The sequence below is a fragment of the Streptomyces dryopteridis genome (assembly GCF_049606955.1).
Classification (GTDB): Bacteria; Actinomycetota; Actinomycetes; order Streptomycetales; family Streptomycetaceae; genus Streptomyces.
Window position 1 is genome coordinate 1,494,977 of sequence record NZ_CP187113.1, and the last position, 57,671, is coordinate 1,552,647.

At 73.1% G+C, this 57,671-nt stretch carries 44 protein-coding genes (2 of these 44 running past the window's edge); 22 read left to right on the forward strand and 22 right to left on the reverse strand.

What is annotated here, in order from left to right; translation table 11 throughout:
• On the forward strand, positions 1-271 hold the final stretch of the coding sequence (locus ACN20G_RS05990; protein ID WP_424211675.1) for an energy-coupling factor ABC transporter ATP-binding protein. It extends 569 nt beyond the left edge of the window; the window shows 271 of its 840 coding nt (coding positions 570-840); its start codon lies off the left edge, out of view; its stop codon occupies positions 269-271.
• 170 nt (positions 272-441) lie between these two features.
• The gene (locus tag ACN20G_RS05995) at positions 442-1,008 is read left to right on the forward strand and encodes a PadR family transcriptional regulator (RefSeq protein ID WP_424211676.1); all 567 of its coding nucleotides are present in this window, start codon (positions 442-444) and stop codon (positions 1,006-1,008) included.
• Between the two features lie 53 nt (positions 1,009-1,061).
• Here the strand turns inward: ACN20G_RS05995 and ACN20G_RS06000 are convergent, their stop codons facing one another.
• Positions 1,062-1,271, reverse strand: coding sequence for an EF-hand domain-containing protein (locus ACN20G_RS06000; protein WP_424211677.1), 210 nt, complete (start codon positions 1,269-1,271; stop codon positions 1,062-1,064).
• A 373-nt stretch (positions 1,272-1,644) separates the two neighbouring features.
• Between ACN20G_RS06000 and ACN20G_RS06005 the strand changes: the two genes are divergently transcribed.
• Complete coding sequence (locus tag ACN20G_RS06005; RefSeq protein WP_424211678.1) at positions 1,645-2,412, forward strand: tRNA-dependent cyclodipeptide synthase; 768 nt, start codon at positions 1,645-1,647, stop codon at positions 2,410-2,412.
• Complete coding sequence (locus ACN20G_RS06010; protein ID WP_424211679.1) at positions 2,393-3,628, forward strand: cytochrome P450; 1,236 nt, start codon at positions 2,393-2,395, stop codon at positions 3,626-3,628. The genes ACN20G_RS06005 and ACN20G_RS06010 overlap by 20 nt, the downstream gene beginning before the upstream one ends.
• 259 nt (positions 3,629-3,887) lie before the next feature.
• On the opposite strand, the gene ACN20G_RS06015 is transcribed toward ACN20G_RS06010, so the two are convergent.
• The 8 genes from ACN20G_RS06015 to ACN20G_RS06050 all read right to left on the reverse strand — a co-directional run bounded on the left by ACN20G_RS06015 (position 3,888) and on the right by ACN20G_RS06050 (position 13,815).
• Positions 3,888-5,090: a hypothetical protein gene (locus ACN20G_RS06015; protein ID WP_424211680.1), complete on the reverse strand. Its 1,203-nt coding sequence runs from the start codon at positions 5,088-5,090 to the stop codon at positions 3,888-3,890.
• Positions 5,087-5,866 carry a polysaccharide deacetylase family protein gene (locus ACN20G_RS06020; protein ID WP_424215387.1) on the reverse strand — a complete coding sequence of 260 codons (780 nt, stop codon included), beginning with the start codon at positions 5,864-5,866 and terminating at the stop codon, positions 5,087-5,089. Before ACN20G_RS06020 ends, ACN20G_RS06015 begins: the two co-directional genes overlap by 4 nt.
• 388 nt (positions 5,867-6,254) lie before the next feature.
• Complete coding sequence (locus tag ACN20G_RS06025) at positions 6,255-6,809, reverse strand: ATP-binding protein (protein WP_424211681.1); 555 nt, start codon at positions 6,807-6,809, stop codon at positions 6,255-6,257.
• Between the two features lie 253 nt (positions 6,810-7,062).
• The gene (locus ACN20G_RS06030) at positions 7,063-7,830 is read right to left on the reverse strand and encodes an enoyl-CoA hydratase/isomerase family protein (protein ID WP_424211682.1); all 768 of its coding nucleotides are present in this window, start codon (positions 7,828-7,830) and stop codon (positions 7,063-7,065) included.
• Positions 7,831-7,957: 127 nt separating this feature from the next.
• Positions 7,958-9,187, reverse strand: a complete 1,230-nt coding sequence (locus ACN20G_RS06035) for a L,D-transpeptidase (protein WP_424211683.1) — start codon at positions 9,185-9,187, stop codon at positions 7,958-7,960.
• A gap of 279 nt (positions 9,188-9,466) precedes the next feature.
• Complete coding sequence (locus ACN20G_RS06040) at positions 9,467-10,204, reverse strand: L,D-transpeptidase family protein (protein ID WP_424211684.1); 738 nt, start codon at positions 10,202-10,204, stop codon at positions 9,467-9,469.
• Between the two features lie 154 nt (positions 10,205-10,358).
• Positions 10,359-12,470 (reverse strand): choice-of-anchor A family protein, encoded by a 2,112-nt coding sequence (locus tag ACN20G_RS06045; protein ID WP_424211686.1) that lies wholly within the window; start codon positions 12,468-12,470, stop codon positions 10,359-10,361.
• Between the two features lie 148 nt (positions 12,471-12,618).
• Positions 12,619-13,815, reverse strand: coding sequence for a L,D-transpeptidase (locus ACN20G_RS06050; RefSeq protein ID WP_424215388.1), 1,197 nt, complete (start codon positions 13,813-13,815; stop codon positions 12,619-12,621).
• 200 nt (positions 13,816-14,015) lie between these two features.
• Here ACN20G_RS06050 and glgX point away from each other — a divergent pair, with 200 nt between their 5' ends.
• From glgX to ACN20G_RS06065, 3 genes are all read left to right on the forward strand, one after another.
• A complete protein-coding gene (glgX, locus tag ACN20G_RS06055; RefSeq protein ID WP_424211687.1) occupies positions 14,016-16,352 on the forward strand; it encodes a glycogen debranching protein GlgX in 2,337 nt (778 codons plus the stop codon).
• Positions 16,353-16,469: 117 nt separating this feature from the next.
• Positions 16,470-17,108: a TetR/AcrR family transcriptional regulator gene (locus ACN20G_RS06060; protein WP_424211688.1), complete on the forward strand. Its 639-nt coding sequence runs from the start codon at positions 16,470-16,472 to the stop codon at positions 17,106-17,108.
• A 187-nt stretch (positions 17,109-17,295) separates the two neighbouring features.
• A complete protein-coding gene (locus ACN20G_RS06065) occupies positions 17,296-18,027 on the forward strand; it encodes a CDP-alcohol phosphatidyltransferase family protein (protein ID WP_424211689.1) in 732 nt (243 codons plus the stop codon).
• On the opposite strand, the gene ACN20G_RS06070 is transcribed toward ACN20G_RS06065, so the two are convergent.
• Positions 18,008-18,502 carry an adenylyltransferase/cytidyltransferase family protein gene (locus ACN20G_RS06070; RefSeq protein ID WP_424211690.1) on the reverse strand — a complete coding sequence of 165 codons (495 nt, stop codon included), beginning with the start codon at positions 18,500-18,502 and terminating at the stop codon, positions 18,008-18,010. The two genes, ACN20G_RS06065 and ACN20G_RS06070, sit on opposite strands and share 20 nt — an antisense overlap.
• Positions 18,503-18,659: 157 nt before the next feature.
• On the opposite strand from ACN20G_RS06070, the gene ACN20G_RS06075 reads away from it, so the two are divergent.
• Genes ACN20G_RS06075 through ACN20G_RS06085 form a run of 3 tightly spaced genes read left to right on the forward strand, consistent with a single transcriptional unit; the run spans position 18,660 to position 22,956 of the window.
• Positions 18,660-19,865: a glycosyltransferase family 4 protein gene (locus ACN20G_RS06075; RefSeq protein WP_424215389.1), complete on the forward strand. Its 1,206-nt coding sequence runs from the start codon at positions 18,660-18,662 to the stop codon at positions 19,863-19,865.
• Positions 19,862-21,682 (forward strand): lipopolysaccharide biosynthesis protein, encoded by a 1,821-nt coding sequence (locus ACN20G_RS06080; RefSeq protein ID WP_424211691.1) that lies wholly within the window; start codon positions 19,862-19,864, stop codon positions 21,680-21,682. The genes ACN20G_RS06075 and ACN20G_RS06080 overlap by 4 nt, the downstream gene beginning before the upstream one ends.
• Positions 21,679-22,956, forward strand: coding sequence for a hypothetical protein (locus tag ACN20G_RS06085; RefSeq protein ID WP_424211692.1), 1,278 nt, complete (start codon positions 21,679-21,681; stop codon positions 22,954-22,956). The genes ACN20G_RS06080 and ACN20G_RS06085 overlap by 4 nt, the downstream gene beginning before the upstream one ends.
• A 7-nt stretch (positions 22,957-22,963) precedes the next feature.
• On the opposite strand, the gene ACN20G_RS06090 is transcribed toward ACN20G_RS06085, so the two are convergent.
• Together ACN20G_RS06090 and ACN20G_RS06095 are read right to left on the reverse strand one after the other, a co-directional pair.
• Positions 22,964-23,509, reverse strand: a complete 546-nt coding sequence (locus tag ACN20G_RS06090; protein WP_424211693.1) for a hypothetical protein — start codon at positions 23,507-23,509, stop codon at positions 22,964-22,966.
• Between the two features lie 97 nt (positions 23,510-23,606).
• The gene (locus ACN20G_RS06095; protein ID WP_424215390.1) at positions 23,607-25,094 is read right to left on the reverse strand and encodes a hypothetical protein; all 1,488 of its coding nucleotides are present in this window, start codon (positions 25,092-25,094) and stop codon (positions 23,607-23,609) included.
• A gap of 414 nt (positions 25,095-25,508) precedes the next feature.
• Between ACN20G_RS06095 and ACN20G_RS06100 the strand changes: the two genes are divergently transcribed.
• Together ACN20G_RS06100 and ACN20G_RS06105 are read left to right on the forward strand one after the other, a co-directional pair.
• Positions 25,509-26,051 carry a WcaF family extracellular polysaccharide biosynthesis acetyltransferase gene (locus ACN20G_RS06100; protein ID WP_424211694.1) on the forward strand — a complete coding sequence of 181 codons (543 nt, stop codon included), beginning with the start codon at positions 25,509-25,511 and terminating at the stop codon, positions 26,049-26,051.
• Positions 26,048-27,172 (forward strand): glycosyltransferase, encoded by a 1,125-nt coding sequence (locus ACN20G_RS06105; protein ID WP_424211695.1) that lies wholly within the window; start codon positions 26,048-26,050, stop codon positions 27,170-27,172. The genes ACN20G_RS06100 and ACN20G_RS06105 overlap by 4 nt, the downstream gene beginning before the upstream one ends.
• Before the next feature lie 19 nt (positions 27,173-27,191).
• Here ACN20G_RS06105 and ACN20G_RS06110 read toward each other — a convergent pair whose 3' ends face one another.
• From ACN20G_RS06110 to gmd, 4 genes are all read right to left on the reverse strand, one after another.
• Positions 27,192-27,410, reverse strand: coding sequence for a DUF6458 family protein (locus ACN20G_RS06110; protein ID WP_424211696.1), 219 nt, complete (start codon positions 27,408-27,410; stop codon positions 27,192-27,194).
• A 161-nt stretch (positions 27,411-27,571) separates the two neighbouring features.
• The gene (locus ACN20G_RS06115; RefSeq protein WP_424211697.1) at positions 27,572-28,309 is read right to left on the reverse strand and encodes a hypothetical protein; all 738 of its coding nucleotides are present in this window, start codon (positions 28,307-28,309) and stop codon (positions 27,572-27,574) included.
• A gap of 120 nt (positions 28,310-28,429) precedes the next feature.
• Positions 28,430-31,204, reverse strand: coding sequence for a DUF7594 domain-containing protein (locus tag ACN20G_RS06120; RefSeq protein WP_424211698.1), 2,775 nt, complete (start codon positions 31,202-31,204; stop codon positions 28,430-28,432).
• A gap of 260 nt (positions 31,205-31,464) precedes the next feature.
• Positions 31,465-32,478, reverse strand: a complete 1,014-nt coding sequence (gene gmd / locus ACN20G_RS06125; protein WP_424211699.1) for a GDP-mannose 4,6-dehydratase — start codon at positions 32,476-32,478, stop codon at positions 31,465-31,467.
• Positions 32,479-32,654: 176 nt separating this feature from the next.
• On the opposite strand from gmd, the gene ACN20G_RS06130 reads away from it, so the two are divergent.
• Positions 32,655-33,641 (forward strand): GDP-L-fucose synthase family protein, encoded by a 987-nt coding sequence (locus ACN20G_RS06130; RefSeq protein ID WP_424211700.1) that lies wholly within the window; start codon positions 32,655-32,657, stop codon positions 33,639-33,641.
• 14 nt (positions 33,642-33,655) lie between these two features.
• Here ACN20G_RS06130 and ACN20G_RS06135 read toward each other — a convergent pair whose 3' ends face one another.
• On the reverse strand, positions 33,656-35,131 hold the full coding sequence (locus tag ACN20G_RS06135) for a sugar transferase (protein ID WP_424211701.1): 1,476 nt from the start codon (positions 35,129-35,131) through the stop codon (positions 33,656-33,658).
• A gap of 383 nt (positions 35,132-35,514) precedes the next feature.
• Here ACN20G_RS06135 and ACN20G_RS06140 point away from each other — a divergent pair, with 383 nt between their 5' ends.
• Positions 35,515-37,785: a M4 family metallopeptidase gene (locus ACN20G_RS06140; RefSeq protein WP_424211702.1), complete on the forward strand. Its 2,271-nt coding sequence runs from the start codon at positions 35,515-35,517 to the stop codon at positions 37,783-37,785.
• 297 nt (positions 37,786-38,082) lie between these two features.
• A complete protein-coding gene (locus tag ACN20G_RS06145) occupies positions 38,083-39,591 on the forward strand; it encodes a nitronate monooxygenase (protein ID WP_424211703.1) in 1,509 nt (502 codons plus the stop codon).
• 40 nt (positions 39,592-39,631) lie between these two features.
• Here the strand turns inward: ACN20G_RS06145 and ACN20G_RS06150 are convergent, their stop codons facing one another.
• Positions 39,632-40,669: an Lrp/AsnC family transcriptional regulator gene (locus tag ACN20G_RS06150; RefSeq protein ID WP_424215391.1), complete on the reverse strand. Its 1,038-nt coding sequence runs from the start codon at positions 40,667-40,669 to the stop codon at positions 39,632-39,634.
• 151 nt (positions 40,670-40,820) lie between these two features.
• Between ACN20G_RS06150 and ACN20G_RS06155 the strand changes: the two genes are divergently transcribed.
• On the forward strand, positions 40,821-42,374 hold the full coding sequence (locus ACN20G_RS06155; protein WP_424211704.1) for a DHA2 family efflux MFS transporter permease subunit: 1,554 nt from the start codon (positions 40,821-40,823) through the stop codon (positions 42,372-42,374).
• A 272-nt stretch (positions 42,375-42,646) separates the two neighbouring features.
• Here the strand turns inward: ACN20G_RS06155 and ACN20G_RS06160 are convergent, their stop codons facing one another.
• Positions 42,647-43,516, reverse strand: a complete 870-nt coding sequence (locus ACN20G_RS06160; RefSeq protein ID WP_424211705.1) for a helix-turn-helix transcriptional regulator — start codon at positions 43,514-43,516, stop codon at positions 42,647-42,649.
• 156 nt (positions 43,517-43,672) lie between these two features.
• Between ACN20G_RS06160 and ACN20G_RS06165 the strand changes: the two genes are divergently transcribed.
• A complete protein-coding gene (locus ACN20G_RS06165) occupies positions 43,673-44,581 on the forward strand; it encodes an alpha/beta fold hydrolase (protein ID WP_424211706.1) in 909 nt (302 codons plus the stop codon).
• Positions 44,582-44,636: 55 nt separating this feature from the next.
• Here the strand turns inward: ACN20G_RS06165 and glgP are convergent, their stop codons facing one another.
• The gene (glgP, locus tag ACN20G_RS06170; protein ID WP_424211707.1) at positions 44,637-47,300 is read right to left on the reverse strand and encodes an alpha-glucan family phosphorylase; all 2,664 of its coding nucleotides are present in this window, start codon (positions 47,298-47,300) and stop codon (positions 44,637-44,639) included.
• A gap of 660 nt (positions 47,301-47,960) precedes the next feature.
• On the opposite strand from glgP, the gene ACN20G_RS06175 reads away from it, so the two are divergent.
• The 5 genes from ACN20G_RS06175 to ACN20G_RS06195 all read left to right on the forward strand — a co-directional run bounded on the left by ACN20G_RS06175 (position 47,961) and on the right by ACN20G_RS06195 (position 56,295).
• On the forward strand, positions 47,961-49,955 hold the full coding sequence (locus tag ACN20G_RS06175) for an alpha-1,4-glucan--maltose-1-phosphate maltosyltransferase (protein WP_424211708.1): 1,995 nt from the start codon (positions 47,961-47,963) through the stop codon (positions 49,953-49,955).
• The gene (gene treS / locus ACN20G_RS06180; RefSeq protein ID WP_424211709.1) at positions 49,952-51,655 is read left to right on the forward strand and encodes a maltose alpha-D-glucosyltransferase; all 1,704 of its coding nucleotides are present in this window, start codon (positions 49,952-49,954) and stop codon (positions 51,653-51,655) included. Before ACN20G_RS06175 ends, treS begins: the two co-directional genes overlap by 4 nt.
• A gap of 217 nt (positions 51,656-51,872) precedes the next feature.
• Positions 51,873-53,387 (forward strand): maltokinase N-terminal cap-like domain-containing protein, encoded by a 1,515-nt coding sequence (locus ACN20G_RS06185; RefSeq protein ID WP_424211710.1) that lies wholly within the window; start codon positions 51,873-51,875, stop codon positions 53,385-53,387.
• A 15-nt stretch (positions 53,388-53,402) separates the two neighbouring features.
• The gene (gene glgB, locus ACN20G_RS06190) at positions 53,403-55,742 is read left to right on the forward strand and encodes a 1,4-alpha-glucan branching enzyme (protein WP_424211711.1); all 2,340 of its coding nucleotides are present in this window, start codon (positions 53,403-53,405) and stop codon (positions 55,740-55,742) included.
• Between the two features lie 250 nt (positions 55,743-55,992).
• Positions 55,993-56,295: a LuxR C-terminal-related transcriptional regulator gene (locus tag ACN20G_RS06195; protein ID WP_424211712.1), complete on the forward strand. Its 303-nt coding sequence runs from the start codon at positions 55,993-55,995 to the stop codon at positions 56,293-56,295.
• A gap of 42 nt (positions 56,296-56,337) precedes the next feature.
• Here the strand turns inward: ACN20G_RS06195 and ACN20G_RS06200 are convergent, their stop codons facing one another.
• Together ACN20G_RS06200 and ACN20G_RS06205 are read right to left on the reverse strand one after the other, a co-directional pair.
• Positions 56,338-57,288, reverse strand: a complete 951-nt coding sequence (locus ACN20G_RS06200) for a hypothetical protein (protein ID WP_424211713.1) — start codon at positions 57,286-57,288, stop codon at positions 56,338-56,340.
• 113 nt (positions 57,289-57,401) lie between these two features.
• Positions 57,402-57,671 carry the 3' portion of a hypothetical protein gene (locus ACN20G_RS06205; RefSeq protein ID WP_424211714.1) on the reverse strand. Its footprint extends 126 nt past the window's final position, so the window shows 270 of its 396 coding nt (coding positions 127-396); the start codon falls outside the window, past its right edge; its stop codon occupies positions 57,402-57,404.

Below are 57,671 nucleotides of genomic sequence, written 5' to 3' on the forward strand. Positions count from 1 at the left end.
GGTGGTGATGGCCACGCACGACGTGGACCTGGCGGTGCGCTGGGCGGACGACGCGGCCGTGCTCACCCCGTCGGGGATCCGGCGCGGGCCGGCGCCGGAGGTGCTGGCGGATCCGACGCTGCCGGCCGAGGCGGGGTTGCGGGCCGCGTGGGCGCCGACGGTGGCGGCCCTGCTGCGCGACCGGGGCCTGCTGCCGGCCGGGGCGCCGACCCCCCGCACCCCGGAGGAGCTCGCGGCCCACTTCGCGGGCGGGACGGGGGACAGTGTCTAGTGCTGTGGCCGGGAAGGTTCGCCGGGTCGCGGTGTTCGGTGCGGTGCGTCGCAAGGCGGAGGACCGCCGGGAGTACCGGACGTACTTCGGTGGTCCGACAACGCCGCGAAGGGCCGTGCCGGGCGCCGTGACGCGGTGAACCTTCGCGGTCGCAGCACTAGGATCGGGCCATGTCGCTGCCGCACGCCATTTTGACGGCCCTGTTGGAGAAGCCCTCGTCGGGGCTGGAGCTGACGCGGCGGTTCGACCGGTCGATCGGGTACTTCTGGTCGGCCACGCACCAGCAGATCTACCGGGAGCTGAGCCGGTTGGAGGCGGCCGAGTGGGTGCGCGAGCTGCCCGGGGAGCGGCCGGCGCGGGGGCGGCGCAAGGAGTACGAGGTGCTGCCGGCGGGGTCGGCTGAGCTGGCCCGGTGGGTGGGCGAGCGGCAGGACCCGAAGGTGATCCGCGATCCGCTGTTGCTGCGGATCCGGGCGGCGGCGGTGGTGGGCTCGGCCGGGCTGGAGACGGAGCTGCGGCGGCATCTGGAGCTGCACCGGGCGCAGGCCGGGGTGTACGGGGCCTTCGAGGAGCGGGACTATCCGGCGGGTCGGGGGCTGGGCGAGGCGGACCGGCTGCGGCGGATCGTGCTGCGCGGCGGGGTGGCGCTGGAGGCGTTCTGGGTGAGTTGGCTGGAGGAGGCGCTGGCCGAGGTGGTGGCCCTGCGGGAGGACGGCGCGGACGCCGCGCGGCCCTGATCCGCTCGGCAGGGGCGGATCAGGGCCGGCAGGGGCGGTCACGCCGACGCGGGTCAGCCCAGGGAGGAGCGGAACTCGTCGAAGCTGAGGCGGTTGTCCTCGTTGAGGTCCTTGGCCTTGATGACGGCCTCGGCGACCGGGCCGGTCACGGCGTAGTCGCCCATGACGGCCATGGCCTCGCGGTACTCGGCGGCCGTGATGTAGCCGTCGCCGTCCTTGTCGAACCGGTCGAACGTCGCGCGTGCGGTGTCGATGTCGGCCATGGTGTCCACCCCTTCTCGGTGCTGCGTGTTGACCGGCTGATGGTAGCGGCGGGTTCGGCCGGCGCCGGCCGGGGGGTGGGGCGGAGGACTCGTCCCTTCCGCCCGTCTCGCCCCACCCGACCCGAGAATGCCGATTGGATGGCCCCTGCACGGGATTATCGGGGGCAATTCCGTCGGCCGGTCGCCTTTATCGTTCGACCGACAGATCGGGACTCGACTGATTTCCGCGATGCGGAAGTGATAATTCCGGCCAAGGATTCCGGACTCCACTTGTCACGCTCCGGTGTCGCCGCATAACGTACCGACATCGCCGCCACACCGGGAGCGCAGGGCCCCCAGGGACATGCGGCGAACGAGGGCGTTTTCACTCCAGATGACGATGACGACCGCCGCACTCCCGGACGCTTCATTCGAGGTTCTGCCCTTCACCCGCATGTGTCGACACATCTGGGAGGACGGCGATCACGTGTTGATCGGCGTCAGTCCCGGGAACAGCTATTTCAGTGCCGAGCGCGTCGCCGGCCTGGCCCGTTGGGCCACAACTCGCTTCGCCCAGGTGGACTTCGTCTACGCGGACCTCCACGTGGACCGGCTGTTCGAGAGCTTCGGCTACACCGCCGAGCACGCCGCGAAACGGTCCGTCAAGGAGATCAAGGCGGTCCGCCGGAGGATTCTGAAGGGGGTCGCGGATTCCGGTCCGCCGCTCGGGGAGATCCGGGTGCGCGGCCTGTCGGAATTCCAGGACAATCCGGTGTACCGGCTCCTGCACCGTCGCGTTCTGCATTTTCTGGAAATCGACGACGAGTTCCGCAAGGGCTGCGAGCGCATGGCCGAGCTCTTCATGGGGTCGAAGTTGCGGGAAGGTGAATCCATCACCGACGAGCAGTTGCGGGTCTGTTTCGATTACATGGCGGCGGAACTGCCGTTCTTCATCGACACCCCGAGCATCCTCGACGTGCCGTCCTCGGTGGCGGCCTATCACGTCCCGATGCCGATGACCGAGCTGTTGTTCGCCCGCGGCGGCGGTCTGCGCGCGACCAGGAACCAGGCGTACGCCGTGGTGCGCCCCGACGGCACGGGGGACGCCCCCCGCGCCGAGACCGAGACCGAAGGAACCACCGATGACCGTCGAGCCGCGTGAGGCCCCGGCCCGTGACGAGGCCCTTCTCGACTTCCCGCTCTCCCGGCGCGGGGACGTGCCGCCCTCCGAGTGCCCCTGGCTGCGGGAGAAGGCCCCGGTGGCGCGGGTGCGGACCCTGACCGGGGACCTGGCCTGGCTGGTGAGCAGCCACGAACTGGCCACGGCCGTGCTGGAGGACGAGCGGTTCAGCCTCAAGGACACGGCGAACGAGGGCGTGCCCCGGCAGTACGCGTTGACCATCCCGCCCGAGGTGGTCAACAACATGGGCAACATCAACAGCGCGGGCCTGCGGCAGGCCGTGATGAAGTCCCTCAACCCGCGCCAGGCGGGTCTCACGGAGTGGCTGCGGGCGGCGGCGCACGAGCTGCTCGACGCGATGGTGGTGGAGGGGGCGCCAGCCGATCTGCGGGCCGGGTTCGCCGACCCCTTCTCGGCGGCCCTGCACTGCCGGGTGCTGGGGGTGCCCTTCGCCGAGTGGCGGCGGCTGATGTCGGGGCTGGACGTGGCGTTCATGACGGCCCGGGAGCCCTTCGCCGACTCCGCGCTCAACTGGTACAAGGACGTGGAGTGGTTCGCGGCCCGGTTCCGCGACCAGCTGGCCCTCTCCGACTCCGAGCGCTCGGGGCTGCTGGGGCGGTTCGCGGAACTGCGGGAGGCGGACCCGGAGTCGGCGCACCTGACCGACGAGATGTTCGCGACGGTGGCGGTGTCCCTGTTCGGCGCCGGGGCCGTCTCCACCTCCTCGTTCCTGACCCTCGCGGTGCTCGCGCTGCTGGAGCGCCCGGAGCTGATCGGGTACCTGCGCGAGCACCCGGAGCGGATGGACGGCGCGGTGGAGGAACTGCTGCGCTGGAACCTGTCGGTGGGCGACGGGCTGCCCCGGATCGCCCTGGTCGACGTGGAGCTGGGCGGGGTCACGGTCCGCGCCGGCGACCTGGTGCTGGTGCTGCTGGAGGGCGCGAACTTCGACCCGGCGGCCTTCACCGACCCCGAGCGGCTCGACGTGACGCGTGAGGGCCAGGGCCCGCACCTGGCGTTCGGCGCGGGCCGGCACTTCTGCCCGGCCTCGGCGCTGGCCCGGGCGCACGCCAGGGTCGCGCTGGAGGTGCTGGTGGAGCGGCTGCCGACGGCGCGGCTCGCGGTGCCGGCGGAGAACCTGGTGTGGCGCACCGGGTTCATCAAGCGACTGCCGGAACGGCTCCCGATCGCCTGGTAGGCGTTCGGGCCCGCTCCGGGCACGGGACCCGCGGGGTCTCGGCGGGCCGTCCCCCGCCGAGGCCCCGCGTTCACGTGCGCCGCGCTTTGGCCGGGCTAGGCCGTCTCTTCCGGATCTTGCCTGACCCGCGCCGCCTGGCACCGCACCTCGCCGCGTTGTCGGGAACACCCACGTACCCCAGTACGAGGGCGCCCCTCCGCCTTGCGATGCACGGCACCAGACGACGCGGGCTTAACCGGCAAGATCCAAAAGAGACGACCTAGCGGAAGATGCCGGTGTGGCCGAGGCTGTAGCGGCCGGGCTGGGGGTAGACGGCCAGGCCGTGCGGGCCGCCGCCGACCGGGATGCGGGCGAGCTGCTCGCCGGTCTTCGTGTCGATGGCGTACACCTCGTCGTCGTAGCGGCCGGAGAGCCACAGCACCTTGCCGTCGGCCGAGACCCCGCCCATGTCGGGGCTGCCGCCGTCGGGCAGTTCCCACTTCTTGGTGAGCTTGTTCTGCTTGAAGTCGAAGACGGAGACGCTGCCCTCGCCCCGGTTGGGGATGTACATCTCGCGCGAGTCGCGGCTGATGTAGAGGCCGTGCGCGCCCTTGCCGGTGGGCAGCAGCTTCGGCACGTCGAACTTCTCGCCGCTGAGCACCCACATGCCGTGGGCCATCATGTCGGCCACGTAGAAGGTCTTGCCGTCGGGGGAGATCTTCACGTCCTGCGGCATGGCCCCGTCGAAGGGGAGCTTCTGCTGGCCGATGACCTCCATCTTCTCCGTGTCGACCTTCAGGAGTTCCCCGGAGAACTCGCAGCTGACGATGAAGTAGCGGCCGTCGGCGGAGAAGTCGGCGTGGTTGACCCCGAAGCAGTCCACGGGGACGGTCTTGACCCGGTCCATGGTGTGCGGGTCGCGGAAGACCAGCTCCTTGTCGAGGGAGGCCATCACGATCGCGTACTTGCCGTTGGGCGTGAAGTACAGGTTGTACGGGTCGTGGACCTCCACCTCCTCGCCGGCCTTGCCGTTGGCCGGGTTGATGGGGGTGAGCGTGTGCCCCCGGTTGTTGTTGACCCAGAGGGTCTTCATGTCCCAGGACGGGACCACGTGTTGGGGCTGGATCCCGACCGGGATGGTCTCGATCACCTTGTAGGTGGCGGGGTCGATGACCGTGACGGTGTTGGAGTTGGTGTTGGGGACGTAGACCCGGGAGGGGAAGTCCTTCACCACCGGGGAGAGCTTGTTGGGCCGGTCGGCGGCGTACACGTCGTTCGGGTCGAGCACCGGGGGCATGCCGGGCAGCCCGGGGGGCGCGACGGGCAGGGCCTTGGCGGGGCGGGCGGGGCCGGGCGAGCCCTGGGTCCGCGGCTGGTCGTCGGCTCCACCGCAGCCGGCGAGGGCGGCGAGCAGGGCGCCGGCGAGGAGGACGCGGGAGCCGGCGCGGGTGCGCAGGCGGGCGCGGGTGCGGGGACGGGTCATGAGGTCAGCAGCTCCGTGGTGGTGACGGCGCGCAGCCGGCGGCTCGCGAGGGCGTCGAGGAGGTCGGGGAGGGCGGCGACGGTGTCGGCGTATCCGAAGTGGAGGCTGACGACGGAGCCGGGACGGAGGGACTCGGTGACGTTGTGGACCACGACCTCGGGGCCGGGCGAGGTGAAGTCCAGGGAGTCCACGTCGTAGGAGAGGACGTGCGGGTAGCCGGCGGCGTGGGCGAGGCGGCGCACGAGGGGGGTGGCGTTCTTCGCGCGGGAGGGGCGGAACCAGGTGCCGACGGAGCCGGTGAGCCGGCGCAGCCGGTCGGCGCACCCGGTGATCTCGGCGCGGGCCTCGGCCTCGGACATCTCGTTGACGTCGAGGTGGCGCAGGGTGTGGTTGCCCAGCTCGTGGCCGCCGTCGAGGACCCGGCGGGCCATCTCGGGGTGTTCGTCGAGCCAGGTGCCGACGGCGAGGACGGTGGCGCGGGCGCCGGCGCGTTCGAGGACGGTCAGCGCGGCGCGGGCGGTGGCCGGGTCGCCGTTGCCGTGGAAGGTGAGGGCCACGGCGTCCCGGGTGCGGGGGCCGGCCTCGATCTCCTCGGGTTGGCCGGGCAGCCGGCGCGGCTGGGGGGCGGGCCGCGGGGCGCCGCCGCTCGGGCTCGGCGGGGACGAGGGGCCGGGTGCGGGGCCGACGGGGCGGCGGGCTGCGCATCCGGCTCCGAGCGCGGCGAGCGCCCCGAGGGTGCCCAACCGGAGGGCCGCACGACGGTCTGGGAAGACGATCACCGCACCATTTAACGATGAGATGACCGTTTTACCGAGTAATGACCCACTTCGGGACCTTGGCCATTCGAGGGTCCACCATGTGGACTGTTCGCTATTCGATCAACGAATCACGCAGAGCGGTCGATATTTATTCATTGATTACGAGGCGAGTGGCCCATCTCACCAACGATTTAACGCGAAACTCTTACGGTTTACACACTTATGCACCATTCGGGCCCTTTGGCGTTCCGGCGTGCGTCTGTCATAGTCGGAACCACGGCTTCCCATTGACCCGAGCGAAGTCGCCCGCCGAGGATCACACACCCCCCTTGATCCTCGGCGAACCATGAAGCCCCCGCAGCGCCACACCCCGGCGACAGGGGGCTTCGGTGCGTTCCGGGGCGGTTCAGCGATCGGCCACCCGCAGCTCGAACCACACCACCTTGCCGCGCGGCAACAGATCCGCCCCCCACCGGTCCGAGACCCGGTCCACCAGCGCCAGCCCCCGCCCCGTCACGTCCAGCTCCCCCACCGGCAGCAGACACGGCAGCCCGCGCGAGGGATCGCGCACCTCCACCCGCAACCGGCCCCGCCGACGCGTCAACCGCAGGCCGAAACTGCGCGCCCCGGTGTGCTTCACCGCGTTCGCCACCAGCTCCGACACCAGCAGCACCACGTGATCGGCCACCTGCGGGGAGAGCCCCCAGAACCGCAGCACCACCCACTGCGCCAACCGCCGCGCGTCCCGCGCCGCCCCCGGCACCGACTCCAGCTCCACCTCGTGATCACCCGGATTGCCGTGCCGCTCCAAGGCGCGCAGGGTGTACCGGTCCTCGAACGGCCCCCCGGACACCGAGGGCTGCACCGGCACCGACGACACCGTCGAGGACCACGCGGCGCCACCGGCGCCCCGCGTCCGCGACTGCTCCACACCCTCCAGACCCGGCATGGCCCCCATCATGGCCCCCCGCACCGGCGGCGGCAGGCGTTCCGCCGGAAATCCCCCGGCCCGCCGGGGTCCGCGCGCCCGCGCCCGCCCCTCCCCCGCCGATCCCCGCCCCGCGACCCCCCGCACCCGCCGCGACCTGCGCGGACATCGGGGGCGCACGAGAGTCGCGCGCCCCCGGCGCCCGCGAGCGGACGCGCCCCCTTCAGCCGGCCTTGAGCCCGCCTTCAGGTTCCCTTGAGGCAAGGCCGCGCGGAGGAAGCACCCCTCAGAGGAACTTCGCCTTGCCCGGCCCCTCCTCCACGAAGCTCCGCATCCCGATCTCCCGGTCCTCCGTGGCGAACAGCCCCGCGAACCAGGTCCGCTCGATCGTCAGCCCGGTGTCGATGTCCACCTCCAGGCCCGCGTCCACCGACTCCTTCGCGGCCCGCAGCGCGATCGCCGGACCCTGCGCCAGCTTCGCCGCCCACCCGAACGCAGCCTCGTACACCTCGGCCGCCGGCACCACCCGGTCCACCAGACCCAGCGTCAGGGCCTCGTCCGCGCGCACCATCCGCCCCGTGAAGATCAGGTCCTTGGCCTTCGAGGGCCCGATCAGCCGCGCCAGCCGCTGGGTGCCGCCCGCGCCCGGGATCAGACCGAGCTGGATCTCCGGCTGCCCCAACTTGGCGTTGTCCCCGGCGATCCGGAAGTCCGCGCACAGCGCCAACTCGCAGCCCCCGCCCAACGCGTACCCGGTCACGGCCGCCACCACCGGCTTGGGGATCCGCGCCACCGCCGTGAACGACTCCTGCAGGGCCCGGGAGCGCGAGACCATCGCCGCGTGGTCCATCCCGCGCATTTCCTTGATGTCCGCGCCGGCCGCGAACACCTTCTCCCCGCCGTACAGGACCACCGCGCGCACGTCCTCGCGCGCACCCGCCTCGGCCGCCAGCTCCCGCAGGCCGTCCTGGGTGGCGGTGTCGAGGGCGTTCATGGGCGGCCGGTCCCAACGGATGGTGCCGACGCCTTCGGAGACTTCGAGAGAGATGCTCATGACCCCAGAGGTTAGCGCCGGTTAACCGCCCCCGTCCCGGTGTCCCGCGTCACTGCCGAACACACGAACGGGCCGCGCGCCCCGGGCGGGGTCACGCGGCCCGTCGGCCGTGCGGGAGGAGCGGGACCTACTTGATCCACTCCGACCACGGCATGTTCCAGCCGTTCAGGCCGTTGTCCGGGGCGATGTTCTTGTCCTTGGAGTTCTTCACGATCACCACGTCGCCGATGAGCGAGTTGTCGTAGAACCACGCGGCCGGCGCCTGGTCGTCGTAGCCGCCGCGCACGTCGGCCAGGCCGACGCAGCCGTGGCTGACGTTCTCCGAGCCGAAGGTGGAGTCGGCGGCCCAGTAGTTGCCGTGCACGAAGGTGCCCGAGGTGGACAGGCGCATCGCGTGCGGCACGTCCTTGATGTCGTACTCGCCACCGAAGCCCACGGTGGCACCGTTCATCCGGGTCACCTCGTACTTCTCGGAGATGACCATCTGCCCGTTGTAGGTGGTGGTCGACGGGGCGCCCGCCGTGATCGGGATGGTCTTGAACGGCTTGTCGTCGCGGACCACCTGCATCGTGTGCGCCTCGGCGTCCACCGTGGAGACCTGGGCGCGGCCGACCGTGAAGGCGATGGTGCGGGTCTGCTTGCCGTACACGCCCTCGCGGCCCTCGACCCCGTCGAGGTTCATCGTGACGGTGACCTTGGTGCCGGCCGCCCAGTACTTCTCGGGGCGGAAGTCGAGGCGGTCGTTGCCGAACCAGTGGCCCTCGATCGGCACGGAGGGCTGGGAGGTAACGGTGATCGCCTTCTCCACCGCCTCCGGGTTCGTGATCCCCCGAGTGAAGTTGAGGGTGACCGGCATGCCGACGCCGACGGTCGCGCCGTCCTCGGGGGCGTAGGTGGCCACGAAGGTGTTCTTCGGGGTGAGGGTGGTGAAGGTGACGTCCTTGGCGGATTCGCGGCCGGCCTCGTCCTTGGCCACGGCGTGCACCTTGTACTCGGTGGCCGAGCCGAGGTGGCGGGCCGGTTCCCAGGTGGCGCCGTCGGCGGCGAGTTTGCCCTCGACCTTGTTGCCCTTGGTGTCGGCCACGGTGACGGTGGTCAGTTTGCCGCCCGTCGCGGTGATCTTCAGGACCCCGCTGGTGGCGACCTCCTTGGCACCGTTCTCCGGTGTGACGGCCACAACCGCCTTCGACGCCTCGTTGCCGGTCGTGCCGGATCCCTTCGTGGCACCGCCGGTCCCCCCGGCGCCGGCGGTGGAACCGCCGCTGCACGCCGAGGTGAACAGGAGGGCGGCGCCGAGCAGGAGGGCCGACAGACCGGTACGGGCGCGGCCCCGGCCGCGTATCGGCTGCACGTTCACGTTGATTCTCCCCATGTCCCCCGCGCGTTCGCATGGACGCGCAATGGCGACAGGTAATCACACAGGGGAATCACGAACGGATACGGTCATGTCACCGTTCCGTTCCAACGGGGCGGCGGGGGCCCGGAGGGGAACCGGAGGCATCGGCTCCAGGGCCGGGACCTCGGACGACGCCCGGGACGCGAGGGGGTCGGGGGGCCCGTGGGGGTGACGCGCGTCCACTGATCACCGCCCCCTCACCGCGAGTTCCGGCCGGCCCGACGCGCGGGTCCGAGGGGCTCAGTCCTCGGTGCCGGGCTTCGTGCCCCAGATGTGGACCACGTCCCCTTCGACGAGCAGGTCCCAGAGCCGGGCGGCGTCGGGGACGGTGAGGTTGACGCAGCCCGCCGAACCGCCGTGCCCGTACAGGTCCCCGTGGCGGCCGTGCAGGGCCTGGCCCCCGTCGAAGAACTGGGCGTAGGGCATGGGCGAGTCGTAGAGGGTGGAGTGGTGGTCCTTGTTGCGCCAGTAGATCTCGTGGGTCCCCGGTCGGGTCTCCTCGTCGTCGCGTCCGGTGCGGACGGGGACGGGGGCGTAGAGGATCTTCCGGCCCTTCTGCACCCACAGGAGTTGCCGGTCGAGGTCCACGCAGGTGACCCGGTGGGAGCGGACCGGGCAGCGGCCGGCGGCGTTCGGGTTCGCGGCGGCGCGCAGGGCGACGAGGGAACGGTAGGTGGCGACGCCCGCGTGGCCGTCCGCGGGGGTGAGGTGGCGTTCGCGTTGGAAGGCGCGGATGGCGACGCAGTCGGCCGGGGACTGGACTCCGTCGACGGGCCGGCGCAGGTGGGCCTCCAGCTCGCGCTGGTAGGGGCCGGTGCGCGCGGTGCAGGCGGGTTCGGGGGCCAGGGGTTCGCGCGGGCGGACGGCGGCGCCGGCGGTGGGCGTGAGCAGGGGGACGGCGGCCAGGGCGGTGACGGCGGCGAGCAGGGTCGCGCGTATCCGGGTGCGGGCCGGGGGGCGCGCGGCGGTGCGGGCCATGGGGCTCCTCGGGCGGGAGGGGGGCGGGAGGGTCCCGTCCCACCCTTCCCGAGCCCGGGGAGCACGGCATCCCGGGGGCGTCGGCGGGGTGAGGGGCTCACCCCGCCGGCCCAGCGGGCGCGCGGGCCCGCCGGGGGTCACCGTCGGGGGCGGGTCAGCCCTTGCCGTCCTTGCCGTGGTCGTCGCGCTCGTTGGCGAGGGTGACGACCACCTGCTTGCCGGGGGTGGTGCGGGTCAGTTCCAGCGGGCCGGTGACCCGGTTGGCGGGCAGTTTGTAGCCCTCGGGGACGTCGGTCTCCAGCAGGTAGTACCAGCCCTCGGCGAGACCGGGGTAGACGCACACGCCCTGGCGGTCGGTGGCGCAACCGTCGCCGAGGCGGGTGTCGGGCCGGGCCCCGGTGGTCTGGAGGCCCTTGGTGCCGTTGCTCTCCCGCCACAGTTCGAAGACGGCCCCGGCCAGCGGCCGGCCGGTCTTGGCGTCCTTCTTGAGCACCTTGAGGGAGCCGGTGAAGGGGGTCTTGTGGTTGGCGGCGGTGACGGTGACCCCGGCGTCGGGGGCGTCGGCGGCCACGGTCACGGGGAACACGGCGGGCCGGGGCAGGTCGTAGCCGCCGGGGGCCGCGGTCTCGCGCCAGTAGTAGGTGTGGCCGGTCTCGACGGTGGCGGAGCAGCCGCCCTTGGCGTCGGTGACGCAGGTGACGGGCAGCTTGGTGTCGGGCGTGGCGCCGCCGGTCTGGAGGCCCTCGGTGTCGTTGGACTCGCGCCACAGCTCGAACCTGGCGCCGGGCAGGGCCTTGCCGGTGTCGGCGTCGGTCTTGAGGACCTTCAGCGGCACCTCGCGCGCGGGTTCGCGCTTCTTCTTGTTCATCGCGACCGTGGTGACGGTCTCGTCCTCGTCCCCCGGGGTCAGCACCACGGGGATGACGTCGGGGTCGGAGAGCTCGTAGCCGGGCGGGGCGGCCGTCTCCCGCCAGTAGAAGCTGGTGCCGTCACCGCGCCTGATCGAGCAGGTGCCGGTGTCGTCGGTGGTGCATTCCTGTCCGACCTTGGTGTCGGGCGTCGCCCCGTCGGTCTGGAGCCCGGGGGTTCCGTTGGTCTCCCGCCACAGTTCGAACTTCGCCCCGGCCAGGGGGGCGCCGGTGTCCGCGTCCTCCTTGCGGATGACGAGCGGGGGCTTGATGGTCACGACGCACCTCGGCAGGTCCCCGGTGAAGGGGTACGCGTGGAACTCGGCGCCGAAGCCGGTGTTGTCGGTGGGGCTGGTGTGGATCAGGTTGCCGGCGGTGAAGAAGCGGCCGTTCATGCCGATCATGCTGACGGTGGCGGTGGAGTTCTGCTTGCCGATCAGCGTGGAGCCGACGAACTGGGCCCCGCCCTTGAGCGCCACGGCGTCGGCGTAGGGGAAGTTCCAGAGCAGCTTCTCGCGCAGCCCCTTGGGGAAGTCGCCGTTGTTGACGTTGAGCGTCGGGAAGGTCCCGGTCACGTTGACGAGCACGGTGGCGCCGGCGGGGATGTCGGTGAAGCTGAGGTAGGAGCCGCCCGCGTTGGGTCCGACGAGGTCGAAGTCGACCGTGAAGACCTGGAGGGCGGACTTGGCGTCGCCCTTGAAGGTGATGAGGTCGCCGTTCTTGGTGACCGTGCCGGTCGCGGGGCGGGGTTTGCCCTGGTCCTCGGCGTAGCAGTTGCTGGACCGGGTGAGGTTGGCCCGGATGCCCCGGTAGGGGTCGGCGGCGGCCGGGTCCTTGGTCTTGGTGCCGGTGACGTTGCCGGTGAGGGCGCCGACGTACCGGATCACGCCGCCCTCGCCGACCAGGGTCTGGCCGGTGGCGACGGTGACGTCCCCGCCGGTGGTGAGGAAGTCGGCGCCGACCGGCGGCGGGACGCGGGAGCCGACGCCGGCGATGCCGACGAAGTAGGAGGCGGTGGCGGTGCGGGCCTTGTTCTGGTCGAAGTCGCCGAGCACCACCACCCGCCCTTCGGCCTCGACGGCCCCGCGCCGGACCTGGAAGTCGCCGCCCACGTACACGTTGATGCCGTTGTCGCGGCCGGCGATGGCCCCGTTGCCGATCTCGGGGTACGGGTCGGGGCAGTCGCCGGGCACGCAGGGGCCGAGGCCGTCGGGGAGCGGGGCGCGCAGGGCCCGGTCCGGGGTGCCGGGTGGTCCGCCGGCGGTGGCGGCGGCGGGGACGGCGGAGGCCACCATCGCCGCCGTCACCACCGCCGTGGCCAGGCCCAGGGCCCGCTTGCCGACCGTGCTCACTGTCATGACACTCCGTCCGTCGACTCACCCGGGGACGGCGAGGAACCGTCCCTCGCGGCAGGGTGCGCGGAGCGGGGGGCCGAATGGCCGGGCGACACCGGGCGCTACGGCAAAACGATCACACTATTCACTCGTCAGTGGGATGACGGGCCGCTCAGCTCAGGGCCGAGCCGGCCACCCAGTCCGGCCAGGGCATGTTCCAGCCGCCCAGTCCGTTGTCGGCGGCCACGATCTTGTCCTGGGAGTTCACCACCTCGACCACGTCCCCGATGAGGGTGCGGTCGAAGAACCAGCCGGCCGGGGTGTCGGAGCCGCCGCCCTTGTCGTCGCGCAGGCCCACGCAGCCGTGGCTGGTGTTGGTGGTGCCGAAGGTGTCCGGCGGGGCCCAGTAGTTGCCGTGCAGGAAGGTGCCGGAGGTGGTGAGGCGGATGGCGTGGGGCACGTCGGGGATGTCGTACTCGCCGCCGAAGCCGACGGTCTGGCCGTTCATGCGGGTCACGTCGAACATCTCGGTGACCACCATCTTGCCGTTGTAGGTGGTGTTCTTGGGGGCGCCGGCGCTGATCGGGACGGTGGCGAGCACCTCGCCCTCGCGGCGCACGACCATGGTGTGGGCCTCGGCGTCGACCAGGGAGACCTGGTGTCGGCCGATGGTGAAGGAGACGGACTTGTCCTGCACCCCGTAGGAGCCGTCGGCGCCCTCCACGTCCCGCAGCCGCAGGGTGACGGTGACCTTGGTGCCCGGCTTCCAGTACTCCTTGGGCCGGAAGTCGAGGCGTTCCTTGCCGAACCAGTGGGCGGCGACCTCCACGGCGGGCTCGGCGGTGACGGTGATGGCCTTCTCCACCTCCGCGCGCCGTTCGATGGGGCGGTTGAAGTTGAAGGAGACGATCATGCCGGTGCCGACGGTGGAGCGGTTCTCGGGCTTGAAGTAGCCGATGAAGCGTTCCTCGGGCACGAAGGTGGTGAACGTGGTGTGCCGGGCCTGTCGGCGGTCGTGCCCGTCGACGGCGACGGCGTCCACGGTGTACTTCGCGGCCAGCGCGAGTTTCCCGGCCTCCGGGTCGGGGCTCCAGCTCAGCCCGTCCTCGGCGATCCGGCCGGGGACCTCGACGCTCTGCGCGTCCTCGACCCGGGTGACCCGCACCCGTTCCAGTCGGCCCTCGGGCACGCTGACCACGAGCGGCCCCTCGGCGGGCACCCCGGTGGCCTTGTCCTCGGGGCTCACCCGGATCGCCTCGTCCGGGGAGCGCGGTTTGCCCGGCATGCCCAGTTCCACCGGCGAACCGCCGCCCGGGGTGCAGCCGGACAGTCCGCCCAGCAGTCCCGCCCACGCCGCCGCCGCGGCCATCCCGATCACGGCGCGCCGCGTCGCGTGCCTCGTCTCGTGTGTCACGCCCGTCCAACGACCGCCCCCCGGCGCGGGAAACGTGAGTTGTGGCCCCGTTGCGGGCAGAACAGGGGGAAGGACCCGACGCGGGCGGTCCCCGGCCGGGACGCCGGGGACCCCGTAGTCCCTCGCGGGTACCGCGGAGCCGTGGAGGCGGGCAGGTGTCGAGCGCAGCCGAGCAAGAGGCGGTGACGGAGGTCGGGTCCGAACCGGACGGTGGTCCGGGCGGGTCGGGCGCGCCGTTGGGTACGGGTCGGGCCGGTGGCCTGGTCGGGGGCCGGGCCGGTGGACGGGGCGGGACCCCGGCCGCGGCCCGGGCCCCGGTGTCGGTGTCGGCGCCGGGAGCGGCGCCGGCGGTGTGGCCGGGCTCCGAGCATCCCCTGGGGGCCCGGTACCGGTCCGGGCCGGACGGGGTGGCGGGGACGAACTTCGCGGTCTGGGCCCAGGGCGCGGAACTGGTGGAGGTGTGCCTGTTCGACGAGCTCGGGGCGGAGACCCGGCGGCCGTTGGCGGAGTTCACGCACGGGATCTGGCACGGGTTCCTGCCCGGGGTGCGACCGGGGCAGCGGTACGGGTTCCGGGCGCACGGGCGCTGGGATCCGTGGACGGGGCAGCGGCACAACGCGGCCAAGCTGCTGCTGGACCCGTACGCGCGGGCGGTGGACGGGGAGTTCTCGCTGCCGCCGGAGGTGTACGGGCACGTGCGGGACTGGCCGCAGCAGTACATCGCGGACACGGTGCGCGACGACCGGGACTCGGCGCCGTTCGTGCCCAAGGGGGTGGTGGTGCACGATGACGACGACTGGTCGGACGACGTGCGGCCGAAGACCCCGTGGGCGGACTCGGTGATCTACGAGCTGCACGTGCGCGGGTTCACGATGCGGCACCCGGAGGTGCCGCCGGAGCTGCGGGGCACGTACGCGGGGCTGGCGCACCCGGCGGCGATCGAGCACCTGACGCGGCTGGGGGTGACGGCGGTGGAGCTGCTGCCGGTGCACCAGTTCGCGCACGAGGACCATCTGGCGCGGCGGGGCTTGCGCAACCACTGGGGCTACAACTCGATCGGCTACTTCGCGCCGCACGCCGCGTACTCGGCGTCGGGGACGGCGGGGCAGCAGGTCGGCGAGTTCAAGCGGATGGTGCGGGCGCTGCACGCGGCGGGCATCGAGGTGATCCTCGACGTGGTCTACAACCACACGGCCGAGTCGGGCGAGTTGGGGCCGACGCTGTCGCTGCGCGGGTTGGACAACCGGGGCTACTACCGGCTCACCCAGCACGACCAGCGGCGCTACACGGACTACACGGGCTGCGGGAACACCCTGCACCCGGGGCGTCCGCACGTGCTGCGGCTGATCACGGACTCGCTGCGGTACTGGGTGACGGAGATGGGGGTGGACGGGTTCCGTTTCGACCTGGCGGCGGCGCTGGCGCGGTCGATGCACGACGTGGACATGCTCTCGCCGTTCCTGGCGGTGATCGCGCAGGACCCGGTGCTGCGGCGGGTGAAGCTGATCGCGGAGCCGTGGGACGTGGGCTCGGGCGGGTACCAGGTGGGGTCGTTCCCGCCGCAGTGGACGGAGTGGAACGACCGGTACCGGGACGCGGTGCGGGACTTCTGGCGCGGGGCCCTGCCGGACGTGCGGGACCTGGGGTACCGGCTGTCGGGCTCCAGCGACCTGTACGCGTGGGGCGGGCGCCGGCCGTACGCCTCGGTCAACTTCGTCACGGCGCACGACGGGTTCACCCTGCGGGACCTGGTGAGCTACGAGCGCAAGCACAACGAGGCCAACGGGGAGGGCAACCGGGACGGCACGAACGACAACCGGGCGTGGAACTGCGGGGTGGAGGGGGAGACCGAGGACGCGCGGGTCAACGCGCTGCGGCGGCGGCAGTTGCGCAATCTGCTGACCACGCTGTTGTTGTCCACGGGCGTGCCGATGCTGGTGGCGGGGGACGAGTTCGGGCGCACCCAGGGCGGCAACAACAACGCGTACTGCCAGGACAACGAGATCGGGTGGGTGGACTGGTCGCTGCGGGACGCGCCGGGGTGGCGGGAGCTGTTCGCGTTGACCTCGCGGTTGATCGGGTTGCGGCAGGCGCACCCCGTGTTGCGGCGGCGGGCGTTCTTCTCGGGTCGGCCGCAGGCGGTGGACGGGCTGCGGGACCTGGCCTGGTTCACGCCGGCGGGCACGGAGATGACCGATCGGGACTGGTGGGAACCGGCCCGGGGCCTGGGCATGTACCTGTCCGGGCGGGACATCCCGGGGCGGGACGAGCGGGGCGAGACGGTCACGGACGAGAGCTTCCTGGCCCTCGTGCACGGCGGGGAGCGGCCGGTGGCGTGGGTGTTGCCGGACGCGCCGTGGGCGGCGGAGTACGAGGTGGTCGTGGACACCTCGCGGGAGGAGCAGGAGGCGGAGCCAGGCGAGCGGCACCGGGCGGGGGCGACGGTGACGGTGCCGGCGCGGGCGGTGCTGTTGTTGCGGGTGGTGCACTGAGGGAGGGCGGCCCGGGGCCCTGGTCCGGGCCTGGTCCGGGCCCGATCCGGGCCTGGTCCGAGGTGGCCGCCCCGGGATTTCTGTAGCGGTCCTTAGGGGTCTCGTTAGGATGGGCCCATGACCGCCTCCGCTCCCCCGCCCCCACCGGCCGCCCGGCGCGGCCGGCCGCGTTCCTTCGACCGGGCGGCGGCCCTGCGCGCCGCCACCCTGCTGTTCTGGCGGCACGGCTACGAGGGCACCTCGATCGCCGATCTGACCCGGGCCATGGGCATCTCCCCGCCGAGTCTGTACGCGGCCTTCGGGGACAAGCGGTCCCTGTTCTCCGAGATCGTCGCCGACTACGGGCGGGAGTGGGGGGCCGAGCTGTGGGCCGCGTGGAGCGGCCCGGTCGACGCGCGGAGCGCCTTCGCGGGGATCCTGCGGGCCGCGGCCCGTTCGTACACCGACCCCGCGCACCCGGGCGGCTGCCTGGTGATCTCGGCCGCGGTGAGCTGCGGACCGGGCGCGACGGCGGTGGAGGAGGAGCTGCGGGCGGTGCGGGTCGGGAACCGGGAGGTCCTGGAGGAGCGGCTGCGGGCGGCCGAGGCGGCGGGCGAGCTGCCGGCCGGCGCCGATCCGCGCACCCTGGCGGTGTACTTCGCGGGGGTGGTCCAGGGCATGTCCCAGCAGGCGCGGGACGGGGCCGGCCGGGCCGAGCTGGAGCGGATGGCGGAGCTGGCCATGGCCGTCTGGCCCACCGGGGCGACCGAGGACTGAGACGTTCGGGCCCGCCGGCCGGGATCGATCCCTCGGAGCGCCCGATTCCGGACACCGGACCCCGAAGCGGAACGGATCGGCCTCGGCGCCCTGCGATGATGTGGCCGCCACGCGAACACCTGCCCGCGTGAACATCAGGTCGAGTGCGCCGGGGGCGGCGCGCCGTACATCCAGGGGGTTGGGGCGCATGTCCCGTTTCACCGCCGCGCTGAGCGAACTGCGCGGGGCGCAGAAGTCGTCGAAGGGGGTCTCGCTCTACTCGCGGTTCGCGAACCGGCCGGCCGGCCGGTTGCTGGCCGCCGGCTCGCACGTGCTGGGGCTGACGCCGAACGGGGTGACGCTGATCAGCGCCGCGTTCAGCTTCGCGGCGGTGGCCGCCGTGGCCCTGTGCCCGCCCTCCTGGGGTCTGGGGGTCGCGGTGTGGGCGGCGCTCGCGGTGGGCTTCGCCTTCGACTCGGCCGACGGTCAGCTGGCGCGTCTGCGCGGCGGCGGCAGCGCGGCCGGCGAGTGGCTGGACCACGTGGTGGACTGCGCCAAGCTCACGGCCCTGCACTCCTGCGTGCTGATCGCCTTCTTCCGCTTCCCGGCGCAGTACGGTCTCGACGGGGACGGGGGTCGGGCCTGGCTGCTGCTGCCGCTCGGTTTCCAGTTCGCCGCGATCGTCACCTTCTTCGGCGGCCTGCTGACCGAGAAGCTGAAGCCCCGGCCGGCTCCCGGCACTCCGGCGGCCGCGCCCTCGACCGTGCGCGCCCTGGCCCTGCTGCCGGTGGACTACGGGGTCTTCTGCCTGGTCTTCCTCACCCTGGGCGGCGGGGTCCTGTTCCGCTGGACCTATCTGGCCTTCGCGGTGGCGGCGGGGCTGTTCCTGCTCGCCTTCCTCGCCAAGTGGTTCCGGGAGCTCAGCGCCGTTCGGCGGTGAGGCCGGCGGCGGGCTGGTCCAGGACGTCGAGCGCGTGGCGGAGCTGGGTGCTGGAGGTGTGGACGGTGTACGGGAAGTACACGACGTCCACGCCCACGGCCGCGAAATCGGCCTCCAACTTCGCGCCCTTGGGGGTGCCCCGCCAGTCGTCGCCCTTGAAGAGCACGTCGAAGCGGACCTGCTTCCAGGTCTCCACCTTGTCGGGCACCGTCTCGACGAACGCGGCGTCGACGTACTTCACGCTGCGGACGATCTCCAGCCGCTCCACCAGGGGGATCATCGGGCGGCGTCCCTTGGCCAGTTCGACCATCTCGTCGGCGACCACGCCGGCCACCAGGTAGTCGCACCGGCTGCGGGCGTGGCGCAGGATGTTGAGGTGGCCGATGTGGAAGAGATCGTAGGCCCCGGGTGCGTAGCCGACGCGGTAGGGCCTGCGCGCGGGCGCGGCGAACTCGGGCATTTCCTGCTCCGTCATCTGTAACCCCCCAGAGGCCACACCCCCCGGTGTGGCGGATTAGCAGACAATAGCGTGCACGTTCCGCGCCGTACTGGTGAACGACTAGGGTGACGTGCGCATCGATCAGGGGGGAAGGGGACGTTCAGTGTCCACATCCGGCCACCGGCGCCTGCTGCTGGTTTCCACCAATTACGCTCCCGAGCACGCGGGCATAGGTCCGTACGCCACACAGATCGCCGAACACTGGGCGAAATCCGGCCACGAAACACACGTCCTGGCGGGCATGCCGCACTACCCGTCCTGGTCCCTGGAGCCGGAGTACAAGGGGGCGCTCAGGCGCACGGAACGGCGCGCGGGGGTGCTCGTGCACCGGCGTGCGCACACCGTCCCGGACCGGCAGACCGCCGTGAAGCGGGCCCTGTTCGAAGGATCGATCCTGCTGCACGGCGCGGTGGCCCCGCCCCGCATGAACCGCCCGGACGCGATCCTCGCCCAGATGCCCAGCCTGGCCGGCGGCATCACGGCGGCCCGGCTCGCGGCCCGCTGGAAGGTCCCCTTCGTGCCAGTGGTCCAGGACCTCATGGGCGCCGCCGCCGAACAGAGCGGCATCGCCGGCGGGGACAAGGCGGCCGTCCTGGCCGGCAAGGCCGAGGCGTACGCCCTGACCCGGGCCACCCTGGTCGGCGTGATCCACGAGACCTTCGTGGACCGGGTGGTGCGCATGGGCGTCGACGAGAAGCGGATCCGGCTCGTGCCCAACTGGTCGCACGTACCGGCGCCCACGCAGCCGCGCGGCGAGACCCGGCACCACCTGGGCTGGGCCCCGGACCAGACCGTGGTCCTGCACTCGGGGAACATGGGCCTCAAGCAGGGCCTGGACGTGCTCGTGCACGCCGCCCGGCTCGACCCGAAGGTCCGCTTCGTCCTGATGGGCGACGGCAGCCAACGCGCCGCGCTCGCGAGCCTGTCCGCCGACGTGCCGAACCTGGAGATCATCCCCCCGGTCGCCGACGGGGACTTCCCGAACGTGCTGGCCGCGGCCGATGTGCTCGCCGTCACGCAGCACGCCGCTGTCCTCGACATGAGTGTGCCCTCCAAACTGACCTCGTACTTCGCGGCCGGCCGGCCGGTCGTGGCCTCCGTCGCCGCCGAGGGCGGCACCGCGCAGGAGGTGACCCGCTCGGGAGCCGGCGTGCTGGTCGCTCCGGAGGACCCGGGCGCCCTGCTCGACGCGGTCCGCGAACTCGCCGAGGACCCGGCGGGCGCCGACGCGCTTGGCGCGGCCGGACCCCGGCACGTGGCCGCGCACCTGGGCCGCGAGGCCGGCCTCGCCCGCATCGACGCCCTGATCGACGAAGCCCTGGGGGGATCCCGCCCGTGATCGAGACCCACCGCCCGGCGGCCGCCCCGCCCGCCGAGGACGAACCCGACCTGCTGCGGGACCAGTTCCGGCAGCTCACCCGCTACCGGCGGCTGATCGCCGCGGGCGTCGGCGTCGGCCTCCTCGGCGGTGCCTGGCTCGGCATCTCCACCGCGGACACCTATGTCGCCACCGCCGACGTCGTGCTGCGGACCCCCACCGACGACCCGTTCAACCCGAGCATCGCCCCCGAGAAGGCCATCAACATCGGCTCCGAGCGCCAGACCGCGCTCTCCAGCTCGATCGCGAAGGAGGCCGCCAAACAACTCGGCCTCGACGCCTCCAAGCTGGCCGCGCTGCGCTCCGGGCTCCAGGTCACCAACCCGCCGCAGTCGATGGTGCTGCGCTTCACCTACACCGCGGGCTCCCCCGCCGAGGCCGCCAAGCGCGCCAACGCGATGACCGACGCCTACCTCGTCAAGCGGGAACAGTCGCTGACCGACACCCGCGACCAGATGGTGAAGTCCTACAAGGACCAGCGCGACCCGCTCCAGAAGCAGATCGACGAACTGGACCGCGAGATCCTGCGGATGCCCGCCGGCACCGCCCGCGACACCGCATACGCCTCCAAGACCGACCTCCAGAGCCGGGTCGGCAGCCTGAACGCGAACATCACCAAGCAGACCGCCCTGGACATGACCCCGGGCCGCGTCACCACCGTCGCCACCCCGCCCACCGGCTCCGACGGCCCCGGGCTGCCGCTGTCGCTGGCCCTGGGCGCGGCCGTGGGCCTGGCCCTGGGCCTGCTGGCGGCCTGGGTGCGGCTGGTCTTCGACCCGGCGGCGCGCTCCGACAGCGACGTGGCCCGCGCCCTGCGCGCCCCGGTGCTGGGCACCCTGCCCCGGGACCGCTCGGGCGGCGGACCGCTGCTGGCGGCCGGCGAGGCCGATCCGCGGCTGGCCGAGGAGTACCGCTCGGTGGCCTTCCGGCTCGCCTACGACGCCCGGTTCGCCGACCGGCGGCGGCTGCTGGTGGTCGCGCCGCGCGGGGCCGGCGAGGTGGCCGCGGCCGTCTCGGTGAACCTGGCGGCCTCCTTCGCCGAGACCGGCAAGGACGTGCTGCTGATCGAGGCCGACCTGCGCACCCCCGTGCTCTCGGGGCAGCTGCCGGTGGACGCGCAGGAACGCTCGCGCTGGAGCCGGCTGCCGGCCGTGGACCACGGGGCCTCCGGACTGTCCGGATCGGCGGCCGGCGAGGCCGACTGGCCCGGCGGCCGACAGCTCGCGGTGGACGCCGGCGAGTCCGGCAGTTTCGACCTGATCCCGGGCGAACGGGTCCGCAACGTGGCCCGCGCCCTGACCTCCCAGCGCACCAGCCGGCTGATCTCCGAGGCCGACTCCCCCAACTCCACCGTGGTGGTGCTGGCCCCGCCGGTGCTCAGCTACGCCGACGCGCTGGCGCTGGTGGACCGGGTGGACGGCGTGCTGGTGGTCTGCGACCCGCGGGCCGTGCACCGCGCCGACCTGTCCCGGATCCGCGAGCTGATCAGCGGCGCCGGCGGCACCGTGCTGGGCGCCGTGCTGCACGGGCCGCTCGCCGGCGAGGGCAAGTCCGAGAAGAAGGCCAAGGGCCGGGGCGGCAAGTCCAAGGGCGCCCGGGGCGCCGGGCGGGGCCAGAACCCGCCCGCGCCCGCCCCGCAGGCCCCGCCGGCCGCCGAGCGGGTCCCGTTCCGGGCCGGGGAGTCCGGCGGGAGCGCCGCCGACAAGCCGGCCGGCGCGGGCCTGGGCGACGGCACGGACACGGTGGCGCTGCGGACCGTCCGCTCGGGCGAGCGGTGAGCCGGCGCGGACTCGCCGCGCTCGCCTCCGTCCTGGACCAGGCCGCCTCCAGCGCCACCAACATCCTGGTGCTGGTGCTTGCGGCCCGGCTCTCCAGCGCGGCCGGGTTCGCGTCCTTCTCCATGGTCTACGTGACCTTCGGGGTGCTGCTGGGCCTGAACATGGCCTACGTCGGACAGACGGTGGTGCTGGTCAAGGAGGGCGGGCGGCTGGCCGGGGTGTGCCGGTCGGCGTGCGCGTTCACCGCGGTCGCGGCCGGTGTGGCCGGGCTGCTGCTCGTGGGCTTCGGCCTCACGACCCGGGCGGCCGGCGGCCCGGGGACCGGGGATGCCTTCGCGGCCCTGGGCCTGGTGCTGCCGCTCGTGCTGCTCCAGGACGGACTGCGCTACTGCTTCTCCGCGTTGCGCCGGCCCGAGCGGGCGCTGGCCGCCGACGCCCTGCGGCTGGTGTGCGTGGTGCCGGCGCTGCTGCTGCAACCGGCCGGGGCCTCCCCGGCCCGGCTGATCCTCGTGTGGGGCCTGTCGGCGCTGCCCGCGCTGCTCTTGGGCCTGGCGCTGCTGTGGCCCTCGGTGCGCGGGGCCCGCGCGGAGCTGCGCCCGTACCTGCGGCGCGGGCACCTCGGGCAGCGGTTCGTGGTGGAGTTCGCCGTCGGCAACGGGTCGAGCCAGCTGGCCGTGCTCGGCCTCGGCGTGTTCGCGACCCCGCTGGCGGTGGGCGCGCTGCGCGGCGCGAGCACCCTGTTCGGGCCGTTGAACGTGCTGTTCACCTCCGCCAACGCCTTCGGCCCGCCGATCCTGGGGCGGGTCGGCGGCAAGCGGGCCACCGTGCGGGCCGCGCTCGGCCTCGGCGGGGGGCTCGCGCTCCTCGCGGCGGCGTGGGCGGTGCTGCTGTACGCGCTCCCCGAGCGGTGGGGGCGCGAACTGCTGGGCGACACCTGGACGGCGACGGCGGCGCTGCTGCCGGCCACGGGCACCCAGTACGCCGTGATGGCCCTGGGCACGTGCGCGCTGCTGACCCTGCGGGTGCTGGAGCCGCGGGCCACGCTGTCGGTGCAGGTGGTGTTCTCCGTGCTGTCGGTGCTGTTCCTGATCGCCGGCTACGCCCTCGGCGGCGCGGCGGGCGCGGCCTGGGGCCTGGCCCTGGGGTCGGCGGCCAAGGCGGCGGCGGCCTGGTGGCGGGTGCGCGGCGTGCGCCCGGCCCCGCCGGCGGCGGCGGGCGACGCCACTGGGCCGGCGCAGGCGGGCGCGACGGCGACCGGGGCCGGCCCGGTCTGAGGCCGGTTCACGCCCGTTCCCCGGTGGGCCACGGGGCCGGGGCCGGGGCGGTCAGCCGCAGCACCAGCCGGCGGGCCAGCACGTGCCGCAGGCCCTCGGGGTCGCGGAAGCGCGCGTACTCCTCCTCCGGCAGGGCCCGCCCGGTGTCCGGGTCGTAGCGGGTGCCGAGCACGCCGACCGGCTCCACGAGCCGGGCCCGGAGCGCGAAGTGCCCGCCCTCCTCGGCGATGTCGCGGGCGTGGAAGGCGCACACGGGCGCGCGGACGGTGTCGATCCAGTCCGGCCAGGGCGCGGGCGGCTCCCCGTCGAGCACCCACAGCATTCCCTCCGGCGCCCGGTCCCCGGGCTCACCGCACACCTCGCAGCGGTAGCGGTCGACGGATTCCCACAGCCGGTCGTCCTCGACCGGGCCCCGTTCGCGGACCACCTCGAACCAGGGGTCGAGCTGGGCGGCGCGGGGGGTGTCGGCGTAGCGGACGCCGTCGGGTTCGACCAGGATCGTGTCCCGGTCCTCGGGGTCCCCCTGGGGTCGGGGCACGGATGCGGGGCTCATGGGCGACCTCCGGAAGGGTCGGGGCGGGGCGTTCGTGTGGCCTGTGAACGGCTCCGGGGGCCCGGAGGTTGCCCCGAACGGGGCCCGGCGGCACCCGTCAGCGCAGCGCGGCGCCCTTGTCGGTGCGGTGGGTGGCCACCAGGGCCAGGCACAGCGCGGCGATCGCGACCCGGCCGGATGCCTGGAGCAGGGGTCCGCGCAGCAGGATGAAGGAATAGCCCGCGACCAGCGGCACCACCACGGAGATCAGGCTGCCCGGCGGGGTGCGCCGGGTGGCCCGGCGGGCGTAGCGGCGGTCGACGCGGGCGGAGGCGTAGCCCATGCCCATGAGCCCGGCGGTCATCCCGAGCGGCCCGAAGTCGAGCCAGAGTTCGGCCCAGATCGGCGAGGACAGGTTGGTGTTGACCGTGCCCATCCACTGGCCGACCATCACGCCGGTGTCCTTCGGCTTGCCCTCCCACAGGGAGCGGGGCACGGCGAAGAAGATCGAGCCGGCGAGCTGGCGGCCGTAGAAGTGGCCGGGGCCGGAGTCGGAGAAGGTGACGGTGTTGGCGAACATGCCGACCTGGTCGTAGTCCTTCAGGGCCATCGGCTCCAGGAAGGAGGTGGTCTCCACGGGCCGGTAGTTCTTCTCGTCGTAGCGGAACCGGTCGGCGAACGGGAACAGCAGCAGGGCGACGACCACCGCCATCGACAGCGCGACCCGGTACATGGCGGCGCTGGTCGGGAAGACCGTGAACAGCAGCGCGAACATCACGGTCAGGAACCAGTAGCGGGGGTTGGAGATCGGGTTGTTGACGATGATGTTGAGGACCGCGAGTCCGGCCCAGGTCGCGATGACCACGGGCTTGCGGCGCGCGATCGAGGACGTGATCAGCCAGCGGGTGTAGAGGAGCAGGGCGAGCAGCGCGGGCACGGTGCCGAAGCCGCGCAGCAGGGCCTGGCCGGCCTGGCCGTCGTCGTTGGAGACCCCGGCCTCCTCGATCCCGGCGATGATCTCCTGCCGGCTGCTGAAGAACACCGCCGGTCCGCCGAGCTTCATCACGAACGCGGCGCCGCCGAGGAACGCGAGCACCGCCAGCAGGTACATGCGGCGCCGGTGGGTCATGATCGGCTGCCGCTCCTTGCGGGAGCCGCCGGCGCGTTCGGCGGGCCGGTGCCGGGCCAGCAGCACGCCCACGTCGAAGGCGATGCAGCCGATCAGGATCAGGGCGATGGCCCAGGTCAGGTCGGAGCGCGGGCCCACGACCGGGGTGGGGACCTGGCCGAGCACGGCCTGGGCGAGCGGCGCGACCCCCAGCGCCATGTACACGAACAGCCAGAACGAGCCCTGGAGCAGTTTGCGGCGGCTGGTGAGCACCATCGCCGACAGGCGGGCGCCGGCGTACACGGCGAGGGCCAGTTGCAGCCAGAACGCGGCGTCCCGGGCGCCGGCGCCCGGCTGGGAGGTCACGAACAGCGGCAGGAAGACGGTGAAGCCGAGGGCGAGCGGCACCGACAGGGCCCGCGAGAGCAGGGTGCGGGGCAGCGGGGCGCGGCCCCATTTCGCGGCTTCGAGGGCGTCGGCGTTGGGCGGGGGCGGCACGGGGACGAGCCCCCGGTCCGCGAGGACGGCGCCAGGCGCCGGTACTTCGCGCGCGTCGGTTCCCACTCGTGCCCCCACCCCTGTGCGTGTCGCGCGCAGTCTAGGCGATGCCGTTCGGACGGGGGCGCGAAGGGGAGGGCGGGCGCGGGCCGGTGCGGGCCGGGGCGCCGAATCGTTTCGGCCCTTGTCCCCGGGGCCCTCCCGGCGGCGTCGCGGGGGCTCGGGAAGGGGCCGCCGGCCGACTCCCGGACTCGGCCCGGGAATCGAACGTGATGCCCTAGTCTGAGCGGGCGCCGCCGCGTCGGCGCGCCGACGCCGCGCGTCCGTCCCGCCGGCGGTCCCTGCCAGGACCCCCGGTGACCCGCGCCGTCCGGCACCGAACCGCGCACGATGCCCGAGGGGGGCCCGACACCGATGCCGCGTGACCTCACCGCGTTCACCCTGGCCGGCTACGACAAGGGGCGCGGGATCCTGCGCCAGGCCCTGTGGTTCGGGGTGATGAACACGGTCTTCGCGGCCTGGTTCTGCCCGCCCCGGCTGCGGCCCCGGATCCTGCGCGCGTTCGGGGCCCGGATCGGCGAGGGCGTGTTCATCCGGCACCGGGTGCGGGTGCTGTGGCCGTGGAAGCTGTCGATCGGCGATCACGCGTGGATCGGCGAGGGCGCCTGGATCCTGAACCTGGAGCCGGTGGAGATCGGCGCGCACGCCTGCGTCTCCCAGGAAGCCCTGCTGTGCACGGGCTCGCACGACCACCGGGCGACCGACTTCCGCTACCGCAACGCCCCGATCCGGGTGGAGGAGGGCGCGTGGGTCGCGGCCCGGTCCACCGTGCTGCCCGGGGTGACGGTGGGGCGGTGCGCGGTGGTCGGCGCCGGCGCGGTGGTCCACAAGGACCTGCCCGCGTTGACCCTGGAGACCCGGGACGGCGCGCGCCGCCCGGTGGAGGAGCCCAAGTGAGAGTCCTGCACGCCGTCACCCTGCACTCCCCCTCGCACGCCTTCGGCGGCCCGGTCCGCGTCGCCCTGAACCTCGCGAAGGGGCTGCGCGAGCGCGGTCACGAGGCCGCGCTGGTGGCCCTCGGCGAGGGCTTCGGCGATCCGATGCCCACCTCCGTGGAGGGGGTTCCGGCCAAACTCTTCCCGGCCCGGCGCCTGTTGCCGCTCGGCTTCAGCGGCATGACCTCGCCCGCGCTGCTGGCGGCGGCCGGCCGGCTGGTGCGCGACGCGGACCTCGTGCACGTGCACCTCGCGCGGGACCTCGTGACCCTGCCGGTGGCGCTCGCGGCGCTGCGGGCGGGCACCCCGCTCGTGCTCCAGACCCACGGCATGGTCGACCCGAGCGACAAGGCCCTCGCCAAACTCCTGGACGCGCTCGCGGTGCGCCGGGTGCTGCGCGGGGCGGGGGCGGTGCTGTACCTGACCCCGCACGAGCGGGAGGGGCTGGACGCGGTGGTCGGCGCGGGCGGCCTGGCGTCGGCGGTGCGGCTGGTCAACGGCGTGCCCGGGCAGGCCGGGCCGCGCCCGGAGCCCTCGGGGGCGCCGCGGATCCTGTACGCGGCCCGACTCCAGGCCCGCAAGCGGCCGGTGGACTTCGTGGACGCGGCGCCGGCGGTGCTGGCCGAGCACCCGGACGCGCACTTCGTGCTGGCCGGTCCCGACGAGGGCGAGACGGCCGCGGCCCGCGCCCGGATCGCGGAGCTGGGCTTGGCGGACGCGTTCACGGTGCCCGGGGCGCTCGGCTCGGAGCGGGTGCTGGAGGAGCTGCGGCGGGCACACGTGTACGTGCTGCCGTCCGTGGACGAGCCCTTCCCGATGTCGGTGCTGGAGGCCCTGTCGGTGGGGGTGCCGACCGTGGTCACGCACTCCAACGGGCTGGCCCGCCCGATCGCGGAGGCCGGCGCGGGCCGGGCCGTGGAGCCGGGCCCGGGCCCGGTGGCCAAGGCAATGCTGGACCTGCTCGACCCGACGACCAACGCGGCGGCCTCCCGGGCCGCCCGCGAACTGGCCGCGGACTCCTACTCGATGGACGCCGTCCTGGACACCCTGCTGTCCGTGTACACGCGGGTCCGGGGCCGCTGAGTCCCGGGGCGCCCGCCCGTCAGTGCCGGTGGTGGTCGTGGACCACCGGGATGGTGTCGGTGAGGTGGGCGCTGCGGCGGCGCTTGAGGACGCTGCTGTAGACCGCGGTGCCGATGAACCCGACCGCCATCATGATCACGCCGACCAGGGTGAGGTTGACCCCGTCCATCTTCCAGTCGGTCGCGAAGGTGAGGATGGCCCCCACCACGATGAGGGTGATGCAGCCGCCCAGGCCCATGTCGATCGCCTCCGTCGTGCCTCGGTGGTGCGCTGTCGGCGGCGGCTCGCGCCGTCGCCCGTCTCGGCGCGCCTGCCCGGGTCCGCCCCGCGCAAACGCCCCGCGAGCGGCCCGACTCGGGCTCGTTCGCGGGGCGTTGGGGTGCGCGGGCCGGGGGGCGGTTACGCGGGGAGCCAGGCGTTGCAGCCGGTGGAGGTGAAGCTCGCGGCGCCGGCGGGGATCTTCGCGGTGATCTTCGTGCCGGGGGTGGTGCCGGGGCCGGGGCCGGAGGCGAGGACGCCGCCGGAGCTGTCGAGGGCCTGCCAGGTGCAGGAGGGGTTGGGGTTCACGGCCCGGTAGGTGCCGGCCTTGGGGGTCTTGGTGGCCCCGTCGGCGATTCCGGTGCGGGCCGCGTCCAGAACCGGCTTCTGGTCCGGGCAGAGCAGGGTGATGGCGTCGGCGGCGCCCTTGATCTCGCCGGAGATCACCGAGGCCACGGCCGCGTCCTTGTCCCGCTTGGCGGTGCGGGCCACGCGCTGGCAGGACTCCTGGCCGGTCTGGAGGACGGCGGCGGGGTCGGTCTTCGCGGGCACCCGGCCACTGAGGTACTTCTTCTCCTGGCCGGTGAAGCTGCCGGTGACGGGCTTGAGGGCCTCGTCGGGCAGGGTGTCGCCGCTCGGCTTGGCCGGGGCCAGGGCCGCGCCCTGGGAGACGGTGGCCGAGGGGGCGGGGGCCGGGGAGTCGGCGGGGTCGGGTTTGGCGCTCGCGCCGCCGCGGGCGGCCTGTTCGGCGGCGGCCCGGGCGGCGTCGGACTTGGCGTCGCCGTCGCCGTCGCCGGAACCGCAGCCGGTCAGGACCAGGGCCGCGGCCAACAGGACTGCGGCCGTGGCCGCCGGGCGCCGTGCTCGTCGGTTCTTCAACGGGACTCCAGGTGCGGTGCGGGGGTGGGGCTCGGGAGGGGACGGTGGGGCGAGAAGGGCCCCGGGTCGGCCGAGTGGGCCGGCCCGGGGCCCGGTGTCGCGTGGTGCGTGGTGCGGACCCTACTTCGCGCCGAAGGTGAGCACGAGCTCGGGGGTGGCGTCCGCGGCGGTGGCCTCGGAGGACCACAGCCACAGCGGGTCGCTGCCGTTACTGGTGAGGCCCAGGCTGCTGGTGGTGCCGAGGAGCGCGGCCACCGAGGCGGTGTCGAGGTCCACGTTGTGGACGGCGGAACCGTCCGGGATCCCGGCGATGGAGCCCAGCGCGGTGGTGCCCAGGGTCGGCTTGCTGTTGAACGTCGTGCCCGCGCCGGTCCAGTCACCGGTGACGGGGACCACCGAGACGGTGTCGGCGGTGCCGGCCCCGGTCTGGGTGGTGGTCTTCAGACGCAGCGAGGCGGCCTTGAGGACCTGGCCGGACGGTGCGGCCGGCAGGGTGAACCGCAGGTAGCTCTCGTAGAGGGAGCCGGAGCCGCGCACGGCGAGGGAGTTCGCGGTGCCGTAGGCGGTGCTGGGGGCGCCCTGGTTGATGTAGGTGTCCTCGGACGCGGTCACCTCGGTGACGGTGTCGTTGGCGGCCTTGGCCAGGTCGTAGTGGGCCTTGGCCTGGGCCTGGGTCAGCGCCTTCGGGTAGACGGCCGTCTCGTCGAGCTGGCCGGCGAAGAAGTTGCTGGTGGGGCGGTTGGGCCAGGAGGCGAGGTTGTCGCCGCCGACGTGCCAGAAGCCCGAGTACGCCTGGTGGGTGGTGATGTTGTTGGTGCCCTTGTTCTGACCGTCGACGTACAGGGCCATGCCGTTCGGGCCCTGGGTGGCGACCACGTGGTGCCACTTGTTGTCGTTGAAGGTGTCGAACAGGCCGGTGGAGATGGTGCGGGTCGAGCCGTTGTACACGCCGAAGATCAACCGACCGGTGTTGGTCATGTAGATCTGCTTGTCGTAGGACCCGCTGGTGTTGGTGGTGTTGTTGCCGAAGCCGATGAGCTTGCCGCCCCGGGAGGTGTTGGTCTTGAACCAGGTCTCCAGGGTGTAGGAGGAGCCCACGGTGGTGCGGCGGTCGCTGTACACCTGCTGCGAGGAGCCGTTGAAGCCCATCGCGGTGGAGGTGCCGGTGACGGCGCCCGGGGTGACCTTCAGGGTCGGGTTGCCGACCTGGACGCCGCCGTTGTCGCCGGCGGAGGAGTCCGCGACGAAGGGGCTGACGGTGTCGTCGTAGCGCCAGTACAGCTCGGCGCCGTCGGAGCGGATCCGGTCCGGGTAGGCCACGGGCGAGGTGGGCACGGTGACCGAGACGGTGGCCGAGAGCGCGCTGGTGTTGCCGGCGGCGTCGGTCGCGGTGACCCGGTAGCCGTAGGAGTTGCCGGCCTTGGCGGTGGTGTCCACGAAGGACGCCTGCGGGCGCTGCCACTCCAGGGAGTCGGCCGTCACGGTGCCCAGCGGGGTGCCGGAGCCGTTGCGGTAGACCTTGTAGGTGATCTTGGAGTCGTCGGTGTCGAAGCTGGTCCGCCAGCGGACCTGGACCTCGCCCGGCTTGACCGAGGACACCGAGGCGACCGGGGTGGTGGGCGCGCCGACGTCGCCGGTGGAGGCGAAGCGGGTCAGGCCCTGCTGCGGGGCGCCGTTGACGGCGGTGAACTCGCCGCCGACCCACATGTACTTGACGGCGTCCTTCTCGGCGACCGCCATGACCCGCGGGCCGATGCCCTCGCCGAGGCCGTCGTTGGTGTCCGGCAGCCAGCCGAGCTTGCCCGGTCCGCGCACGAAGCCGTCGACCGGGGCCGGCGCGGTGCCGGTGTGGTCGGTGGGCTGCGCCAGCAGGTGGTGGCGACGGCCGTCGGGGAACTCCAGCTCGGTGGAGCAGTCGTGGGCGTGCGAGGAGCTGTAGAGGACGCCCTCGTACGGGAGCACGAACTGGGTGGCGCCCAGGCAGCGGTCGCGCCACTTCTCGTTGAAGTCGGTCGCCAGGCCGATGCGGCCGTCGAAGACGCCGCCGCCGGAGCCCTCGTTGCCGGTGTAGTAGCCCGTGCCGTCGGCGGATATGTGCTTGACCACCGAGTTGGACGGGATGTTGGAGTAGGTCTTGGCGACCGCGCCGGTGGTCGCGTCGACCACGGCGAGGGCGTGGCTGTTGCTGTTGTTGACGGTGAAGAAGTCGCCGCCGAGCAGGACCTTGGAGCCGTCGTTGCTGACCGCGAGGGCGCGGCCGGGCTCGTCGGCGTTGGCGGTGAACGGCTTCAGGGCGCCGGTGTTCGCGTCGACGGCGGCGAACCGCTGCCGGGTCTGGCCCTCGACGGTCCCGAAGTCGCCGGCCGCGTAGAGGGTGTCGTCGGTGACCGCGAGCGCGCGCACGGTGGCGGGGAAGCTCGGGTGGAACGATGCCTTCGGGGCGCAGGTCGCGATGTCCACGGCGGCCACGGAGGAGACCGGGGTGCCGTTGACGGCTCCGAAGTAGCCGGCCGCGTACAGGGTCTTGGCGTCCTTCGAGACGGTCAGGGCGCGCACGGTGGCGGTGCCCTCGCCGACGGTGAAGGAGAGCTTGCAGGAGGTGGGGACGCCGGTCGCGGCGTCCAGCGCCACGAAGTTGACGGCCTCCTGCTCGTCGCCGGCCGCGCCCTCGGGGGGACGGACGGCGGAGAAGGTCCCGCCGGCGAACACGGTGCCCCCGGTCTGGGCCATGGCCCAGACGATGCCGTTGGGCTGCCAGGTGGGCAGCTCGTCGGCGGTGAAGGCCACCGGTGCCGTGACGGCCGACGCCGCAGGCGTCAGGACCAGTCCCAGGCCGGTGCCCGCACCGGCGAGGGAGAGGACGAGGGCAGCGGTCAGCCCTCTGGATCTGTGCATGAGCCCCCCAGGGCTTCGCCCGGTTGTATGGCTGGAAATATCCGAACAGCCGTGTGTACAGGCGCAGGTTAGAGCGCGGGATTCACCCCGGGCGGCGTCCTTGACCCCTTGTTTGTCAAGCTGGGACCCAAAGGAGTCCCGCAGACGGGCGAAGGTGGGCCGCACCGTGCACAGACGGCGGGTATGGCAGGGATGTGCGCCGGTCATCACCGATTCGGGATGACCGGGACACGGCAAATCCTAGGGGAGAAACATACCTCTCAGCGATCGATCCGGACGTTCGCTCCCGCCAGTTGGTCCTCCACCTGACGAATGTCGGCGTCGACCATGATCCGCGCGAGTTCCTCCACGAGGACGGTCGGCTTCCAGCCAAGGATCCGGTGGGCCTTGGAGGCGTCGCCGATCAGCGCGTCCACCTCGCTGGGGCGCTCGTACTTCGCGTCGTAGCGGACGTGCTCGTTCCAGTCGAGCCCGGCGTGCGCGAAGGCCGTCTGCACGAACTCGCGGACGGTGGCGGCCACCCCGGTGGCCACCACGTAGTCGGTGGGCTCGTCCTGCTGGAGCATCCGCCACATGGCCTCGACGTACTCCGGGGCGTAGCCCCAGTCGCGGACGGCGTCGAGGTTGCCCAGGTACAGGTGCTCCTGGAGCCCGGCCTTGATCCGGGCCACCGCGCGGGTGATCTTGCGGGTCACGAAGGTCTCGCCGCGGCGCGGGGACTCGTGGTTGAAGAGGATCCCGTTGACGGCGAACATGTCGTACGCCTCGCGGTAGTTCACGGTGGTCCAGTACGCGAACACCTTCGCCGCGCCGTACGGGCTGCGCGGGTGGAAGGGGGTGACCTCGTTCTGCGGGGGCGGGGTGGCGCCGAACATCTCCGAGGAGGATGCCTGGTAGATGCGGGTCTCGACCCCGCTGGCCCGGATCGCCTCCAGCAGCCGCAGCGCGCCGAGCCCGGTCACGTCGCCGGTGTACATGGGGGCGTCGAAGGAGACCCGCACGTGGGACTGGGCGCCGAGGTTGTAGACCTCGTCGGGTCGGATCTCGCGGAGCAGGTTCACCAGGGCCACCCCGTCGGAGAGGTCGGCGTGGTGCAGCACGAAGGACCGGTCGGGGGACTGCGGGTCCTGGTAGATGTGGTCGATCCGCTCGGTGTTGAAGCTGGAGGACCGTCGCACCAGGCCGTGCACCGTGTAGCCCTTGGACAGCAGCAGCTCGGCCAGGTACGAGCCGTCCTGACCGGTGACGCCGGTGATCAGTGCGGTCTTGCTCATGCGATCTTCCCCCCAGGGAAAAGGTGGTGTGGGCGTGTTCGTGGGGTCGGGCGGCAGGCTCCGACGGGGCCGGCGCGGCGGGCGCGGGTGGGCGCGGGCGGGCCGGCACGGGCGGGATTCGGTCCCGTCCCGGACGCCCCGGCACGGGGGACCGGCGGCCTGGCATCATCGCCGGTATGACAAGTTCGTCGCTCCTGCCCCCGCGCGCCCGTGTCCTCGTCGCGGGTCACCGCGGCCTCGTCGGGTCCGCCGTCGCCCGCCGTCTGACCGCCGACGGTCACGAGGTGATCACCCGCACCCGCGCCGAGCTGGACCTGCGCGACGGGGAGGCCACCGCGTCCTTCCTCGCCGAGGTCCGCCCGGACGCGGTGGTGCTGGCCGCCGCCAAGGTCGGCGGCATCATGGCCAACAGCACCTTCCCGGTGCAGTTCCTGGAGGACAACCTCCGGATCCAGCTCAGCGTGATGTCCGGGGCGCACGCGGCCGGGGTGCCGCGCCTGCTGTTCCTGGGCTCCTCGTGCATCTACCCCAAGCACGCCCCGCAGCCGATCTCCGAGGACGCGCTGCTGACCGGTCCCCTGGAGCCGACCAACGAGGCGTACGCGCTGGCCAAGATCGCGGGCATCGTGCAGGTGCAGTCCTACCGCAAGCAGTACGGGGCGGCGTGGATCTCGGCCATGCCCACCAACCTGTACGGGCCGGGGGACAACTTCGACCTGGAGAGCTCGCACGTCCTGCCCGCGCTGATCCGCCGGTTCCACGAGGCGGCGGCGGCCGGGCGCGAGGAGGTCGTGCTGTGGGGTTCGGGCACGCCGCGCCGCGAGTTCCTGCACGTGGACGACCTGGCCGCGGCCTGTGTGACCCTGCTCGGCTCCTATGACGCGCCGGAACCGGTCAACATCGGCTGCGGCGAGGACCTCACGATCCGCGAACTGGCCGAGACGGTGGCCGAGGTGACCGGGTTCACCGGTCGGCTGGCCTGGGACACCACGAAGCCGGACGGCACCCCGCGCAAGCTGCTCGACGTGACCCGGTTGACCGGTCTGGGCTGGAAGCCGAACGTGGCCCTGCGCGAGGGCATCGCGGCCACCTACCGGTGGTGGCTGGAGTCGGAGGCCGGCTCCCCGGAGGACGGCTCCGGGGCGCGCGGCGGTCGGGGCTGAGCTCACCCGGGGCCTCAGTACGCTCCGCGGCCGTCGACGACGGCCCGGAGCGTGCGGCCCATCACGTCGACGTCGCTGGTGAAGGACCAGTTGTCGACGTACTGGAGGTCGAGCTGGATCGTCTCGTCCCAGGACAGGTCGGAGCGGCCGCTGATCTGCCACAGCCCGGTCATGCCGGGGCGCACGGTGAGCCGGCGGCGTTCGACCTCGTCGTAGCGCTCCACTTCCTCGGGCAGCGGCGGGCGCGGTCCGACCAGGGACATGTGGCCGGTCAGGACGTTGAGCAGCTGGGGCAGTTCGTCCATCGAGGTGCGGCGCAGCACGCGGCCGATCCGGGTGACCCGGGGGTCGCGGCGCATCTTGAACATCAGGCCGTCGTTCTCGTTGGACGCGGCGAGTTCGGCCTTGCGGCGGTCGGCGTCCACGACCATGGTGCGGAACTTCCACATCACGAACGGGACCCCGTCGCGCCCGATCCGGCGCTGGCTGTAGAAGGCCGGGCCGCGGCTGCCGCAACGGATGGCCGCGACGATGCCGAGGAAGACCGGGGCGAGGAGCAGCAGTCCGAAGCCGGCGCCGAGCCGGTCCAGGGTGGACTTGAGCACGGTCTGCATCCCGCGGCGCACGGGCGGCGCCACCCGCAGCACGGCGAGTCCGCCGGCCGAGAGGGTCTCCAGCCGTTTGACCGAGACCTCCACCAGACCGGGCACGACGGCCAGATCGAGCCCCCGGTCGTGCAGGGCCCAGGCCACGCGGCGCAGCCGCTCGCCGGAGAACCCGGCGCACGGGGCGACGAGCACGAGGTCCACGTGGTGGGACTCGACGGCGGCGAGCACCTCGGCGGCGTCCTCGGTGCGGGACTCGGGGGCCTTGCCGTCGATCCGGCCGGCCACCGGCACTCCGCTCGCCGGCCCGCCGGCGCCCACCGGCACGGCGCCCACCACCACGTACGGGTGGTCGGTGCGGGCGGCCAGGTGCGCGACCACGTGCTCGGTGGCGGCGGGTTCGCCGATGACCAGCACCCGGCTGACGGACTGGGCCTCGCGACGGATGGCGGCGAGGTGGCGATGGGTGAGTTTGCGCAGGGCGACGGTGAGCAGGAGAGCGGGCACGAGGGCGCCGAGGGCGGCCAGGCGCGGGGTGCTCTCCTCGATCGCGGCGCGGGCCACGGCCAGGACACCGATCAGAATCAGCCAGTCGTGCAGCACCGGCAGGACACCGCGGTTCTCGCCGAGCGCCCGCCGCGCGTAGCGTCGGCGAGCCGCCTGGACGGCGGGCCACGCGAGCGCGGCGCCGACGGCGCAGAGCAGCGGTCGGGACTGGCCGGCGGCCTCGAAGACGAGGGCCACGGGCACGCCCGCGCCGAGCACGTCGACGAGGAGCGCGGCGGGCAGGTACCACCCGGCCTTCTCGGCCGGGCGGCGCCGGGGAACGACGGTCTCGACGTCCTCGCCGGTCACTTGTTGCGCAGGAAAACGGACATGCCTCATGGGCCCCCCTGGCACGTGGTCTATGGCAGTGGCGCGAGTCCGTGGCTTCCCCTGGCAGCGGACATCAGTCGCACCGGAAAACAGTACGACAAACACCCGTACGGTAAGTGCCGTTTACGTGAACGTGCCCTCTTGTTGCTCACTCGTTAGCAACCGGTGGCCACCGTTCCGGATGGCGGGATCCTCCCTCTGCACAGCCGGGTGAACGGTTCGCATAACGGACGTGACGGTTCGGACAACGAACCATTTCCGGCCAACCTTTTGACGCGACCCTGACAGGAGTGGCGTGGAGCCGGCACTGTTCCATCCGTTCATCGCACTGCCCTGATCTGCCCGGAGGCCCACCCAGCCGTCCGGAACCCCCCTTGCAGAAGGAGTCTGCGTTGAGTCCCACCCCCCAGCGGCGTGCCACCGCGGCCGGCGCGCTCGTTGCCGCCGCCGCCCTGCTCGCGGTCGGCATCCAGACCGGATCCGCCTCCGCGACCGCCGACAACACCGGCCAGGCCGTCTCCGCCCGCTCCAACCCGGGCGCGGCGTCGGTCAAGCTGAGCCCCTCGGAGCGTGCGACGCTCCTCACGGCCGCCAACTCGACCTCCGCGCAGGCCGCCAAGTCCCTCGGCCTCGCGAACGACGAGAAGCTCGTCGTCCGCGATGTGGTCAAGGACGCCGACGGCACCACGCACACCACCTACGAGCGGACCTACAAGGGTCTGCCCGTGCTCGGCGGTGACCTCACGGTCCACGCCAAGGGCGGTGTCACCAAGAGCGTGACCAAGGCCACCAACCACGAGATCAAGGTCCCGACCACGGACGCGGCCGTCGCGCCCGCCGCCGCCGAGAAGCAGGCCGTCGGCCTCGCCCAGGCGAAGGGCGGCAAGGAGGCCAAGGCGTCGAAGTCGGCCCGCAAGATCGTCTGGGCCGCCGAGGGCGCTCCCGTCCTGGCCTTCGAGACGGTCGTCGGCGGGGTGCAGCACGACGGCACCCCGAGCGAGCTGCACGTGGTGACCAACGCCAAGACCGGCGCCAAGATAGCCGAGTGGCAGGGCATCGAGACCGGCACCGGCAACACCCAGTACAGCGGCCAGGTCACCCTGGGCAGCTCGCAGTCGGGCAGCAACTACACGCTGACCGACGCCGCGCGCGGCGGCCACAAGACCAACAACCTGAACAAGGGCACCTCCGGCACCGGCACCCTGTTCTCCGGCCCCGACGACATCTGGGGCAACGGCGCCGCCTCCAACGCCGAGACCGCCGGCGCGGACGCCCAGTACGGCGCGCAGCTGACCTGGGACTACTACAAGAACGTGCACGGCCGCAACGGCCTGCGCAACGACGGCGTGGCCCCCTACTCGCGGGTCCACTACGGCAACGCGTACGTGAACGCGTTCTGGGACGACTCCTGCTTCTGCATGACCTACGGCGACGGCCAGGGCAACACCAAGCCCCTGACCTCCATCGACGTGGCCGCGCACGAGATGACCCACGGCCTGACCTCGGTCACCGCCAACCTGACCTACTCCGGCGAGTCCGGCGGCCTCAACGAGGCGACCTCCGACATCTTCGCGGCGGCCGTCGAGTTCAACGCCAACAACCCGCAGGACGTCGGCGACTACCTGGTCGGCGAGAAGATCGACATCAACGGCAACGGCACCCCGCTGCGGTACATGGACAAGCCGAGCAAGGACGGCTCGTCCAAGGACTCCTGGTACTCGGGGCTGGGCGGCATCGACGTCCACTACTCCTCGGGCCCGGCCAACCACTGGTTCTACCTGGCCTCCGAGGGCTCCGGCCAGAAGGTGGTCAACGGGGTCAGCTACGACTCCCCGACCGCCGACGGGCTGCCCGTGACCGCCATCGGTCGCGCCGCCGCCGAGAAGATCTGGTTCCGCGCGCTGACGGTGGGCTACTTCAAGTCCAACACCAACTACGCCGCGGCCCGCACCGCCACCCTCCAGGCCGCCGCCGACCTGTACGGCCAGGGCTCCGCCACGTACAACAACGTGGCCAACGCCTGGGCCGGCATCGCCGTCGGCGCCCGGATCTCGGACGGCGTGACGGTCACCCCGATCGCCAACCAGCAGACCCAGATCAACACGGCCGTCAGCCTCCAGGTCCAGGCCACCAGCACCAACCCGGGCGCGCTGACCTACTCGGCCACCGGCCTGCCGGCCGGCCTGTCGATCAACGCCTCCAACGGCCTGATCTCCGGCACCGCCACCACGGCCGCCACCTCCAACGTCGTCGTGACCGTCAAGGACTCGGCGAACAAGACCGGCACCGCCTCCTTCACGTGGACGGTGGGCACCGCCCAGCCGAACGTGTTCGAGAACACCGCCGACTACCAGATCCCGGACTCGGGTCAGGTCGACTCCCCGATCACCGTCACCCGCTCCGGCAACGCCTCGGCGGCCCTCTCGGTGGACGTGAACATCGTCCACACCTACCGCGGTGACCTCCAGATCGACCTGGTCGCCCCGAACGGCACCCTGTACCGCCTGAAGAACACCTCCACCTCCGACTCCGCGGACAACGTGGTCGCCACCTACACGGTGAACGCCTCGGCGGTCGCGGCGAACGGGGTCTGGAAGCTCCGGGTCGCCGACAAGTACGCGGCCGACACGGGCTACATCAACAGCTGGAAGCTCACCTTCTGATCTTCCCAACCGGGGGCCTGACAAGCCCCTGACCGGTGAGATCCCCAACGCAGGACCCGCGCCGCTCCCCACCGGGACCGGCGCGGGGCACTCCCCACCACGCGGGGCCGTCCGGGAGGTACCCCCCGGGCGGCCCTGTCCCACGTCCCGACCCGGATTCCGCCCCCACGGACCCCCGGGGGACCTGTTGCCCCCACGGCCGGGACCTTCGGCGCCCGACAAACGGCGCCCGCGGCGACAGACTGGTCCCAGCGAACCTACGGAACCGTAGGTTCGGGTGAGATCGAGGACCAGCACATGCCCGGCACAGCACCGCAGACCGTCGCCCGCCCCGTCACGACCGCCCTGCCGCACCTCGTCGAGGCGGCGCCGACCGCGACCCCCGCCGCCACGCCCTGGCTGATCCAGGGCGGCATGGGCGTGGGCGTCTCCGGCTGGCGCCTGGCCCGCGCGGTGGCCCGCACCGGGCAGCTCGGCGTGGTCTCGGGCACCGCCCTCGACGTGGTCCTCGCCCGCGTCCTGCAGACCGGCGACCCCGGCGGCCACGTCCGCCGCGCCCTGGCCGCCTTCCCCCTCCCCGAACTGGCCCAGACCGCCCTGGACTGCTACTTCCGGCCCGAGGGCCTGGAGGACGGACAGGCCATGCGGACCACCCCCCGACTGCGGGCCACCGGCGGCGGACAGGCCGAGATCCTCACCGTGCTCGCCAACTTCGTCGAGGTCTGGCTGGCCAAGGAGGGCCACGACGGTCCGGTCGGCGTCAACTACCTGGAGAAGATCCAACTCGCGACCGCCCCGGCCATGTTCGGCGCGATCCTCGCCGGCGTGGACTACGTCCTGGTCGGCGCGGGCGTCCCCGGCCAGATCCCGGCCCTGGCCACCGCCCTGGCCCGGTACCAACCGTGCGCGACGATGATCCACGTGGAGGGAGACGAGGAACCCCTCCCCCACCTCTTCGACCCCCAGGCCCTCCTCGCCGGCCACCTGCCCGGCCCGCTGCGCCGGCCCCGGGTGCTGGCCATCGTCTCCCTCCCGGTCCTGGCCACCTACCTGGCCCGCGACGAGGCCACCCGACCCGACGGCTTCGTCATCGAGACCAGCCAGGCCGGTGGCCACAGCGCCCCGCCGCGCGGCCCGCTGCGCCTGGACGAGGCCGGCGAACCGGTCTACGGCCCCCGCGACAACCCCGACCTCGCCAAGATGACCGCGCTCGGCCTGCCGTTCTGGCTGGCCGGCGGCCAGGCCGGCCCGGAGGCCCTGGCCGAGGCCCGCGCCCGGGGCGCGGCCGGCGTGCAGGTGGGCAGCGCGTTCGCGCTGTGCGAGGAGTCCGGCATGGCCGAGCACCTGCGCCGCGAACTGACCGACCGCGCCCACCGCGGCACCCTGACCGTGCGCAACGACCCCAGCGCCTCCCCGACCGCGTTCCCCTTCAAGGTCGCGGAGATCTCCGGCAGCGTCTCGGACCCGGAGGTGGCCGCCGAGCGGCGCCGGGTCTGCGACCTCGGCTTCCTGCGCACCGCCGTGCGCGGTCCGCGCGGCCTGGTCTACCGCTGCGCGGCCGAACCCGTGGCCCAGTACGTCCGCAAGGGCGGCGAGGCGACGGAGGCCGAGGGCAAGCACTGCCTGTGCAACGGCCTGCTGGCCACGATCGGCCTGGCCCAGCGCCGGCCCGGCGGCCGCGTGGAGCCCCCGTTGGTCACCATCGGCAAGGACCTGTCCTTCCTGCCGAAGCTCGCGCCCAACGCCGAGCCCTACACGGCGGCCGACGTGGTCGCCTGGATGTCGGCGGGCGCCCCCGAGGTCTGAGCCGCGCCCGCCCGAGCCGACCGCCCGAACCGGCGGGCCGTCAGCGCCCGTCGGCTCCCGGGCCCGGGGCGCTCGGCGGGTCCACCAACCGGTCGTCCTCCACCAGCATCCCGGCCCGTTTCAGACTGCGCAGCTCCGGGATCGTCTCGATCTGGCGGACCCCGGGCAGGGTGCCGACGCGTTCGGTCAGGTACGTGTACAGGTGCTCGGTGTCCCGGCACACCACGATCGCGAGCAGCCCGGCCGGTCCGGTGACGGCCGCCGCGAAGGGGACCTCCGTGTGCGCGGCCACGGCCACGCCCACCTCGGCGAGTCGGGCCGGGTCCACGGTCAGCAGCAGGGTCGCCGCCGCCTCGAAGCCGAAGTGGCTCGGCAGCACCTCCAGGTCGAAGTAGAGGGCCCCGGCCTCGTACATGCGCTCCACCCGCCGGCGGGCCGTGGACTCCGAGAGGCCGGCGGCCCGGGCCAGTTCGGGGTAGCCGGTGCGCCCGTCCTTCGCGAGCAGGGCCAGCAGGGCGGTCTCGGCCGGGTCCAGGACGTACCGGCCGGGCGGGGGCGGGGGTGGCGGAGGCGGGGTGAGGGCCTCGACCTGCGCCGGTTCGAGGACGTCGATGCAGTCCCAGGGGTCCGGCCCGCCGAAGAACTTGCGCAGGATGGTGTGAGCGCCGATGTCGCTGATCTGCCGGGTGCGGGGCAGCCGCTCCAGCAGCAGGCCGTCGCGGTCCTGTCGGGTCCGGGCGCGGGTCATGCCGTGGATCTCGGTGCCGCCGCCGCTGATCGTCACCCACGCGATGTCGGGCCGGCGGGCCAGGGCGCGGGCCACGGGCAGCGCGGCCGAGGGCGCGCAGCGCATCCGCAGCCAGGACTCGAAGAGCCCGACCCGCACGCCGGAGGACATCCCGACCACCCGCAGCAGCCCTTCCCCGCGCAGTCGGCGGTAGCGGCGCACGACGGTCTGGTCCGAGACGTCCAGCACCTGCCCGAGCCTGCTGAACGTGGCCCGGCCGTCGATCCGCAGGGCCTGGATCAGGGCGAGGTCCAAGGCGTCGAAAGAAGGCTGCGCGTTCACGGATTCCATCATGCCCTGCCGCTCGGTGTGGGAATCCGCCACTCCAGGGGCGCCGGCTGTGGGGAACCGTGGGTTCGACGCGATGGTGTGACGAGCCGCCCGGGGGGATTCGCGGGCTCGGCACCCCGGGTTCCTCGGGCGTCATCGAAGGAGAATCGTCATGCGCAAATGGCTGCCGCTGGTCGCGGTCTGCCTGGGGGCGTTCATGTTGTTGGTGGACGTCACCATCGTCACGGTGGCGCTGCCCGACATCGCCGCCGACACCGGGACCGGGTTCACCGATCTCCAGTGGGTGATGGACGGCTACGCCCTGGCCCTCGCGGCCCTGCTGCTCGGGGCCGGTTCGCTGGCCGACCAGATCGGGCGGCGCCGGGTCTACCTGGCCGGCCTGGTCCTCTTCGCCCTGGCCTCGCTGGCCTGCGGCCTCGCCGACGGCCCGGCGACCCTGATCGCGTTCCGCGCCGTGCAGGGCATCGGCGGCGCGGCCATGTTCGCCACCACGATGGCCCTGCTGAGCGCGGCCTACCAGGGGCGCGAGCGGGGCATCGCCTTCGGCGTGTGGGGCGCGGTCAACGGCGCCGCCGCCGCGGCCGGCCCGATCCTCGGCGGCGTGCTCACCGAGCACGTGGGCTGGCGCTGGATCTTCTTCGTGAACGTGCCGATCTCGATCCTGGCGGTGCTGGTGACCCTCCGCGCGGTGCGCGAGTCCAAGCCGCCGCGCACCGCCGGCCGCTTCGACCTCGCGGGGATGCTGACCTTCACCCTCGGCGCCGGCGCGCTCACGTACGCGTTCATCAGGGTGGCCGAGGACGGCTGGACGGGCACCCGTCCGCTGGCCTTCTTCGCCGTGGGCGTGCTGGCCCTGCTCGCCTTCGTGCTGGTCGAGACGCGGGTCGCCGAGCCGATGGTGGACCTCGCGCTCTTCCGCGACCGGACCTTCGCCGGCATCGTCGGGGCCTCGCTGCTGCTGTCGGGCGCGGCCTTCTCCTACCTGCTGTACGTCTCGGTGTGGCTCCAGACCGTGCGCGGCATGGGGCCGATCGGGGCCGGGCTGGTGACCCTGCCGCTGAGCCTGGCCGCGTTCGTGGTCTCGGCGCTGGCCGGGCGCTTCCTGCACGGCCGCTCGGCCCGGCTGATCGTCGGCGTGGGCCTGCTGCTGATCGGCGCGGGCGCCGCCGTGCAGGCGCTGATGCTGGACGTGGGCGACGGCGGCGGCGCGCTGCTGCCGGGGCTGATCCTGACGGGCGTCGGGGTCGGCGCCGCGACCCCGATGCTGGCCTCGGTGGCCATGGGCACGGTCGCCCCGGCCCGCGCCGGGATGGCGGGCGGGGCCCTGAACACGGGTCGGCAGTTGGGCAACGCCCTCGGCATCGCGGTGCTCGGCGTGATCTTCCACTCGGGGCTGACCCGGGGGCTGGGGGCGGCCGGGGACCTGGCCGGCCCCGTGGCCGCCGGTCAGGGCGCGGCGCTCACGGCCGGCCGGCCCGAACTGGCCGGGGTGATCGAGCAGGGCTTCGTGACGGGCCTGCGGGACACCTTCCTCGCCTCCGCCGTCCTGGGCCTGCTGGGCGCACTGGTGACCTTCGCGCTGGTCCGGCCACGCAAGCCGGCGGAGCGCGGCGGCCGGCCCGGCACGGACGGGCCCGGGAGCGGGCCGGGCCGTGAGGGTGCGGGGCGGGCACACGACGAGGTCGTGGTGGTCCCGGGTTCGTAGGGCGGTCCGCCACAGGCGCCGGGCGCGGTCGGGATCGAGCCGGCCGGCCGCGCGCGCACGCGGCACAGGGGACGGGGGCGGGGTGCGTCGACACGGGTCGGCGCGGTCCGCCCCCTCCTCGTTACGGGCGGGTGCGGGGGTCGGGGGTCGCTGGGGCACGGGGGCCTCCGGGGGTCGGTGTCCGTCGCGGACCCGTTCGGCCCGCCCGCCCAGAGTGCGTCAACTCTCGAACGGCCGCCCGCCGTTGTCCACAGGCCCGGCCGCCGGTCCGATCATCCCACCGCGCGGCCGGTGAACTGGCCCGTGCCCACCACCCGCAGCAGGGCCAGCCGGTCCGCCGCGTCCCCGCCCACCGGCGGGGTGTAGAGCACCACCCGCTGTTCGCCCTCGGGGGCCCGCAGGACCTGGCAGTCGAGTTCGACCGGGCCGATCAGCGGGTGGTCCAGGCGCAGCCGCGAGGCCCGGCGCACGGCCGGTTCGTGCAGGTCCCAGATCCGGGCGAACTCCTCGCTCGCCCCCCGCAGCCGGGCCACCAGCCGGGCCGCCGCCGGATCGCCGGCCCCGCGCCGCGCGACGGCGGCGCGCAGGTCGCCGACGTGCGCGCGACCGATCGCCTCGTGCTCCCCGCTCGGGTACGCGGCCCGCTGCGCCGGGTCGGCGAACCAGCGCCAGACCACGTTGCGCCCGTGCTCCGAGACCGTGCACACCCCGCCCAGCAGCGCCTCGGCCACCGGGTTCTGGGCCAGCACGTCGCCGAGGTCGCCCAGGATCTGCGCGGGGGTGGTGTCGAGCCGGTCCAGCAGGTGCAGCAGGCCGGGGTTGACGTGGTCGCCCCGGGCGGCCTCGGCGGGGGGCCGGCGGCCGGCCAGCAGGTGCAGGTGGTCGACCTCGTCGCGGGTCAGGCGCAGGGCGCGGCCGAGGGCGGCCAGCATCTCGGGCGAGGGCTGCGGGCCGCGGGCCTGCTCCAGGCGCGTGTAGTAGTCGGCGGACATGCCCGCCAACTGCGCGACCTCCTCCCGGCGCAGGCCGGGCGCGCGGCGGCGGGCCCCGGCGGGCAGGCCCACGTCGGCGGGGCGGACCCGGTCGCGGGAGCGGTGCAGGAAGTCGGCGAGGGCGGCGCGGTCGATCGTCACGCGGCCCATCCTGCCGGCGGCCTCGGGGGCCGAACCAGGGACCGCCGATCCCAGGTTGAGGAGGTCTCTGCCGGCCCGCTCCGCCCGGCGGCAATGTGGTGTCCGGCCGAGGGAGCGCCGCCGGGAACACCCGGCGGGCCCCGGCCCCGTCGAAGGAGAGTCGCCATGTCCGTCACCACCACCGCCCCCGTCGCCACCGCGCGGGTCACCACCGGCCACGTCACCGTCGGGTCCGCCCGGGTCCGGTTCGAGCGTCACGAGGCCGTCTCCGGCACCCCGCTGGTGCTCGTGCACGGCACCGGGTCCGCCGGTTCCGGCGTGAACTGGGGGTCCACGCTGCCCCTGCTGACCCCCTCGCGTCCCGTGGTGACCCTGGATCTGTCGGGCACCGACGCGACCGTCGACGACGGCGGGCCGCTGAGCGTGGAGATCCTGGCCCGTCAGGTGATCGCCGTGGTCGAGGAGGTCCGGGGCCCGTTGGGCGGGCCGGTGGACCTGCTGGGGTTCTCGATGGGGGCGACGGTCGCGGCGGCCGCGGCGGCGCTGCGCCCGGACCTGTTCCGGCGGCTGGTGCTCGTGGCGGGCTGGGTGCACACCGCCGGGGACGAGTACCTGACGAGCCTGTTCACCCTGTGGCGGCAGCTCGGGGCGAGCGACCCGGCGGCCTTCGGCCGGTCGGTGGCGATGACCGGGTTCAGCCGGGGCTTCCTGAACGCGATCGGTCGGGACGCCTTCGAGGCGCTGATCCCGAACATGCCGCCCACCCCCGGCACCCTGCGGCACGTGGAACTGGACCTCGCGGTGGACCTGCGGGAGCTGCTGCCGCGGATCACGGCCGAGACCCTGGTCGTGGGCGGCACCCAGGACGCGACCGTGCCCGTGGAGCACAGCCGGGCCCTGCACGCGGGGATCGCGCACAGCGCCTACGCGGAGCTGGACGCCGGGCACGTGATGTTCTTCGAGCGGGCGCGGGAGTTCGTGGACCTGGTCGACGACTTCCTCGACGCCGACACCGGCGCCGACACCGCCCCCGGGGCCTGGGCCGCGCCCGCCGACGTGTCCCTCGCCGCCTGACCACGACGACGGGGGACACGGGTGGCACGGGCCCCGGGACCCGGCCCCGGCACGGTCAGCGCAGGGTCACCCCCGGCTCCGTCCCCGCCGCCGCCTGGCCCTGCGGGGCCGCCATCAGCCCGAGTTCGGCCGGGGAGGCGAGCAGCGGGTGCCCGGGGAGCACGCGCACGGTGTAGCCGAAGGGTCCGGTGCGGTCGAGGGCGAGCGGGCCCTCGTAGCGGAACCGGCCCTCCAGGTCGGGTCCGGCGGTGGCCTTGAGGGGGAAGACCCGCGGGTCGTCGATGACGTCCCCGGCGTCGACCCGGCCGGCGAGGGCCTGGACCTCGACCTCCTCGGGGGCGAGTCCGCCGAGGGCGACCTCCACCCGCAGGGTGAGGGTGAGGCCGAGTTCGGCGGTGTCGCCGAGCGGGCCGGTGCCCGGGGTCTCGGCGGCGGCCTCGACGTGGCCGATGCCGATGCCCTCCCAGGCGGCACGCACCCGGGCCTTGTAGGCGGCGAGTTCGCGGGCGGCCTCGGGGCCCATGGCGCGGTGCGCGAGGGCGGCCGGGGTGTAGAGCCGTTCCACGTAGTCGCGGACCATGCGTCCCGCGAGCACCTTGGGTCCCAGGTTGACGAGGGTGCTGCGGACCATGCCGATCCACTTCACCGGCAGTCCGGCGGCCCCGCCCCGGCCGGCCCGCTCGTAGAAGCGGGGCGCGACGCGCTGTTCGATCAGGTCGTAGAGGGCGGCGGCCTCCAGGTCGTCGCGCCGGTCCTCGTCGGCGGCCCCGTCGGCGGTGGGGATGGCCCAGCCGAAGTCGGGCTCGTACCACTCGTCCCACCAGCCGTCGAGGACGGAGAGGTTGAGGCAGCCGTTGAGGGCCGCCTTCATCCCGCTGGTGCCGCACGCCTCCAGGGGGCGCAGGGGGTTGTTGAGCCACACGTCGCAGCCGGGGTAGAGCTTCTGCGCCATGGAGATGCCGTAGTCGGGCAGGAAGACGATGCGGTGGCGCACGCGCGGGTCGTCGGCGAACCTCACCAGTTCCTGGACCAGCCGCTTGCCGCCGTCGTCGGCGGGGTGGGCCTTGCCGGCGACGACGATCTGGATCGGGCGGTCGGGGTCGAGGAGCATGCGGCGCAGGCGTTCGGGTTCGCGCAGCATCAGGGTCAGGCGCTTGTACGAGGGCACGCGGCGGGCGAAACCGATGGTGAGCACGTCGGGGTCGAGGACGGAGTCCACCCAGCCGAGTTCGGAGTCCACGGCGCCCCGGTCGCGCCAGGAGGCGCGCAGCCGGGTCCGGACCTCGGCGACGAGCTGTTCGCGCAGGGTCCGCCGGACCTCCCAGATGGCCTGGTCGGAGATGTCGGCGACGGCGTCCCAGCGGGTGAAGCCGCCGACCGAGAGGGCGTCCTCGGCCCGGCCCGCGCCGACCTTGCGGGCGCCGAGCCGGATCACCTCGGGGGCCACCCAGGTGGGGGCGTGCACCCCGTTGGTGACGGAGGTGATGGGCACGTCGGCGGGGTCGAACCCGGGCCACAGGCCGGCGAACATGCCGCGGCTGACCTCGCCGTGGAGGGTGGAGACCCCGTTGGCGCGCTGGGCCAGGCGCAGGCCCATGACGGCCATGTTGAACACGGCGGGGTCGCCGCCGGGGTGGTGTTCGGCGCCGAGGCCGAGGATCCGGTCCACGGGCAGGGTGTCGAGTTCGGCGCCGGGTCCGAAGTGGCGGGCGACCAGGGCCCGGTCGAAGCGGTCGATGCCGGCGGGGACGGGGGTGTGGGTGGTGAAGACGGTGCCCGCGCGGACGGCCTCCACGGCGGCGTCGAAGTCGAGTCCGGCGCTGCCCGCGAGTTCCCTTATGCGTTCGAGGCCGAGGAATCCGGCGTGGCCCTCGTTGGTGTGGAAGACCTCGGGTTCGGGGTGGCCGGTGAGGGCGCAGTAGGCGCGCACGGCGCGGACGCCGCCGATGCCCAGGAGCATCTCCTGGAGCAGCCGGTGGTCGCTGCCGCCGCCGTAGAGGCGGTCGGTGACCTGGCGGGCGGCGTCGTCGTTGCCCTCGACGTCGGAGTCGAGCAGCAGCAGGGGGACGCGGCCGACCCGCGCGTGCCAGATCCGGGCGTGCAGGACGCGGCCGGCGGGGAGGGTGAGGCTGACGCGGGCGGGGGTTCCGTCGGCCTCGCGCAGCAGGGTGACGGGCAGTTCGTCGGGGTCGAGGACGGGATAGTGCTCCTGCTGCCAGCCCTCGCGGGACAGGCTCTGGCGGAAGTACCCGTGCCGGTAGAGCAGGCCGACGCCGATCAGGGGGACGCCGAGGTCGCTGGCGGCCTTGAGGTGGTCGCCGGCGAGGATGCCCAGGCCCCCGGAGTACTGCGGGAGGGCGGCGGCGATGCCGTATTCCGGCGAGAAGTAGGCGATGGCGGCGGGCAGGCGGCGTTCTTCCTGGTGCTGTTGGTACCAGCGGGTACCGCCGAGGTAGTCGTCGAGGTCGGCGGCGGCCGCGGTCAGCCGGCGCAGGAACCGGCGGTCTCCGGCCAGTTCCTCCAGCCGGGCCGCGGGGACCGAGGCCAGCAGCCGCACGGGGTCGCCGGCGGCGGCGAGCCGGTTGTCGGGGTCGACGGATTGGAAGAGGTCACGGGTCTCCGCGTGCCAGGACCAGCGCAGGTTGCGGGCGAGGTCCGCGAGGGGCAGCAGGGGTTCGGGCAGCACGGGGCGCACGGTGAATCGTCGGATGGCCTTCACGGGTTCCACCTTCGCAGGGGATCGCGGACGGAAACGGGCACACCACGCTGTGTGCCCGCGCATCACCCCCGGAAGGCTAGCCGTCGGGGCGGGCGCGGACCATGGGGCCCGGTACGCCGGACGGGGTGGGGGGTCCTGCGGGCGGCGTAGTCGACGACGTATCCGGTGGCTCGGGTTCCGGCCGTTCGGGGGAGGTCTCGTGTCGGCCGGCCCCGGTCTCCGGCGTCCCCCGCGTCACTTCCGGTCCGGTGCGACCTCCGCTTCTGCCCGGGCGGGCCGGCCGAAACCCGTCGGCCGTACGGCTCGGCCGGATCCCCCGGAGGGGCCGGCGGTTTCCGTTTGACGTTCGGGGGCGCGGTGTCGAACGGGCTGGTTCCGGCCGAGCCGGCGCTACGCGTGAGTAGGTGTCGGGCGCCACGATTGGGCGCCCGGGGAGTGGGAATGGCTGAGCGGGTACCGAGCACGGCGCACCGCACCCCCCGTCTCCCCGCCACCCGAGTGAACGCGGACAGGAGCGGCCATGCCCGCAGCCCAGCCGCCGACCGAGCGGCTAGAAAAAGAGCGAACAGAGCGTGCACCATCGGCCTGCCCGACGCCCGGCGTCGCGGCGCCGGCCGAATCGTTGTCACCGAGCCCTGCGAACAGCCCCCAGGTGAAATCATGATCGGTCGCATCCCCGTGCAGGACGTCCGCCCCGCCGTCGATTGCGGCGCCAGACCCGCCAAGGCGGTCGTGGACGAGGTCTTCGAAGTGTCCGCCACCGTGTTCCGGGAGGGACACGACGCGGTCGCCGCCCATGTCGTCATGCGAGATCCCGGCGGTCGGATCCGTCCGGCCGTGCGTCTGCGCGAGCTCGCCCCCGGCACCGACCGGTGGGGGGCGCGGGTCTCGGCCGACGTGCCGGGCCGCTGGACGTACACCGTGGAGGCGTGGAGCGATCCGCTCGCCACCTGGCGGCACGCCGCCGGGATCAAGATCCCGGCGGGGATCGACGCCGATCTGGTGCTGTGGGAGGGCGCCGAGCTGTACGAGCGGGCCGCCGCTCGGATTCCCAAGCGCGACGGTCGGGAACGGGTGCTGGCCGCCGCGGACCTGATGCGCTCGGAGTCGGTGGCGCCCGAGGCGCGGCTGGCGGGGGCGCTGGACCCCGGGGTGCTGGCCGTGCTGGACCTGAAGCCCTTGCGCGAGCTGGTGTCGGCGGCCCGTCCGGTGCCGGTGCTGGTGGAGCGCGAGCGGGCGCTGTTCGGGTCCTGGTACGAGCTGTTCCCCCGGTCGGAGGGGGCGGTGGTGCGGCCCGGCGAGGCGCCGGTCAGCGGCACGCTGCGGACGGCGGCCGAGCGGCTGCCGGCGGTGGCGGCGATGGGCTTCGACGTGGTCTACCTGCCGCCGATCCACCCGATCGGCCGGACCTTCCGCAAGGGTCCGAACAACTCGCTGGAGGCCGCCGAGCACGATCCGGGGGTGCCGTGGGCGATCGGTTCGCCGGAGGGCGGGCACGACGCGGTCCATCCGGAGCTGGGCACCATCGAGGACTTCGACGCCTTCGTGGCCCGGGCCCGTGACCTGCGGATGGAGGTGGCGCTGGACTTCGCGTTGCAGTGTTCGCCGGACCACCCGTGGGTGGCCAAGCACCCGGAGTGGTTCCGGCACCGGCCGGACGGCACGGTGGCGTACGCGGAGAACCCGCCGAAGAAGTACCAGGACATCTACCCGATCCACTTCGACGCCGACATGCCGGGGATCGTGGCGGAGACGGTACGGGTGCTGCGGTTCTGGATGGGCCACGGGGTGCGGATCTTCCGCGTGGACAATCCGCACACCAAGCCGGTGGTGTTCTGGGAGAAGGTGATCTCGCAGATCAACAAGGCCGACCCGGACGTGATCTTCCTGGCCGAGGCGTTCACCCGGCCGGCGATGATGCGGGCCCTGGCCTCGGTCGGTTTCCAGCAGTCGTACACGTACTTCACCTGGCGCAACACGAAGGCCGAACTGACCGAGTACGCGACCGAACTGGCCTCCGAACGGTCGGCTTCGGTCATGCGCCCGAACTTCTTCGTGAACACCCCGGACATCCTGCACGCCTACCTCCAGCACGGCGGCCGCCCGGCCTTCGAGGCGCGGGCCGTGCTGGCCGCGACCCTCTCGCCCACCTGGGGGGTGTACGCGGGGTACGAGCTGTGCGAGGGCACGCCCCTGCACGAGGGCAGCGAGGAGTACCAGGACTCGGAGAAGTACCAGCTGCGCCCCCGGGACTGGGCCGCGGCCGAACGCTCCGGCGCGTCGATCGCCCCGCTCATCACCACGCTGAACCGGATCCGGCGGCGCAATCCGGCGCTCCGGCAGCTGCGAGACATCCATTTTCATGAGACCGACAACGAGCAGGTCATCGCCTATTCGAAGCACAGCGGAGCCAATTCCGTACTGGTGATCGTCAACCTCGATCCGCACCACACCCAGGAGGCGACGGTTTCGTTGGACATGCCGGTACTCGGCCTCGACTGGCACGCGTCCCTCGCGGTGCGCGACGAGCTCACCGGCGAGACCTATCACTGGGGTCGCGCGAACTACGTGCGCCTGGAGCCCGGCCGGACCCCCGCGCACGTCCTGGCCACGCCGCGACCGTCCCCGTCCACCGGAGGGTCACCCGCCACATGATGATCAACGATCCCGTCCCCGACACCTTCGAGGACACCCCCGCCAAGGACCGGGACCCCGACTGGTTCAAGCGGGCGGTGTTCTACGAGGTCCTCGTCCGCTCCTTCCACGACAGCAACGGCGACGGCGTGGGCGACCTCAAGGGGCTCACCGCCAAGCTGGACTACCTCCAGTGGCTGGGGGTGGACTGCCTCTGGCTGCCGCCCTTCTTCGCCTCCCCGCTGCGCGACGGCGGGTACGACGTGGCCGACTACACGGCCGTCCTGCCCGAGTTCGGCAACATCGCCGACTTCGTCGAGTTCGTGGACGCCGCCCACCAGCGCGGCATGCGCGTGATCATCGACTTCGTCATGAACCACACCAGCGACCAGCACGAGTGGTTCCAGCAGTCCCGCAAGGACCCCACCGGGCCCTACGGCGACTACTACATGTGGGCCGACGACGACAAGCAGTTCCAGGACGCCCGCATCATCTTCGTCGACACCGAGTCCTCGAACTGGACCTACGACCCGGTCCGCAAGCAGTACTTCTGGCACCGCTTCTTCTCCCACCAGCCGGACCTCAACTACGAGAACCCGGCCGTCGTGGAGGAGATCGTCTCGGCCCTGCGGTTCTGGCTCGACCTCGGCATCGACGGCTTCCGCCTCGACGCCGTGCCCTACCTGTACGCGGAGGAGGGCACGAACTGCGAGAACCTCCCGCGCACCCACACCCTGCTCAAGCGGGTCCGCGCCGAGATCGACGCGCACTACCCCGACACGGTGCTGCTCGCCGAGGCCAACCAGTGGCCCGAGGACGTCGTCGACTACTTCGGCGACTACTCCAAGGGCGGCGACGAGTGCCACATGGCCTTCCACTTCCCCGTCATGCCCCGGATCTTCATGGCGGTCAGACGGGAGTCCCGCTACCCGGTCTCGGAGATCCTCGCCAAGACCCCGCAGATCCCCGCCGGCTGCCAGTGGGGCATCTTCCTGCGCAACCACGACGAGCTGACCCTGGAGATGGTCACCGACGAGGAGCGCGACTACATGTACGCCGAGTACGCCAAGGACCCGCGGATGCGGGCCAACATCGGCATCCGGCGCCGGCTCGCCCCCCTCCTCGACAACGACCGCAACCAGATCGAGCTGTTCACGGCCCTGCTGCTGTCGCTGCCGGGCTCGCCGATCCTCTACTACGGGGACGAGATCGGCATGGGAGACAACATCTGGCTCGGCGACCGCGACGGGGTGCGCACGCCGATGCAGTGGACCCCGGACCGCAACGCCGGTTTCTCCTCCTGCGATCCGGGCAGGCTGAACCTGCCGGTCATCATGGACCCGGTGCACGGCTACCAGGTCACCAACGTGGAGGCCGCCATGGCCTCGCCCTCGTCGCTGCTGCACTGGACCCGCCGCATGATCGAGGTCCGCAAGGCGAACCCCGCCTTCGGCCTCGGTTCGTACACCGAACTGCCCTCGTCCAACCCGGCGGTGCTCGCGTTCCTGCGCGAGTACGAGGAGGACCTGGTGCTGTGCGTGCACAACTTCTCCCGGTTCGCGCAGCCCACCGAGCTCGACCTGCGCACCTTCCAGGGGAGGGTGCCGGTGGAGCTGACCGGCGACGTGCGCTTCCCGCCCATCGGTGAGTGGCCGTACCTGCTCACCCTGGCCGGGCACGGGTTCTACTGGTTCCGCCTCCGCAAGGACCCCAGGGAGTAGCGGCACCCGCGGACCGCCGGGCACAGCGCCGGCGCACACCGCGACGACACGCGAACAGCGGTACGGGGCGGGCGCGCGCGAATGGGTCAATCGCCCGCCGCCGTACGGAGTATTGCGCACCCTCTCGACCCGACACACGCACACGACCGGAAGCACACCGCACTTGCCGGGACACAATGCGCTAGCCAACCAGGGCCCGGGGAAAGGACGCGACGCCATGTCGGAGGCAGCTTCCGCCCGGAGCCACCGGGCCGGACCCGATGCCGGCACCACCCCGGACCGCACCACCCCGGACCGCACCCCCGCGCCACGCGAGGCCGCGGAGGTCTCCCGGGACACGTGGGACGGACGGGACGCACGGGGCACCGGGCAGGCCGCCGCCGAACGGCTCGCCGCCCTCGACCCCCTGCTGCGCGCCTGGCTCCCCCGCCAGCGCTGGTTCGCGGCCAAGGGCCGCGCCCTGGGCCGGCTGCGTCCCGTCTCCGCCGTCGAGGTCCTGCCCCCCGGCCGCCCCGGCGGCGCCCCGGGCCTGCTCCACCTCCTCGTCGACGTGGACGGGGACGTCTACCAGCTCCTCCTCGGGCTGCGCGCCGTGCTGCCCGCCGCCCTCGCCCCGGCCCTCGTCGGCCGTGTCGACTCCGGCCCCTACACCGGCCTGACCGCGTACGAGGCCCTCGGCGACCCCCGGCTGGCCGGACTGCTCTGGGAACGCCTGCGCTCCCCCGGCACCCTCGGCCCGCTCCGCTTCGAACGCGACCCGCACGCCCACGTGCCCGCCGGCGCCCTGCCCCGCTCCCTCTCCCGCGAGCAGACCAACTCCTCCCTGGTCTACGGCGACACCCACATCCTCAAGGTGTTCCGACGGGTCGGCCCCGGCCTCAACCCCGACCTCGAACTCCCCCGCGCCCTCGCCGAGGCCGGCTGCGCCCGGGTGCCCGCGCCCGTCGCCTGGTACGAGGCCCACGACGGCGGGCCCGACGGCGAACGCCTCACCCTCGGCGTCGTCCAGCCCTACCTCGCCGGCTCCCACGACGGCTGGCAGCTCGCCCTCGCCCGACTCGCCGCCGACGGCCCGTTCACCGCCGAGGCCCACGCCCTGGGACACGCCACCGCCGAGGTGCACCGTGCGCTGGCCCGGGCCCTGCCCACCCGCGTACTGGACCCCGAGGCCACCGCCGCCCTCGCCGCCGGCATGACCGAACGCCTGGCCGCCACCGCCCGCGAGGTCCCCGAACTGCGGCCCTACGCGGCCCGCCTGCGCACCGCGTTCGACGACCTCGCCGCCACCGACGGGCTGCGCGTGCCCGTCCAGCGCATCCACGGCGACCTGCACCTGGGTCAGACCCTGCGCACCCCCGACGGCCACTGGTCCCTGATCGACTTCGAGGGCGAACCCGCCCGGCCGCTCGCCGAACGCCGCCGCCCCGAACCCGCCGTCCGCGACGTGGCCGGGATGCTGCGCTCCTTCGACTACGCGGCCCGCAGCCGCCACCCCTTCTCCCCCGACTGGGCCGCCGACTGCCGGGACGCGTTCTGCGCGGGCTACGCCGCCGCGAGCGGCCGCGACCCGCGCGAGGACGCCGTCCTGCTGCGCGCCTACGAAACCGACAAGGCCGTGTACGAGGCCCGCTACGAGGCATCCCACCGACCCGACTGGCTCCACGTCCCGCTCGCGGCCATCCACCGGCTCGCCGCGGAGACCCGCACCCCGCACACCCCGACGCAGCCCTGAAGGAGGTCGCACATCGTGAGCGCCGCCCGACCGCCGTCCACCACCGTCAGCGACGAGGCCACCGCCGCCCCCGCCCCGAGCACCCCGCGCACCGGACCACGAACGGAACCTCCCGCTCCGGCCCCGGCCCCCCGCGCCCCCGCTCGGACCCCCCGGGCACGCAAGGCCGCCCCGCCGCACGGAGTCCGGCTCGCGCCCGCGCTCCCCGCCGAGGACCGCGCCCGCCTCCTCGAAGGCCGGCACCACGACCCGCACTCCCTCCTCGGCGCCCACGCCCTGCGCGGCGGCATCGCCTTCCGCGCCCTGCGCCCGCACGCCCGCTCCGTCACCGTCATCGCCAAGGGCCTGCGCGCCGAACTCCACGACGACGGCGACGGCCTCTTCTCGGGCCTGCTCCAACTGCGCACCCTGCCCGACTACCGCCTCCTCGTCGGCTACGAGTCCGACGAGATCGAGATCGACGACCCGTACCGCTTCCTGCCCACCCTCGGCGAACTCGACCTGCACCTGATCGGCGAGGGCCGGCACGAGGAACTGTGGACGGTCCTCGGCAGCCACGTCATGGAGCACCAGGGCGTCACCGGCACCCGCTTCGCCGTCTGGGCCCCCAACGCCCGCGGCGTCCGCCTCACCGGCGACTTCTCCCTCTGGGACACCGTCGCCCACCCCATGCGCTCCCTCGGATCCACCGGCGTGTGGGAACTCTTCGTGCCCGGCGTCGGCGAGGGCGCCCTGTACAAGTACGAGATCCACCGGCCCGACGGCCGGCTCGGCCAGCGCGCCGACCCGATGGCCCGGCGGACCGAGGTGCCGCCCGCGACCGCCTCCGTCGTCACCGTCAGCCGGCACGCGTGGACCGACCAGGAGTGGATGGCCCGACGCGGCCGGCTCGCCCCGCACCAGGCCCCGTTCTCCGTCTACGAACTGCACCTCGCCTCCTGGCGCCCCGGCCTCGACTACCGGCAGCTCGCCGCCCAGCTCCCCGGCTACGTGCGCGACCTGGGCTTCACCCACGTCGAGTTCATGCCCCCGGCCGAGCACCCCTACGGCCCCTCGTGGGGCTACCAGGTCACCGGCTTCTACGCCCCCACCTCGCGCCTGGGCACCCCCGACGACTTCCGGTACCTGATCGACAGCCTGCACCGGGCCGGCATCGGCGTCATCGTCGACTGGGTGCCCGCCCACTTCCCGCGCGACGAATGGGCCCTGGCCGAGTTCGACGGCCGACCCCTGTACGAGCACGAGGACCCGCGCCGCTCCGCCCACCCCGACTGGGGCACCCTGGAGTTCGACTACGGCCGCCGCGAGGTCCGCAACTTCCTCGTCGCCAACGCCGTCTACTGGTGCCGCGAGTTCCACGTGGACGGGCTGCGCGTGGACGCCGTCGCCTCCATGCTCTACCTGGACTACTCGCGCGAGGACGGCGAGTGGGTGCCCAACGAGCACGGCGGGCGCGAGAACCTCGACGCCGTCGCCTTCCTCCAGGAGATGAACGCGACCGTCTACCGCACCTGCCCCGGCGTCGTCACCATCGCCGAGGAGTCCACCGCCTGGCCCGGCGTGACCCGCCCCACCGACCAGGGCGGCCTGGGCTTCGGCCTGAAGTGGAACATGGGCTGGATGCACGACACCCTGCGGTACGTCTCCAAGGAGCCCGTCCACCGCAAGTACCACCACAACGACATGACCTTCGGCATGGTCTACGCGTACAGCGAGAACTACGTGCTGCCGATCTCCCACGACGAGGTGGTGCACGGCAAGGGCGCCCTGGTCTCCAAGATGCCCGGCGACTGGTGGCAGCAACGCGCCTGCCACCGCGCCTACCTCGGCTACATGTGGGCCCACCCCGGCAAGCAACTCCTCTTCATGGGGCAGGAGTTCGCGCAGGGCGCCGAATGGTCCGAGGCCCACGGCCCGGACTGGTGGCTGCTCGACCCCAGCTACGAGGCCGAGGCCGACCACCGGGGCGTGCGCGACCTGGTCGGCGAGCTCAACCGGATCTACGCCGCCACCCCCGCGCTGTGGGAACGGGACACCGTCCCGGAGGGCTTCGCGTGGGTCGAGGGGGACGCGGCGGAGGACAACGTCTTCGCGTTCCTGCGGTACGCCCAGGACGGCACCCCGCTGCTCGCGGTCTGCAACTTCTCCCCCGTGGTCCGGCACGACTACCGGCTCGGCGTCCCCGAGGGCGTGGACCGCTGGCACGAGGCCCTCAACACCGACGCCCCGGCCTTCGGCGGCAGCGGCGTGCGCAACGACCGGGCCCTGACCCCCGACCCCACCCCGGCCCAGGGCCGCGCCCACAGCCTGCGCCTCACCCTCCCCCCGATGGCCACCCTCTGGCTCACCCCGTAACACCCCACCGAACACACGCCGCGGGCCGCCCTCCCCACCGGGAGCGCGGCCCGCTTCCTTGAACTCGGCAGTGAATTCGATCAGGCACATGATCATTCGATTCCGTCACGCGGACCTCGTGAACTTGTCGCAAAAATGCCGACACCGCGAGACCACCGGCCACCTATACTCGCCCTTTGCCGGACCGCCGGGGGAGACGGAACAAATGATTCCCGCACACGAAACACCGCGCGCCGCACCGTGCGCACCATTGTGCGAATTACCACCCTACGACGTCACCGACCCGCTGATCCGCTGGATCGCCGACGGACTCGCGTTGATACCGGATCTGACGGAGCGCGAACGAGAGGTATTCGAATACCTCGCCCACGACCCCTCGAACGAGCAGATCGCGAGACATCTGGGCATGGCCGAGCGGACCGTGAAATTCCACGTCGCCAACCTGCGCGCCAAACTCGGCGGCCTCTCCCGCATTCGGGTCTCCGTGCTCGCCGTCTGCCACCACGTCATGGCGCGCGGGCCGGGGTGCGCGCCGGATCCGAGGTCGAGCTGACGACAACGCCGGCCGGAGCGGGTCGCCCCCGGCCCGGTCGGGTCAAGCGCCCTGGGCGACCAGGGTCGAGGCGTACCGGAGACGCTCCTCCAACTCCCGCTTGGCCTGGTCCAACAGCTCGGCGTTCTGGTCGATCAGCCGCTTCTGGTAGGCGACTTCGACCGTGTACCAGATCCCGACCAGGTTCGTCCGCCGCTTGCAGGCGATGTCCCGCTTGGCGATCGCGATGGCCCGCGGCCCTCCGGCCGCGGCGTCCTCGACGCCCGGCGGACGGTCCAGCGGGTTGGCCATCTCGTGGCCGGCCTCCTTCATGCAGGCACTCCACTCCTTGATCACCCCCACCACCCGGCTGTCCTGCCGCGCCCTGGCGTAGGCGTCCCCGTCGAACGCCTGGACGTCCATGTCGGCGATCGTGGTCTTCTTCGGGGAGTGCAGCTTGAGCGCCGACTCGCGCAGGCACCCGCCCGCCGGCACCTTCTTGCCCCCGACCACCACCGTGGCCACGTCGGAGGTCTCGGCCTCTTCCTGGCTCTCGGGGGTCCGCACGGAGGGGTCGACCTCCTTGCCGTACAGCACGAGCTTCTCGTTGGGCCCCACCGGAGCCGGCGGGGGCTTGGCCTGCCCGGTGTCCCCGGGGTTCTCATAGCCCAGCCGCCCCGCGAGCACGGGGTCGCTGATTCCGTACCGCCGGCCGTTGTCCCACTTCGCCCGCGGGTTCACCTTCCGGCGGAACTCGTAGCGGAAGCCCCACCGGCGCGCGCACTGGTCGATCAGGACGTCCTGGGCCGCCGCCAGGCTGCCGCGCTGTCCGAGGGTCGGGAGGTAGGCGGCGATCGGATACTCCAGGTCCCGGCTCTCCAGGAGAACGGGGACCTGCCCGATCGGCGGCTCCGGGTCGGCGGGAGCCTCCGCCTTCGCGCAGCCGGACAGCACCAGCCCCAGCAGGAGCGCGGAGACCGTCACGGCGGAAGGGGCGGAACGGACTGAGGGCATGGACACGACTCCGAGCGGGACGAGGGCGGGCCGCGGGATCCCGGTGGTCCCGCCCGGCACTCGCGGGCGGGACCACCGCGTCCCTGCGCGGGACGGCGTGGCGAGGCGCCTCGCTACGCGATGTAGGCCGAGGAGATCGAGTTCTTGAACTCGCCGGTGAGGTTCCCGGCCGCCCCGGAGGTCAGGTACTTGATCTGGCCGTTGCCCTTCCAGTCGGTGTGGACCGTCCAGTCGTAGGCGTCCCTGTTGGCGTAGGACGCCGTGTTGTCGTTCACCTTCTGGCCCGCGCAGCTCTGCGAGCCCTTGAAGTAGTCGTCCGAGAAGTCGAAGTCCCCGTAGTACAGGTCGAAGACCGAGCTGCTCTGGTTCGAGTTGCAGAACAG

Coding starts and splice junctions, on each gene's coding strand:
- ACN20G_RS06045 (WP_424211686.1), bottom strand. CDS start 12,470: ATGACAGTGAGCACGGTCGGCAAGCGGGCCCTGGGCCTGGCCACGGCG.
- ACN20G_RS06160 (WP_424211705.1), bottom strand. CDS start 43,516: ATGGGCCGCGTGACGATCGACCGCGCCGCCCTCGCCGACTTCCTGCAC.
- ACN20G_RS06150 (WP_424215391.1), bottom strand. CDS start 40,669: ATGGAATCCGTGAACGCGCAGCCTTCTTTCGACGCCTTGGACCTCGCC.
- ACN20G_RS06090 (WP_424211693.1), bottom strand. CDS start 23,509: ATGAGCCCCGCATCCGTGCCCCGACCCCAGGGGGACCCCGAGGACCGG.
- ACN20G_RS06165 (WP_424211706.1), top strand. CDS start 43,673: ATGTCCGTCACCACCACCGCCCCCGTCGCCACCGCGCGGGTCACCACC.
- ACN20G_RS06030 (WP_424211682.1), bottom strand. CDS start 7,830: ATGAGCATCTCTCTCGAAGTCTCCGAAGGCGTCGGCACCATCCGTTGG.
- ACN20G_RS06100 (WP_424211694.1), top strand. CDS start 25,509: ATGCCGCGTGACCTCACCGCGTTCACCCTGGCCGGCTACGACAAGGGG.
- ACN20G_RS06070 (WP_424211690.1), bottom strand. CDS start 18,502: ATGACGGAGCAGGAAATGCCCGAGTTCGCCGCGCCCGCGCGCAGGCCC.
- ACN20G_RS06010 (WP_424211679.1), top strand. CDS start 2,393: ATGACCGTCGAGCCGCGTGAGGCCCCGGCCCGTGACGAGGCCCTTCTC.
- ACN20G_RS06025 (WP_424211681.1), bottom strand. CDS start 6,809: ATGATGGGGGCCATGCCGGGTCTGGAGGGTGTGGAGCAGTCGCGGACG.
- treS (WP_424211709.1), top strand. CDS start 49,952: ATGATGATCAACGATCCCGTCCCCGACACCTTCGAGGACACCCCCGCC.
- ACN20G_RS06065 (WP_424211689.1), top strand. CDS start 17,296: ATGTCCCGTTTCACCGCCGCGCTGAGCGAACTGCGCGGGGCGCAGAAG.
- ACN20G_RS06130 (WP_424211700.1), top strand. CDS start 32,655: ATGACAAGTTCGTCGCTCCTGCCCCCGCGCGCCCGTGTCCTCGTCGCG.
- ACN20G_RS06155 (WP_424211704.1), top strand. CDS start 40,821: ATGCGCAAATGGCTGCCGCTGGTCGCGGTCTGCCTGGGGGCGTTCATG.
- ACN20G_RS06050 (WP_424215388.1), bottom strand. CDS start 13,815: ATGGCCGCGGCGGCGGCGTGGGCGGGACTGCTGGGCGGACTGTCCGGC.
- ACN20G_RS06185 (WP_424211710.1), top strand. CDS start 51,873: ATGTCGGAGGCAGCTTCCGCCCGGAGCCACCGGGCCGGACCCGATGCC.
- ACN20G_RS06040 (WP_424211684.1), bottom strand. CDS start 10,204: ATGGCCCGCACCGCCGCGCGCCCCCCGGCCCGCACCCGGATACGCGCG.
- ACN20G_RS06120 (WP_424211698.1), bottom strand. CDS start 31,204: ATGCACAGATCCAGAGGGCTGACCGCTGCCCTCGTCCTCTCCCTCGCC.
- ACN20G_RS06175 (WP_424211708.1), top strand. CDS start 47,961: ATGATCGGTCGCATCCCCGTGCAGGACGTCCGCCCCGCCGTCGATTGC.
- ACN20G_RS06015 (WP_424211680.1), bottom strand. CDS start 5,090: ATGACCCGTCCCCGCACCCGCGCCCGCCTGCGCACCCGCGCCGGCTCC.
- ACN20G_RS06060 (WP_424211688.1), top strand. CDS start 16,470: ATGACCGCCTCCGCTCCCCCGCCCCCACCGGCCGCCCGGCGCGGCCGG.
- ACN20G_RS06145 (WP_424211703.1), top strand. CDS start 38,083: ATGCCCGGCACAGCACCGCAGACCGTCGCCCGCCCCGTCACGACCGCC.
- ACN20G_RS05995 (WP_424211676.1), top strand. CDS start 442: ATGTCGCTGCCGCACGCCATTTTGACGGCCCTGTTGGAGAAGCCCTCG.
- ACN20G_RS06005 (WP_424211678.1), top strand. CDS start 1,645: ATGACGATGACGACCGCCGCACTCCCGGACGCTTCATTCGAGGTTCTG.
- ACN20G_RS06000 (WP_424211677.1), bottom strand. CDS start 1,271: ATGGCCGACATCGACACCGCACGCGCGACGTTCGACCGGTTCGACAAG.
- ACN20G_RS06135 (WP_424211701.1), bottom strand. CDS start 35,131: ATGAGGCATGTCCGTTTTCCTGCGCAACAAGTGACCGGCGAGGACGTC.
- ACN20G_RS06110 (WP_424211696.1), bottom strand. CDS start 27,410: ATGGGCCTGGGCGGCTGCATCACCCTCATCGTGGTGGGGGCCATCCTC.
- gmd (WP_424211699.1), bottom strand. CDS start 32,478: ATGAGCAAGACCGCACTGATCACCGGCGTCACCGGTCAGGACGGCTCG.
- ACN20G_RS06200 (WP_424211713.1), bottom strand. CDS start 57,288: ATGCCCTCAGTCCGTTCCGCCCCTTCCGCCGTGACGGTCTCCGCGCTC.